At 49.3% G+C, this 57671-nt stretch carries 35 protein-coding genes and 4 pseudogenes (1 of these 39 running past the window's edge); 32 read left to right on the top strand and 7 right to left on the bottom strand.

Features of this window, described 5'->3' with window-relative positions:
- From PSI23_RS09645 to PSI23_RS09620, 6 genes and pseudogenes are all read left to right on the top strand, one after another.
- On the top strand, positions 1-97 hold the 3' portion of the coding sequence (locus tag PSI23_RS09645; RefSeq protein WP_306309559.1) for an integrating conjugative element protein. Its footprint begins 428 nt before the window's first position; the window shows 97 of its 525 coding nt (coding positions 429-525); its start codon lies beyond the left edge, outside the window; it ends in the stop codon at positions 95-97.
- Positions 94-2150 (top strand): annotated as a pseudogene (gene traD / locus PSI23_RS09640) (type IV conjugative transfer system coupling protein TraD). The gene PSI23_RS09645 and the pseudogene traD overlap by 4 nt, the downstream one beginning before the upstream one ends.
- A 15-nt stretch (positions 2151-2165) precedes the next feature.
- Positions 2166-2924, top strand: a complete 759-nt coding sequence (locus tag PSI23_RS09635) for a TIGR03747 family integrating conjugative element membrane protein (RefSeq protein ID WP_273554886.1) — start codon at positions 2166-2168, stop codon at positions 2922-2924.
- A gap of 193 nt (positions 2925-3117) precedes the next feature.
- Positions 3118-4548 (top strand): DNA cytosine methyltransferase, encoded by a 1431-nt coding sequence (locus tag PSI23_RS09630; protein ID WP_273554885.1) that lies wholly within the window; start codon positions 3118-3120, stop codon positions 4546-4548.
- 9 nt (positions 4549-4557) lie between these two features.
- Positions 4558-5031 carry a very short patch repair endonuclease gene (locus PSI23_RS09625; protein WP_273554884.1) on the top strand — a complete coding sequence of 158 codons (474 nt, stop codon included), beginning with the start codon at positions 4558-4560 and terminating at the stop codon, positions 5029-5031.
- A complete protein-coding gene (locus PSI23_RS09620; protein WP_273554883.1) occupies positions 5024-6268 on the top strand; it encodes a type II restriction endonuclease in 1245 nt (414 codons plus the stop codon). The genes PSI23_RS09625 and PSI23_RS09620 overlap by 8 nt, the downstream gene beginning before the upstream one ends.
- A 175-nt stretch (positions 6269-6443) precedes the next feature.
- Here the strand turns inward: PSI23_RS09620 and PSI23_RS09615 are convergent, their stop codons facing one another.
- Positions 6444-6974, bottom strand: coding sequence for a hypothetical protein (locus PSI23_RS09615; RefSeq protein ID WP_273554905.1), 531 nt, complete (start codon positions 6972-6974; stop codon positions 6444-6446).
- A gap of 45 nt (positions 6975-7019) precedes the next feature.
- Positions 7020-7097 (bottom strand): annotated as a pseudogene (locus tag PSI23_RS09610) (DUF5710 domain-containing protein); the annotation flags it as partial.
- Positions 7098-7245: 148 nt separating this feature from the next.
- On the opposite strand from PSI23_RS09610, the gene PSI23_RS09605 reads away from it, so the two are divergent.
- The 10 genes and pseudogenes from PSI23_RS09605 to PSI23_RS09560 all read left to right on the top strand — a co-directional run bounded on the left by PSI23_RS09605 (position 7246) and on the right by PSI23_RS09560 (position 14949).
- Positions 7246-7575, top strand: a complete 330-nt coding sequence (locus tag PSI23_RS09605) for an integrative conjugative element protein, RAQPRD family (RefSeq protein WP_273554882.1) — start codon at positions 7246-7248, stop codon at positions 7573-7575.
- Entirely contained in the window at positions 7572-7808 is a 237-nt protein-coding gene (locus PSI23_RS09600; RefSeq protein ID WP_273554881.1) for a TIGR03758 family integrating conjugative element protein, read from the top strand. Before PSI23_RS09605 ends, PSI23_RS09600 begins: the two co-directional genes overlap by 4 nt.
- A 34-nt stretch (positions 7809-7842) precedes the next feature.
- Complete coding sequence (locus PSI23_RS09595) at positions 7843-8208, top strand: TIGR03745 family integrating conjugative element membrane protein (RefSeq protein ID WP_099133412.1); 366 nt, start codon at positions 7843-7845, stop codon at positions 8206-8208.
- Between the two features lie 10 nt (positions 8209-8218).
- Positions 8219-8575: a TIGR03750 family conjugal transfer protein gene (locus PSI23_RS09590; protein ID WP_273554880.1), complete on the top strand. Its 357-nt coding sequence runs from the start codon at positions 8219-8221 to the stop codon at positions 8573-8575.
- Positions 8572-9228 carry a PFL_4703 family integrating conjugative element protein gene (locus PSI23_RS09585; RefSeq protein WP_273554879.1) on the top strand — a complete coding sequence of 219 codons (657 nt, stop codon included), beginning with the start codon at positions 8572-8574 and terminating at the stop codon, positions 9226-9228. Before PSI23_RS09590 ends, PSI23_RS09585 begins: the two co-directional genes overlap by 4 nt.
- A complete protein-coding gene (locus PSI23_RS09580) occupies positions 9225-10049 on the top strand; it encodes a TIGR03749 family integrating conjugative element protein (RefSeq protein WP_273554878.1) in 825 nt (274 codons plus the stop codon). Before PSI23_RS09585 ends, PSI23_RS09580 begins: the two co-directional genes overlap by 4 nt.
- The gene (locus tag PSI23_RS09575) at positions 10039-11451 is read left to right on the top strand and encodes a TIGR03752 family integrating conjugative element protein (protein ID WP_273554877.1); all 1413 of its coding nucleotides are present in this window, start codon (positions 10039-10041) and stop codon (positions 11449-11451) included. The genes PSI23_RS09580 and PSI23_RS09575 overlap by 11 nt, the downstream gene beginning before the upstream one ends.
- Positions 11451-11807 (top strand): hypothetical protein, encoded by a 357-nt coding sequence (locus PSI23_RS09570; RefSeq protein WP_099137465.1) that lies wholly within the window; start codon positions 11451-11453, stop codon positions 11805-11807. Before PSI23_RS09575 ends, PSI23_RS09570 begins: the two co-directional genes overlap by 1 nt.
- Positions 11795-12196, top strand: a pseudogene (locus PSI23_RS09565) (TIGR03751 family conjugal transfer lipoprotein). The gene PSI23_RS09570 and the pseudogene PSI23_RS09565 overlap by 13 nt, the downstream one beginning before the upstream one ends.
- Positions 12196-14949: a conjugative transfer ATPase gene (locus PSI23_RS09560; RefSeq protein WP_273554876.1), complete on the top strand. Its 2754-nt coding sequence runs from the start codon at positions 12196-12198 to the stop codon at positions 14947-14949. Before PSI23_RS09565 ends, PSI23_RS09560 begins: the two are co-directional and overlap by 1 nt.
- Positions 14950-15442: 493 nt before the next feature.
- On the opposite strand, the gene PSI23_RS09555 is transcribed toward PSI23_RS09560, so the two are convergent.
- Positions 15443-20416, bottom strand: a complete 4974-nt coding sequence (locus PSI23_RS09555) for an RHS repeat domain-containing protein (RefSeq protein WP_273554875.1) — start codon at positions 20414-20416, stop codon at positions 15443-15445.
- A 478-nt stretch (positions 20417-20894) separates the two neighbouring features.
- On the opposite strand from PSI23_RS09555, the gene PSI23_RS09550 reads away from it, so the two are divergent.
- The 14 genes and pseudogenes from PSI23_RS09550 to PSI23_RS09485 all read left to right on the top strand — a co-directional run bounded on the left by PSI23_RS09550 (position 20895) and on the right by PSI23_RS09485 (position 48802).
- On the top strand, positions 20895-21980 hold the full coding sequence (locus PSI23_RS09550) for a hypothetical protein (RefSeq protein WP_273554874.1): 1086 nt from the start codon (positions 20895-20897) through the stop codon (positions 21978-21980).
- 258 nt (positions 21981-22238) lie between these two features.
- Positions 22239-22397, top strand: a complete 159-nt coding sequence (locus PSI23_RS09545) for a hypothetical protein (RefSeq protein ID WP_273554873.1) — start codon at positions 22239-22241, stop codon at positions 22395-22397.
- Positions 22398-22451: 54 nt separating this feature from the next.
- Complete coding sequence (locus tag PSI23_RS09540; protein WP_273554872.1) at positions 22452-25697, top strand: Ig-like domain-containing protein; 3246 nt, start codon at positions 22452-22454, stop codon at positions 25695-25697.
- A gap of 129 nt (positions 25698-25826) precedes the next feature.
- The gene (locus PSI23_RS09535; RefSeq protein ID WP_273554871.1) at positions 25827-26225 is read left to right on the top strand and encodes a TIGR03757 family integrating conjugative element protein; all 399 of its coding nucleotides are present in this window, start codon (positions 25827-25829) and stop codon (positions 26223-26225) included.
- Positions 26222-27190 (top strand): annotated as a pseudogene (locus PSI23_RS09530) (TIGR03756 family integrating conjugative element protein). The gene PSI23_RS09535 and the pseudogene PSI23_RS09530 overlap by 4 nt, the downstream one beginning before the upstream one ends.
- Before the next feature lie 12 nt (positions 27191-27202).
- Complete coding sequence (locus PSI23_RS09525) at positions 27203-28642, top strand: integrating conjugative element protein (RefSeq protein ID WP_373567314.1); 1440 nt, start codon at positions 27203-27205, stop codon at positions 28640-28642.
- A gap of 8 nt (positions 28643-28650) precedes the next feature.
- Positions 28651-28977: a hypothetical protein gene (locus PSI23_RS09520; protein ID WP_273554870.1), complete on the top strand. Its 327-nt coding sequence runs from the start codon at positions 28651-28653 to the stop codon at positions 28975-28977.
- Entirely contained in the window at positions 28974-30491 is a 1518-nt protein-coding gene (locus PSI23_RS09515; protein ID WP_273554869.1) for a conjugal transfer protein TraG N-terminal domain-containing protein, read from the top strand. The genes PSI23_RS09520 and PSI23_RS09515 overlap by 4 nt, the downstream gene beginning before the upstream one ends.
- Before the next feature lie 319 nt (positions 30492-30810).
- On the top strand, positions 30811-32547 hold the full coding sequence (locus PSI23_RS09510; protein ID WP_273554868.1) for a ShlB/FhaC/HecB family hemolysin secretion/activation protein: 1737 nt from the start codon (positions 30811-30813) through the stop codon (positions 32545-32547).
- 67 nt (positions 32548-32614) lie between these two features.
- Entirely contained in the window at positions 32615-46168 is a 13554-nt protein-coding gene (locus PSI23_RS09505; RefSeq protein WP_273554867.1) for a hemagglutinin repeat-containing protein, read from the top strand.
- Positions 46155-46373, top strand: a complete 219-nt coding sequence (locus PSI23_RS09500; protein ID WP_273554866.1) for a hypothetical protein — start codon at positions 46155-46157, stop codon at positions 46371-46373. Before PSI23_RS09505 ends, PSI23_RS09500 begins: the two co-directional genes overlap by 14 nt.
- Before the next feature lie 59 nt (positions 46374-46432).
- Positions 46433-47296, top strand: coding sequence for a hypothetical protein (locus PSI23_RS09495; protein ID WP_273554865.1), 864 nt, complete (start codon positions 46433-46435; stop codon positions 47294-47296).
- A gap of 311 nt (positions 47297-47607) precedes the next feature.
- The gene (locus PSI23_RS09490; protein ID WP_273554864.1) at positions 47608-48591 is read left to right on the top strand and encodes a VENN motif pre-toxin domain-containing protein; all 984 of its coding nucleotides are present in this window, start codon (positions 47608-47610) and stop codon (positions 48589-48591) included.
- Complete coding sequence (locus tag PSI23_RS09485; protein WP_273554863.1) at positions 48578-48802, top strand: hypothetical protein; 225 nt, start codon at positions 48578-48580, stop codon at positions 48800-48802. The genes PSI23_RS09490 and PSI23_RS09485 overlap by 14 nt, the downstream gene beginning before the upstream one ends.
- Before the next feature lie 377 nt (positions 48803-49179).
- Here PSI23_RS09485 and PSI23_RS09480 read toward each other — a convergent pair whose 3' ends face one another.
- Positions 49180-49371 carry a hypothetical protein gene (locus tag PSI23_RS09480; RefSeq protein WP_273554862.1) on the bottom strand — a complete coding sequence of 64 codons (192 nt, stop codon included), beginning with the start codon at positions 49369-49371 and terminating at the stop codon, positions 49180-49182.
- Between the two features lie 391 nt (positions 49372-49762).
- On the opposite strand from PSI23_RS09480, the gene PSI23_RS09475 reads away from it, so the two are divergent.
- The gene (locus tag PSI23_RS09475) at positions 49763-50680 is read left to right on the top strand and encodes an integrase domain-containing protein (RefSeq protein WP_273554861.1); all 918 of its coding nucleotides are present in this window, start codon (positions 49763-49765) and stop codon (positions 50678-50680) included.
- Between the two features lie 330 nt (positions 50681-51010).
- Here the strand turns inward: PSI23_RS09475 and PSI23_RS09470 are convergent, their stop codons facing one another.
- The 3 genes from PSI23_RS09470 to PSI23_RS09460 are packed head-to-tail and all read right to left on the bottom strand — an operon-like array spanning position 51011 to position 55757.
- The gene (locus tag PSI23_RS09470; protein ID WP_273554860.1) at positions 51011-53182 is read right to left on the bottom strand and encodes a DEAD/DEAH box helicase; all 2172 of its coding nucleotides are present in this window, start codon (positions 53180-53182) and stop codon (positions 51011-51013) included.
- Positions 53179-54627 carry a Hachiman antiphage defense system protein HamA gene (locus tag PSI23_RS09465; RefSeq protein WP_273554859.1) on the bottom strand — a complete coding sequence of 483 codons (1449 nt, stop codon included), beginning with the start codon at positions 54625-54627 and terminating at the stop codon, positions 53179-53181. The genes PSI23_RS09470 and PSI23_RS09465 overlap by 4 nt, the downstream gene beginning before the upstream one ends.
- Complete coding sequence (locus PSI23_RS09460; protein ID WP_092520569.1) at positions 54624-55757, bottom strand: ComEC/Rec2 family competence protein; 1134 nt, start codon at positions 55755-55757, stop codon at positions 54624-54626. The genes PSI23_RS09465 and PSI23_RS09460 overlap by 4 nt, the downstream gene beginning before the upstream one ends.
- 548 nt (positions 55758-56305) lie before the next feature.
- Here PSI23_RS09460 and PSI23_RS09455 point away from each other — a divergent pair.
- On the top strand, positions 56306-57211 hold the full coding sequence (locus tag PSI23_RS09455) for an SAM hydrolase/SAM-dependent halogenase family protein (protein ID WP_373567315.1): 906 nt from the start codon (positions 56306-56308) through the stop codon (positions 57209-57211).
- Positions 57212-57671 lie beyond the last annotated feature (460 nt).

Raw genomic sequence — 57671 nt, 5'->3', positions numbered from 1 at the left:
ACCGGCTTCCGGCACGGAACTCGCTCGTCGTTTGCAATTACAACATTATCCGGTGCTGATCACTGAAAATGCACTCACACAGCAGCTATCACCATGAGTCGCCGTTATGTGGTTGAAGCCCTGTTACGCCCGGCTGTCGAGCTGAATACGGCAGTGGTTTCAGCGGTTGCCGCGTTTATTTGCATTCGGGCACCGTGGGCGATTGCACTGGCACCCTCAGTCAGCTATGTGATGGGCGGCGGTTTTGCCGTACTGGTGATAATACGCACGTGGCAGGGTATTCAGGTTATCCGTTATCGCCGAAATCTGAGCCGCTTACCGCGTTACCAGATGAGAACAAAACATATCCCGGTCAGTCATCAGTGTTTGTTTCTGGGCAGGGGCTTTCGCTGGCAGCAGAAGCATACCCAGCGTTTGCAGGATACGCGGAGACCCGAAGTCGAGCGATTTGTGCAGCCGTCCCGGTTCTATCAGCTTGCCCGGGCACTGGAACACCGAACCGAATACCGCTGGCCTGAGTTATCCGCGCTGTTACGCAAAGATTCCCCATTAAATCCGGTGCGGCCGTTACCGCCTGTTGGCGGTAATCCCATGATCCACGGTATTGAACCACAGGAAGCGGAAGTGTTTATGGATCTGCGCGAGCGAGTCGGGCATACCCTGGTGATGGGCACGACTCGCGTGGAAAAACCCGGCTAGCTGAATTGCTGATAACACAGGATATCCGGCGGGGCGAGGTGGTGATTGTCTTTGATCCCAAAGGGGATGCCGACCTGTTAAGGCGCATCTGGGCAGAAGCGCACCGGGCAGGACGTGGTAATGAACTTTCTCTCTTTCATCTGGGCTGGCCGGAAATTTCAGCACGTTATAATGCCGTCGGGCGGTTTGGACGGGTATCGGAAGCCGCTTCCCGTCTGGCGGGGCAATTGAGTGGTGAAGGGAACAGTGCTGCGTTTCGGGAATTTGCCTGGCGGTTTGTCAATATTGTCGCCCGTGCGTTAGTGGCACTGGGTCACCGGCCGGATTACACGCTTATCACGCGTTACGTCAATAATATCAGCGAACTGTATCAGCTCTATGCCACCAAAGTGATGGAAGACAGGCAGCCAGCACTGTTGGAACAAATCAACCATTACCTCGGCAAACTGAAAGAAAAAGATATCCCGCGCAATATGCAGGGGCAGTCGGATGCGCTCAGACTCTGGGCGATGGAAGTCACGCTGAGTTCAGAAGCGGGTAAGCAATTCTATGACCCGATTTTGGACGGATTACGTTCTGCCGTGCGTTATGACCGCACCTATTTTGATAAAATTGTCGCTTCTTTGCTGCCCCTGCTGGAAAAGCTGACCACGGGTAAAATTGCTGAGCTGTTATCACCGGATTATCTCAATATGGCAGATTTGCGCCCCATCTTCGACTGGGAACAGGTGATCCGCAAGAACGGGATTGTCTATATCGGGTTGGATGCGCTGTCTGACAGCGATGTGGCCTCGGCGGTGGGAAACAGCATGTTTGCCGATTTGGTCAGTGTAGCCGTGCAGATTTATAAATATGGCATGAATGCGGGCTTGCCGGTTCGCCATGACGGGAAGCTCGCGATTAACCTGCATTGTGACGAATTCAATGAACTGATGGGCGATGAATTTATCCCGCTGATTAATAAAGGCGGAGGTGCCGGCATGCAGGTCACGGCCTATACCCAGACCTCATCGGATATTGAAGCCCGCATCGGTAGCCCGGCTAAAACCGCGCAGGTGATCGGTAACTTCAATACCCTGGTTATGCTGCGGGTGCGGGATAACCGGACGGCAGAGCTGCTCACCAGCCAGTTGCCCGAAGTGGAAATTTACAGTAAGACCCTGGTCTCAGGACATGCCGATATCGCAGATGTTGAACAGGGGCAGGATTTCACCTCGTCCACGCAGGACAGGGTAGGCACAGTCAAAACGCCGCTGGTGACGCCTGCTGAGATGATTAACTTACCGAAAGGGCAGGCGTTTGCACTACTGGAGGGCGGGCAGCTGTGGAAAATTCGTATGCCTTTGCCAACCGGCGATAACGATGATGCCCTGATGCCGGCGAGTTTGCAGAAAATCGCCGAGCATATGCGACGGCACTACCGCACCCGTGAAAACTGGTGGGAAGAGTAGGGGTAATTTCACGTCATGGCACAGTCAGAAAATCAATCCCGCCCCGCTTCCCAACCACCTCGTAAGCATGGGCTGTTGTATCGCCTGTTATGGGAATGGCCGTGGCAACTCACTGGCTTTATTGTGATGTCGTGGCTATTCAGTTTGTTACTGGAATATCTTGGTATGACTTTTTTCTGGCCGGACGAGGGCTTTGCTCACAGCCAGACGATGATGAACACTGAACTGCAATTTTTATCGACGGAGTTTACCCAAAGCCTGTTGTTGTTAAACCCCTCACAAACAGTTTCTGACTGGCTGGCACAGGCGTATCAATGGATTTTTGTCGACAGTGGTTTTATGCACTGGATACAGGGGCAGCAGCTATATCAACTCAATAGCCGCAATGATTTTATGCGTGAATTCAATGCCATATTATATGGGGTATCGGGTTATTTGCGGGAATATGGACTGACCACAGTATTTATCACCATGGTGACGCTGATCCGAATAGCGATTTTGGTGTTATCCGTTCCGCTGTTTGTGATGGTGGTTTTAGTTGCACTGGTTGACGGGTTGGGACGACGGGATTTACGCCGTTACGGAGCGGGGTATGAATCGAGTTTTGTTTATCACCATGCCAAGCGGGGTATTAAACCGGCCTGCACTATTCCCTGTGTGCTGTATTTATCGTGGCCGGATGTGGTGTATCCCACGGTGATATTGCTGCCTGCGGCACTCTTGCTGGGTATGACGGTGGTGATAACAACGTCGATGTTTAAAAAATATTTATAGTGAATGACGCTGTACGATGGAATGCAAAACGTTTTTTTGTTTTGTATTCTATCGTCAGCAGACAAGCCGCATGGCGGCGCGTCAGTGATTATTATACGTACCTGAGACTTCTTTTTGTCAGTTTAACTTTATCCTGTGTTAGTTGAGTGATATTCTTACACTAATATATCCCGTTGATTAAATGGTTTTTACTATGAAAGAGTTAGAGTTAATTGCACAAAAACTAATTGCACAAAACGAAGAAGAACAATACCGGAAAAAGGAAGAAGACAAAGCTTTAATCAGTAAACTCGTTGAAATCTATGATCAAAAATATGTTGCTGAGGCACTTCGGGCTATTAGTCATAGCGATTGGACTCGTGAAACACTTAATCGCTGGTTAAATGGTAAAATGGTACAAAAGCAATTAACTGAGCTGGAAGTACAGATGCTCAATAGTTTGTTGCCATCACCGCCTGAACACCATCCGAATTACACTTTTCGTTTTATTGATCTGTTTGCCGGCATTGGTGGGATCAGAAAAGGATTTGAAGAGATTGGTGGGCAATGTGTGTTTACCAGCGAATGGAACAAAGATGCGGTTCGTACTTACAAAGCAAACTGGTATTGCGATCCTGAAGAGCATGTATTTAATTCTGATATCAGGGATATAACTCTGAGCCATGATATTTCTGCCAGTGATAAAGAAGCATACCAGAATATAGATCGTGAAATCCCCAATCATGATGTATTACTGGCCGGTTTCCCTTGTCAGCCTTTTTCTCTTGCAGGAGTATCAAAGAAAAACTCATTAGGCCGTGCTCATGGTTTTGAATGTGAAACGCAGGGAACATTGTTTTTTGATGTAGCCCGGATCATTGCTGCTAAAAAACCGGCCATTTTCTTGCTGGAAAATGTGAAAAACCTGAAAAGCCATGATAAAGGGAAAACTTTTCGGGTTATTGTGCAGGCTTTGGACGAACTGGGATATTCAGTTGCAGATGTTGAACATAACGGGAAAGATGATCCAAAGATTATTGATGGTCAAAATTTCCTGCCACAACACCGTGAACGTATTGTTTTGGTTGGATTTCGGCGTGATCTTAATATCCACCAGGGATTTACCCTCAGAAACATGAATCAACTTTTTCCTGCACAAAGACCGATACTTAAAGAATTACTGGACGGTAATGTTGATAAAAAATATATCCTTACTCCTGCGTTATGGAAATATTTATACAACTACGCGAAAAAACATCAGGCAAAAGGAAATGGTTTTGGTTTTGGTCTGGTTTTCCCTGATAACCCGAATAGCGTTGCCCGCACTTTGTCCGCCCGTTACCATAAAGATGGCTCTGAAATACTTATCGACCGGGGCTGGAACAGGGAGCTTGGAGAGAGAGATTTTGACAATGAAGAAAACCAGAAAAACAGACCAAGAAGGCTGACACCTCGCGAGTGTGCGCGTTTGATGGGATTTGAATCACCGGGTGGCACAACTTTTCGCATTCCCGTATCGGATACTCAGGCTTATCGGCAATTTGGCAACTCTGTGATTGTTCCTGCTTTTGCTGCTGTAGCTCAGTTATTGGCACCTTATATTGCCAAAGCAATTGCGTTAAAAAACAGCAAAAAAGTGGCATAAGGTTTGATTATGGCTGATGTTCACCCTTCTGCAATTCGTAGCAAAAATATGAAAGCGATACGAAATTGTAATACAGCCATTGAAATAAAGCTGGCAGCGATCCTTGAAGATGCTGGCTTTCAGTTTCGGACACAGGTAAAAGAATTACCGGGTAAGCCTGATTTTGTGATCGATGAGTATCGAAAAATCATTTTCACTCATGGGTGTTTCTGGCATTACCATGAGTGCTATCTGTTTAAAGTCCCGATGACCAGAACCGAATTTTGGATGAACAAACTTGGGAAGAATGTATTACGGGATAAAGCTATTAATGAGAAGCTTAGGAGTGATGGCTGGCACGTTATGGTTATCTGGGAATGTGCTGTAAAAGGCAGATTCAGATTACCCGTTCAGGAATTATCTGAAAGAATAGAAGAGTGGATTTGTGCAGGCAGTGATTCTGTAGAAATTGATACTAAAGGGATACATAATAAAAATGTTTGAGCCGTTATCTGATCATTTCGAAGTCGCAGTTGCAAAATATCTTTCGGCTGTTGATGTTGATCCTAAAAAATCAAATCAACATGAGATTGGTGGATTGGTCAAAGCAGGATTTTCAGGATATCTTCCCGTTCCCGAACGAGGGGAAAAAATATTTTTTAAGGCAACGCTGACTTATATTGCCGGAGAAGATAGCGAGCCGGTCATCTGTGAAGATCAATTAACGTGGTACGATACTCGTTATAACCAGCCAAACAGATCGGCTGAATATCGTATGTATTATAAAACGAATCCTGTTTCATCTTTGATGAATGAAGGTGATTTTTTTCTGATTATTAAACGTAATAATGGCGATTTGCTGCTTATTATAACTCCCCCGGGATCTTCAGTTGAATTACAGCTGAATACTTTATTTGGTCTGGGTAATATTGGTCATCATTTTTCCCAATCTTCGATTGAGGAAAAATCACTTATCCTTCCGGTCAGGATGTTATTTGAAGACCTGGGAATAGAACTTGAAGAACCTGAAAGTAAAAATGAAAATTTACTGGAAACATTATTAAGGCATTTTCCGGCTGGTTTTCCTAAGTCAAAAGAATTTTCTTTACTGGCAAGGGAAATGGCCTCAGGTGAACCAATAAATGAACCCGATAATACACTGATGCTATGGATGGAACAGGAAGAAAAATTATTTAAAACATATGAACGTTATGAGGTAGCGAAAAAATTATCGCAGGGATTTGGAGAAAACGGGAATGATGTTGATGAATTTATTCATTTCTCATTGAGTGTTCAGAACAGGCGAAAATCCCGTGCCGGTTTTGCCTTTGAAAATCACCAGGATCATCTTTTCTCATTGCATAATCTGCGATTTCAACAGGGTTCTGCCAAAAATATAACAGAGAATAAGTCTAAACCCGATTTTCTTTTTCCATGTTTTTCTGCTTATCACGATAAATCTTTTCCTCAGGAAAAGTTGCGATTGCTTGGCGCAAAAACGACATGTAAAGATCGCTGGAGACAAGTATTGGCTGAAGGAGACCGGGTGGCACGTAAGCATCTGATAACGATGCAGCCAGGGATAAGTGAACAACAGCTGGCAGAAATGAAGAGTAAATCGCTACAGTTAGTGGTACCTGAATCTGTTAAGTCATTCTATCCAACATCCTATGCCAATGATTTACAGAATATTATGGAGTTCATTACTGAGATCAAGGAAATCCAAAGATTAACTCAATGACTTTGCAAACAGAAACTGTACTGCATTTATGTAATACCTTTTCTCTGAGGTGACCATTCAGGTGGTCACCATGCTCCGCACCTGTCATTCCACAAGGTGCTATAGTCATATTTTTCTTTTGCCACTCATTCTGCAGCTTATTGAAGATACTTTGATGGCACATTCACCACCTGTGTCATCCATTCAAACCAGTCACACGCTTTACAGATACGGTTATCCTGCTTCGGATCAAAATGGTAGTGATGATGTGAAATGTCTTCACAATAGCCGACAAAAGGTTGATCAATACGGTGAAGCTGAATAGCCGCCGCTTGCTCTTTAGAGGTTGGGAAAATGCCCCACCGACTTCCGCAAACAGGTCGGTATCATCCTGCTGTGCGTCACAGTGTTCGCAATGGTTTATCCAGTGCTGCCTGCGCAGCCGTTGGCTGACCGCTTTGCGCAGCGTGTGATGAAAACCGGGCAACACGCTACGCACAATAGTGGGAATATCGGCGATATAAAACAGAAACGCCGGGCTGTCTTGCTCTGAGTAGTCTACTTCCGTGCCGGGTTCATCGCCGTTATCCGCTTCCAGTAGCTGGTGTCCGGCAGGCAGCATAAACGCCGTGACCGTCGTGTGTTGATGGCAGTGCGGGCATTGCGTCCGGGTTTGGGCCAGATACCAGCATTCAGCATGGACATTGTAGAACGGTAACCAGTTCATAAACGGGGTCGGGTCAAAACTGTTGTCGATATACCAGATTTGGGCGGCCGCATCCCAGTACGCGCCCAGCTTCCGTACCTGCTCATATTCATCGTCGGGGACGTTTAAATCAATCCGCAGCATAGTCTTCCTTTATTATTAAACCGTTAATCAAATAAATTAGTCAGACTATTTAGCTAATTTTCACCAAAGCATAAAGAGTTTATTGCTGATCGCCGCTAAAAAACGCCGCATCCTTGGCATTTTGGAACCCATCATAAGGTGAGTGTTTATGCGCGGTGGCTTTTCAATATCCTGTTCTGTCTGCCTGCTGGGGCTGGCTGTGTGGTGTATGCCACGGGTACAAGCTGCCGAAAAAGACGAACTGGCGAGTGCAATGCGTCTGATTGAGCAGGTGCAAATGGCACTGGAACGCGCCAGCATCGCAGAAAATCAGTCTGATACTTTAAAACACCCTCGTTATGACTTTGCTTATCAGCGCATCCAGGCTGATCTCAGCATCATCAAAGCCGGTATCGATCACTATCTCACGCCTTCCCGCGACCAGCCCCGTGATCCCGTGCCCATCTCCGGCCATTACCGTCAGGAAAACCCGCAATGACTGACGCACAACGCAATGCCTTTGAAGTGGCCTCCGGGCACTTTGATATCACTTTTCTGTATCTGGTGTGCGTCGGGTTTTTCTTAGCCACCTTATTTTTCTGGGCGACCTGGGCGGCGGTGGATGTCTGGAACGGCTGGGCAAATGAAAAAGTGCGTAATCAGACCCTCAGCCAGTTTGCCCTTCGAACTGCGGTATTGCTGGTCGTGGCTGTCTGGATGTTTGCAAGCTGAGGCAATGAACACAATGAAAAGGAACAGAGTCACTATGAAACACATTTTTACCGTCTGCCGGCGTATCGGTACCAGAATAAATGCCTTTCTTTTATTGTGCTGCCTGTCCTGTGAATCCGCCCGGGCCGATTTACCGGCTATCGAACCGCCCAAAAGTGGGGGTGGGGGCGGATTGCTGGGACAGGCGAAAGGGTACGCGCAGGATGGCATTGTGATTGGCGGACTGATTTTATCAGCGGTGGCGTTCTTTAAGGTTGCTTCGGCTGCCGTCGAAACCTTTTCCGAAGTGCGGGATGGCAAATCGACCTGGACCCAGTTTGGCGCCATCGTCGTGGTCGGTGTGGTGCTGTTGGTTGCCGTGATTTGGCTGCTGTCGAAATCGGCCAGCATTATCTTTTAAGGCCGTCACCATGCAGACGATCGCTTTCTTACCTGACCGTTTAAACGCCGAACCGGTGGTGTTTCGCGGGTTCACCACCCCTGAGATGGGACTGGCCGCACTGGCCGGGATCGCGCTCGGGCTGGCCGTCAGTCTTCCCCTGCTCCCATTAGTCGGTTGGGTCATGATACCGACCGGCATGTTGGTGATGCCCTTGTTACTGATTAGCTTTGGCGGGCGTTGGCTTGCGCATGTTAAACGTGGCAAGCCGGAGAATTATCTCTGGCTAAAACTGGAAGAGAAAAAACGCCGGCTGGGTCTCGGTGATCCGGCATGGATTATTGCCGCCCGGGGCTGGTCATTGCGCCGCAGCAGGAGAGCGCGATGAGCTGGTTTCGTCATGCGGTGAAGAACCGGGATCAGCATATTCTGACCCTGCGAGTGGTGTGCGGCATTCTGGTGTTGGTATTGCTGCTGAGCCTGACGGGCTGGATGGCGTCACCGCGCCATCTTACCATCCATAATCCACCAGATTTACGCACCGGCAGCACACGTCCGTGGTGGGAAATCCCCGCCCCCAGTGTCTACAGCTTTGCTTTTTATATTTTCCAGCAACTGAATGCCTGGCCGAAAAACGGGGCACAGGACTATCCGGCCAAAATTGATGCACTTTCTCCTTATCTGACGCCGGCCTGTCAGGATTTTCTGCGGGAAGATGCCAAAACCCGGGCCGACAGTGGTGAACTGCTCGACCGGGTGCGCGTGGTGTATGAGATTCCCGGCCGCGGCTATGGGACGCGCCGTGTGACGGTGCGTGACCGGGATAACTGGGTAGTCCGGCTGGATTTGGTGGCCGATGAATATTATCACGCGGAACCGGTTAAACGGGCACTGGTGCGTTATCCGCTGAAAGTGGTGCGCTGGGCAGGCGATGCCGAACGTAATCCCTTCGGGCTGGCACTGGATTGTTACGACGGAATGCCCCAGCGGCTGGAAGCGATGCCACAACCACAGGAAGAGAAAAAGGGCGTATTTCAATGAACAGAGTGTCATTTTGCCGCTGGCTGGGACGGGTCAGTTTGTTATTGTTCAGCGTCGGCACACAGGCTGATGAACTGCTGAAATGGGAACGTATTCCGTTATCGGTGACGCTTAAAGTCGGTCAGGAGCGGATTATTTTTGCTGACCGGAATATGCGTATCGGTTTGCCGCCGTCACTCAGTGATAAATTGCGGGTACAAAGTGCCGGCGGAGCGGTATACCTGAAAGCCCACAATGCCTTCCCGCCAACCCGTTTGCAATTGCAGGACAGCGAAAACGGCGAAATCATTTTACTGGATATCACCGCGAGTAAAACGGGCACAACGGAACCCGTGCGTATTGTTTACCCGGATGAAAAACAATCCCTTCCGACTGGAAAATCACAATCGCAAAGCAACGCCAAATTATTGGCACCCGTTCCGGTCGCCTTAACCCGTTATGCCGCGCAGCAACTGTATGCCCCGTTACGTACCGTCGAGCCAGTGGCCGGCATCCAGCCAGTGAATCTGCATCTGACCCCATCCATCACCACCCTCTACCCGTCAGAGCCGATAGCCATCTCTCCGCTGGCAGGCTGGCGATTACACCCTCACACGGTCATCGCGCTGAAACTGCGCAATACGGCTAAACGCACTCTCACCCTCGACCCGCGAGCCTTACAGGGGAAATTTGTCGCGGCTACGTTCCAGCATCGTTGGCTGGGTGAAACGGGGTCGCCGGAGGATACGACGGTATTGTACCTCGTCACAAAAGGGCGGCCGGAGAACGCCTTTATCCCTGAGCCGGTATCGGTGAAACCGGGAGGCCGCGATGCAGATTAAATCCAACAGTCTTGTGAAAATACTGGTGCCGACAGTGCTGGTTATTGGTGGATTTATCGGTATCAAAAGTTGCAGCTCACCGGAAGGTGCCGTGCCCAACACGACGTCGAATCATGTGCTGGCCACGCTGTCACCGGAGGAGTTACAGGCGCTGGGTGTCGGGGGCGATACGCCGGAAGATACCCTGCGTACCCTGATAGGGGCTCTGAATAAAGTGCGGGCAGAGCAGAAACGTTTAAGTCAGCAGAATACCGATATCCTGAAAGAAAATGACCAGTTAAAGCACCAGCGCCTTGATGTTGCCGGCCAGATAGATGCAGCGGTTGCCGCCATCCGTCAGGACGATGAACAGCGTCAGCGTACGTTGCAGGATGAGCAACAAAGTTTGCTGGCACAGATTGATTTACTGACAGAACGATTAAATTCAGCACCGTTGCCTTCTCAGGATAGTTCAATACCCCTTGGGTTGGGACTGGCAGGGAATCAGTATGCGTCCAATCCAGTCAGGGGGCAGGATGAACTCATTTGGGTGACGCCTGCCGATGAAAAACCGGTTGAGAACCAAAACGTGGCTTACGGCCAACCGGCCGCGAAATTTCCGACTTCTTTTTTAAGTGAACAACCGGCAACGGAGCAAAATACCTCACCGAATGCCTCGCTGAAGGAAGAAAACGAAAAACCGGTCTATACCTTGCCGGAAAATGCCACTTTGGTGGGCAGTCAGGCGATGACCGCGTTATTAGGCCGGGTGCCTGTCAATGGCACAGTCACTGACCCTTACCCGTTCAAGATTCTGATTGGCAAAGACAACCTGACCGCCAACGGCATCGAACTGCCGGAAGTGGAAGGCGCCGTGGTTTCCGGCTCGGCCAGTGGTGACTGGACCCTCTCCTGTGTACGCGGGCAGGTCAATTCCATCACCTTTGTGTTTCAGGATGGCACCGTGCGTACCCTGCCGGGCAAAGGGCAAAATCAGCAGGGTATCGGCTGGCTGTCCGATGAAAACGGCATTCCCTGTATCAGCGGCGAACGTAAATCCAATGCCAGCACCTATCTGCCGACGCTGTTTGCCCTTTCAGCCATGAATTCAGCCGGGGACGCTTTGAACGAAAGTCAGCGAACCGCCCAAACCAACGGCGCGGGCGGCATCACTTCTGCTTTAACGGGTAACGCCGGACAGGCGGCATTAGGAAAAGCCCTGGCCGGTGGCATGAATGACATCACCGAATGGCTCAAACAACGTTACAGCCAGACGTTTGATGCAGTCTACGTCCCGCCCGGTGCCGGTGTTGTGGTACATATCACCCAAAGTCTGGCGATGGATTACGAAACGAAAGGCCGTAAAGTGCGCTACGACTTTAGTGAACCTACTCAACATGATATTCAGGAAGATTTAGATTAATGGAACACACGCCTTCTCACTGGCTGTTTTGCACCAGCCAGCCTTACTGTCTGCAAATCAATATGACGCCCTGTGTTGAACAGGCACCGATTCAGCTTGACTGGCGACCCTCTCATGAAAAAGACAGCCGATTATATCTCACCATTGGCAATAGATGCCGGCTACTGAGTGACGGTGATTTTACCGTCTTTCGTCTGACAGAAATCCAGTGGCAAGCGGTTATTGCAGGCAAAATCAGGGCTAAGTCTGAACAGTGGGAACGTCTGCCGTTTACGGTATCGGAACTGGCCGTCCATCCTGAGTTTGCCACCTTTACTGCCATTGACACTACGGAGGTTCAGCTATGCGAAAAATAAACGCGGTTGTCGTGTTGTGTCTGTCAGGGCTGATGGCCGGTTGTTCAACCTCGAAAGACACGTTGCTGCCTGCCGGAAAGCAGACGGTGCTGGCGATGTGACAGGGCAATAAAGCCGGTCACACTGCCGTGCAGGCAAGAACCGCATTGCGCAGAACGTTGACTGGGACCGAACGGAAACGAGCGCTGGAAGCGCCTGACCCTTACCGCCGTTCGGCTGAGCATGAGATCAGTCAGCAATTTCCCCGTCTCCTCAACCCCGATATGGTGATGTATGTCTTCCCGCATCTGGCCGCCGGCAATACGCCGATACCGGGCTACAGCACCGTGTTCCCGTTTTATCAGCAGGTGCAGTACGCCCTGCCGGGTGAACGTACGGAGGCGCTGTGATGGAAATCCCCAAACCGCTGCACCGCCCCGGCCAGCTGCGTGAAGCCGATGAAGCCGCGATTTACCGGGCCAACCCTTCCATTATCGATTATCTTCCCTGGGTGGAATATCTGGAAGACGGGCAATGCCTGTTGCTGGATGATGGTGTCTCTGTCGGGGCGGTCTACCGCATCGAGCCTGTTGCCACCGAAGGGCGTCCAATGGAGAGACTGATTGAAATTCGGGATCAGCTGGAAGATGCGATCCAGGACAGTCTGGAAGAGGACGATATCTCACCGTGGGTGGTGCAATTTTTTTGTCAGGACGAAGATGATCCTGCGGCCTATCTCAATACATTACGGGATTACGTCAAACCCTGGGCGCAAGGTACGGCTTTTACGGAGGCCTTTCTGGCCGAGTCCGAACGCCATCTGAACAGCATTGCCCGGCCTGAGGGGATATTTCAGGATAGCCTGATCACAGGGCAACCGTGGCGCGGACAACAACGACAGACGCGTATGGTAGTCTATCGCTGGCTGCCTGCTCACAAATCACAGGCAAACCACTCAACGTTATCTTCAGTGGCCGCACTCAATCAGGTCTGCGAGCGTCTGGTGTCGTCACTGGCGGCGGCGGGAATTGTGGCTGTCCGGCAGCATGGCGCGCAGATCCATCGTTGGTTGTTACGTCATTTTAATCCATCCCCGGACTGGGGTATGGCAAAAGCCGATTTTTATCGCACGGTGAGTGATGAAACGCCCCTGCAGCTCGATCTCCCGATCCATAATGACTTTGCCGAAAGCCTGTGGTTTACCCCGCCGGTGTCTGATCCTGACAATGGCATCTGGTGGTTTGATGGTCTGCCACATAAAGCGGTGCCGGTTGAACGTCTGCGCCGTCCGCCAGAACCGGGCACGCTGACGGGGGAAGTGAAACGGGGGGATAATATCAATGCCCTGATGGATATGATGCCGGAAGGCACCGTGGTTTCTTTGACCATCGTGGCGCAGGCACAGGATACGTTGGAAGCGGATTTTACCCGGCTGGCAAAAAATGCCGTGGGGGAAAATACCGAATCGGTGCGTGTCCGGCAGGATGTGCAGGAAGTCAAAGCCTTACTGGGACGACGCCATAAACTGTACCGCAGCGCGCTGATCTTTCTGGTGCGGGGCAACGATATCACTGACCTGAACCAGAGGGCGCATCAGTTATCATCAACCCTGCTGAGTGCCGGATTACAGCCGGTGCGACCGGAATTCAGTGTGTCCCCGTTGAATGCCTATCTGCGCGCCCTGCCAATGTGTTTTAACCCACAGAAGGACAGGAAACACTGGTACAGCCGTCTGACCTGGGTACAGCATCTGGCTGGGTTATTGCCGGTTACCGGGCGTTCAACCGGCACCGGGCATCCGGGATTCAGCTTTTTTAATCGCGGTGGTGCGCCGCTGACCTTCGATCCGATGAACAAACAGGATCGCACCCAGAATGCGCACTTATTGCTGTTTGGTCCGACCGGGGCAGGCAAATCCGCCACCCTGTGTGCTTCTCTGGTTCAACTGATGGCTATCCACCGACCGCGCCTGTTTATTGTCGAAGCGGGGAACAGTTTTGGTTTACTCGCCGATTACTACGCCAGTCTGGGGCTGACGGTCAATAAAATCGGTATCAAACCGGGCTGTGGCGTCAGTCTGGCGCTGTTTGCCGATGCCCATCAACTGCTGCAACTCAGCCCCAATCAATGGCAGGACATTCCTGATGAATCACAGGAAGACGACAATAATGATGAACAGCGCGATATTCTGGGCGAGATGGAAATTGCTGCCCGGCTGATGATCACCGGCGGCGAGAAAAAAGAGGAAGAGCGCCTGACCCGCTCAGATCGCGGTTTGATCCGCGAAGCCATTATGATGGCGGCTCACACCAGTCATGAAGAACAACGCCAGATGATCGCCTCAGATTTACAGAATGCGCTGTATGCCATCGCCCGCAATCATCAACAGGATGAACACGGCCAGCCGTTAATCACGGCACATCGTCGGGCACGCGCGGATGAAATGGCCGGTGCCATGTCGATGTTTACCCAGGGTTTTGAAGGGGAACTGTTTAACCGTCCCGGCACGCCCTGGCCGGAAGTGGATGTCACCCTGATTGATTTGGGTACGCTGGCGCGTGAAAACTATTCGGCACAAATGGCGCTGGCGATGGTTTCACTCATCAATACCGTGAATAACCTGGCTGAACGCGATCAGTATCAGGACAGAGAACTGCAACTGGTGATTGATGAAGGGCATATCACCACCACCAACCCATTGCTCTCCCCCTATATGACCAAGGTCGTCAAGATGTGGCGTAAACTGGGCGCCTGGCTGTGGCTCGCCACACAAAACCTCGCTGACTACCCGGATACGGCTGAAAAAATGCTGAATATGGCGGAATGGTGGCTGTGCCTGACTATGCCACCGGATGAAGTCGAGCAAATCGCCCGTTTCAAAAAACTGAATGAAGAGCAGAAAGCCGTGTTGCTCTCTGCCAGTAAACTTCCCCGTTGTTATACCGAAGGCGTAGTGTTGGCGAAAAAAATCGACGCGTTGTTTCGGGTTGTGCCGCCGAGCCTGTATCTGGCGCTGGGGATGACGGAAAAAGAAGAAAAGGCCGAACGGCGGGCGTTAATGTGCGAGCATCAGTGCAGTGAACTGGAAGCGGCGGTGTTGGTGGCTGAAAAAATGGATATTGTACGTGGATTACAAATTAAATCCGCCATGAATGTGTTCTGATTTTTGTGAATGACTACTCTAACAATCCAAATATGGTGGCTGGTTCACTTTTCTCCCACCAGTGTGGACTGACTTATCAGTATCGTCAGTACAAAAAGATTGTGGAAAAATAAATGGAAATATGTCATAGCATTACTCCCCAATCAGTGTAGATATACTCACCAACAAGATGACTAAAAAGAGAGACGATTACAGCAAGTAACTATTTATCGTGTTTTGGAAATTTTTAAGTGAAATGAATGCGCTATTGTCAGAATGAAGTTGGCTTGCTCTGGAATAGATATCACCAAGAAGCTAAGTTACAAAGAAGGCTATAATGCAGGCACAGTGCTAACAGCTTCATAAAAGCGCGTACATAAATTGGATGTTTTTTGATTCACTATTAGCATTGTTAATTCCAAAGTTGAACTATTTTCATATCATTTACTACAAATACGGTTACCAGCGTTAAAAGGCCTCATCATGTAACCGCATGTTCTTTATTTAATAATGATTATCGAAATAGTTTTAGTATCCCATGTTTGAATGACTCAGCCAAAACAGTTTCAGTTTTTAGGCTAAATTCTCTTCTTATATATCCTGAGACTGGAGTTAAGCTATGAAAAGGTGGCCTAAAGTGGCCTGAGTGATTCACTAAAGAAATTTTATTGCCTGACTTAAACAGATATCCGGCACTAATGACACTCAATCCGTCAGCCTCCTTGGCTAATACGGGATGAGAAAGCATTTTAGGGTCAACTTTCTTACTGATACTTCCTATGGCTAATGTACCTTTTTCATTAAAAATAAACTTATGCGATCTTGATGTATCAGATAGGACATCAAGATCTTCAGCATTTCTGACAATAGTGACTACCGCGTTTTTATTGCGTATTGCCTCTTCGGCTAAATTCTTCTCAACATCATAGAATTTAAGTTTGGTATTCTCTAAGATACCTTTACCTACACCAGTATTATTAACAGATTCAGCCAGCTCATTCCCATTTTGTGCCATCCTTTTAGCAGCATTAACAGCGCTTTTGCCACCCAGTCCTTCTCGTTGTATCGTGGCGACTCGCTCTGATAGTGCATCAAGCTTCCCAACCGCTTTTACGCCTGCTTTGGCCACTGACACACCAAGACCTATCACACCCGTTCCCAGTGAAACCCAACCCAAGATAGATGAAGCCTGTGGAGAAGCTTCTTCCAACGCCCCACTCACAATGGCTGTCACATCTGATGCTACCCCGAGCGCGCCCACTGCCAGTGAGGTAACCGATGCTGCACTGATCGCCGCCATAACGCCTCCCGCTGCTGCTATCGCTATGCCACCAGTGATGATTGCTACTCCCAGCCCCAAAATACCCAGACCAATACCTAGCCATGCCTGCCAACTCAAGTGCCCTGATGGGTCGGCCAGATTAATGGGGTCTCCCAGACAGTAAGCATAGGCATTTATTCCTCCTGCACCAAATGGACTCAGACTATCAGGTGAGGTGAATCTTCTGAGCGAAGGACTGTAGGCTCGATAGCCATTACCCAGTTGGTAGGCATTGAGCACAGTATCTTTACGTTCGCCATTAAAACCCAGCACACTAACACCACGCGCAGTAGACAGAGATTCTCCATAAGCTGCATAAGCGTAGTTCTCTTTATCACCATTATTTTCGACAGTAATAACTGAGTTCATGCTGTCTGTACCGGTGAGCCAGACACCGGCTTTTTTACCCGTTTTGTACTGCGCACAACAGCCTGTATCAGTATTGAGCAGACGGGTACTGTTATCGCTTTCAATAATGTTGATCAGCTGATTACCCCGATAATATAAAGATGTTGTGCCTTGTCCTTTGAGCCGGTTAAGTGGGTCATAAGTATAATTGGTTTTTGTTCCATTACTGTCTTTCACACTGAACAGACGCCCAAGTTGGTCATAACTCAAGTTTCTATTTTGCTCATCTTGCGTCAACTGGCCTGAGGTATCATATTTCAGCAATCCTGAGGGATAACGCGGGTGCGTATGTTTGACGCTGGTTAACTGACATGGATCTTTTATATTCCCATACACGTAGGTTGTTACATTTGTTGAATTATCAGCGAAATTTGATGTACATGTTTGGATATTACCGTAGACATCATAAGAAAAAGTTTGATTACGAATAACATTGCCATAATTATCAGTCGGCGCTTGTGTTCCTGTACAGCTATAGGTTGTCAATCGGTTACGGTTATCGTAGGCGTAAGTTTCGTTGCGGACAGAGACGCTATTGAGGAGAGTCTCTTTATTATTAATTTGATGATTTTTATTCCAATATTGATTTATAGACCAATCTTCTTCTCCTTTTATATTCCGACTTATTTCTCTGCCGAAATCATCAAATTTAACCGTAGTGCTTAAGGTCTTCTTGCTCTTTAGATCTATACCTTGCCAATAATATAAACGTCCCAAGTCATCATATTTTACAGTGACCTGCATATCTTTATCTGCGATTGCAGTTATTCTTCCAAACGTATCCGGGGTTATGGTCTGTACGGCACCATCAACGTGTGTATAAGTTTTCAATCTGTTAGCTGTTGTATAAGCGTAATTTGTAGGTTTACCATCCAGGTTTTCATTGCTCAGCCGACCTGATGGATAATATTGATATGACAGGACGTTATTTCCAGTATTAGCGTTCTTTTCTGAAGTAGAATTAACAGAACCGTTGCTGTTGTATTGGAAATTCTGACTAATTTCGCTTGTAGAAACCGATGCAAGCGCGTTCTCCAATGCAGCAATATAGAGACGTTGACGTTTTTGCCCCAACGGAGTTATTTCCGTTGTTGGATAGATATCTGTGCTTAGGTCATAGCTATATTGCCAAGTGCGGCCACCGGATGAAGTTGTTAACAAACGGCCCAATCCGTCAAAACTTTGTGTCCCCAAAACAACGTTATTGACTGCGATTTCAACTGGCAGGTTTTCGGGGGAATAATCACAATATTTTTTGGTGATAACCGCATTATCAGGCAAAGTAGTTTTGGTTACCCGTCCCCAGTTGTCATATTCGTAAGTCGTCACACGGCCTAATTCATCAGTTTGTTTGCGTAACTGATGCCACCCATCCCATTCCATAGCGCTTTGGCTGTATAAAACGTTATTTTTGTCATACAGTGCAATCGTAATCGGTTGATGATCTGAATTATAAGTAGTCACAGTTTTACCTGTCCGATTGTCATTTTTACCACTGTTGAACGTGGTGACTGTCAAGGCAACCGGGTCTGTAAAATTGTACTGTTGTGTGCCGTCAGTGGACGATACAATATTGTTCTGCCCCCAATCATCATAAGAATTTGTCTGTGACACTTGTGTTACCGCACGTTCTATGTTGGATTGCGTAAGCTCATTATAGTCAAGCCACATTGCCGTAAGCTCACGCCCCAATTCATCATAATTTTGCTTGTGGAGTGTTTGCCAAACACTCTTTTGTGCGTTTAATTTTGTGTCTAGTTTAATTTTCCTTCCCGCTCCATCTAACCCATAGCGAAGCTGGTTTTGATTGCTGTCGGTGATGGTGACAAGAAAAGGAGTCGCACCGTTTTGATATTGTTCATATTGATAAGTTCGGGTATTTTCATAGTTCGTGCCTTGGCTGATAGTTGAACGAATGACCCGGCCTAACTTGTCATAGGCAGCAGTTGAAGTCACATTTTGTGCGTTAGTTGATGACCATAACCGCCCGGTAAAACGTGAACGGGCTTCGCGTCGCGTTAACTGTAATTTATCGGAACTGGTAATAGTATGGGTTTGTATTAACTGATTTCCTTCAACTCTAAAATTAAAATCATGTTGTTCTGTATAAGCAGAGTACATTGCTCCATTTGGATAATGCGTATTGCTTACTGTTTTCAATCGCCCAAATTCATTCCTATCTTTATTATCGACATATTCATAACTATTTTGACCAATTAACTGGTTACCCAGGTAATGAGATTCACTTGTTTTTAAGACAGAGGCAATTATCGTACTACTGGGCGGATTATTATATTGTCTGTAACGATATATCGTTTTTTGTAGCGGACTTGTATAATTTGAAGGGGCTGGAGTTGTTATCATTGTTTTCATAAAACGGGTAAAACCGTTAGGATCCGGAGGGCAATCATTACCGCTGCCGGTCGCTGGATAGTATTCCCATTCTATTTTTTCTCTAATTTGCGCCTGTGTTTTACCACTCAAAGTAATATTACTGACAGGATTCCCTGAATCATCAAATACAGTATGGGTTATTTCACTACGTGAGCCGGTTTTATCTTCCCAGATTGTTGTACTGGTTTTCGGTAATTGAAACTGGGGGGGTTGGCGATCAAAGTTCTGACCAACGACTGCATAATATTCTATCGTAGTTTTATGAGTGCAACTATTTTGGGATGTCTTTTCTTCTACTTGCAAGTGGTAATTATTATAAGTGCGTTTACAGATTTTTGTTTGACCATTGCAAGTACTGCTTTCTTCAGACCAATACGAATAATCAGTTAAAATTGCATATAAATTATCCTGTTGACTATCCCAGTCCACACCAGAATAACCACCAATAAAGTTATTGTCTGAGTAGGTATAGGTTGTTTTTATCTCTGGCTGTCCTCCCCCCGGAGTTTGAGTAAACAAAGTTACGAACGGCAGTGGTGGTAAATGGGCTGAATCCGGGAAATGATGCCCTTGCCCATCATTACGGTAACGAACAGTCTGACTCATGCCACCAGGAGCCGTCATTCTGGTCAGCCATAAACCCCATTCACCATTATATCCCATAGTGTCATAATTAAACTGCCACACTAAAGGGGAGCCCTCCAAACTGAAGTTATGAATACTGCCCAGTAAGCCATTCTGAAACCAGAGTTCAGTGTCGTACCCTTCTTTCTGGCCAGGTAACAGCTGTACTGTGGTTTTGGTATCGCCATCGTACTTTACAGAGAGCAAGGTGTCATACGCATCCTGAATAGAGCTCAGACGTGGCTGTTGTCCCCGACTATAATCCCAACCCAATATCAGCGCATATCCGGCAGGTGCCAGTAATTTCACTGGTACCTTGAGGCTGTATGCGTTATTGGGGCCAGTCAGAATTTCTACCTCACCGGATTTATGGATAATCCGGTAGCAATCATTTTTTATATCTTTTTCAAAACGGATATTTTTAAGTTTTTGTTGTTGCAAAAAAACACCGTTGTTATTCTCCAGCACTTTATATTGCTCTCCGGTAGATAAAACCAGCAAATGGCTGTCAGAATCATAGATTGATAAACCCAGAGAGAAACCTTTACCGAAGCCAATATCAACAGTGGTAAGTGGAGAATAGCTCAGAGTCAATGGCAGGGAAGGACCATGATTATAGTTACCTATCAGGTAACCTAAGGTAACATGAGCATTAAATAAGCCAGTACGGGGATCAACACCACTAGAAACAGCACTCGTGAAATTGGTGGCCTGAGTAAAGAAATTTGCAGTATTACTCATTGAGTATACTCCTATTATAAAAATATAAAGAAATAGATATTAGAATCTAAAGTTGAATTTAGAAAAAAACATTAATGAAAAATGGGATACGTATTTAAAGTAAATGTTATTAACTTTATTGTGTTGTGACAATTACTGTTGGCAATGTTATAAATTTGGTTATAAAAACTTAAGTAAACAACCAAGTTCAATATATAAATTATATGAAAATAAATTTAAAAAAACATACGGACATCACAGTATTATATGGAAACTCACATGTTTAAAAAATATAAAATGATAATTATATAACGAAAATTAAAAAATAAATATTGTTTGTGTTCAGTAATGAAATGTGCAAGATTATTATAATGCATATTCATGGTTAGATTGTCAGTGAAAAAGAAAACATCATTTGTATCACTCAGTATCCATATGTATTTGTGATGAAAACAACTTCATCATAAGAAATAATTATCTTATAGGTAAGGAAATAGTTATGAATAAAGATAATTCCGGCCTTTTATTCCCTAAATTTAACATAGCAACGGATACCTCAGATCCTATATTGTTCAACAATGGTAATAACCAAATCAGGGTGTATGTTACTTATAAGTTAATAGCTAACGGCACCCTTATTCCTCCTGATATTGCAAAAAAAGCGTCAATTACATTATTGAATTACATTTCAGAAAATCCCATTACTAATGAAGGGTGGAATGTAGCTGATAGCCCTAACGACTTTGTTACTCAAGGAACGCCTCCGGGAGGATTAGAAAGTGGTGATGTGCAGAAAGTATTCTATATATCCACCCAAAACATAAGCTCGATGAGAATTGGTTTTAAAATAGATTTTAATGTTCCTGGTTATCCTTCTGGAACAATGACTTCATCACTTAACTCTGACGCACACAAATCTATCGAACCCAGATTACAGGCATCTTTTATTTACACCATTAAAGATATTAACTGGGATAAATATAAAGCCACTACATATAGTGGAGATGCATCGGTTGTTTACAACTATTATTTGTCTTGCAATAAGGATAGCTATCGATTTATAAAATTTGATGTAAATGGTTATCTTTCTCAAAGTGGGTATTATGGATTATGTGGCTGGTGTCTCGCAGATGGGTATAAAAACTTTTATGGGGCTTACATCTGGCCCGATACCCCCCACCAGAGACAACAGAAAACTATAATCAATTTCCCTGGTGATTACAGTTCTGTCGTGACTATTTATGATCAATATTCTGAACAGGGAAATCGTGAGCATCTTTGTTGCACATGGGCCTATAACCATCATGGTGGCTCAGGAAAATGGAATTTGGGAGGGCCAATAAGTTATTGGTGGCAGTATCTTGAAACAACGATAAAAGTATATGATCAGTATGGAAATAGTGGATATTTTTGGTTAGATACTAAAAATATCAACCCTAGCTACTCAGAATCCAATAATTATGTTCTTGATTCAAGACTACATAATCTATACAACGTTGACGCTAATGATAATATCTCAATAACCCAAAATGCTAGCACCCCAAATCCAAAACTGAATATATATGATCACAAGCCTCCCTTTTAATAAGGTTAGTGTTGTAACCATAAAGCACAGAGAATTGTTTTCTTTCTGAAAAGAAAGATTTCTAAAAAACAACATGATTTTAAAATCTACGAATATGAAAACTAAGTGCCTGAGGTATTCTCAGAATGCTTTGTAAAAACTCAGTTTATGAAAATACCTAGGCATGATTAATTTAGAAAATTTATTATAAAGTTATAACTTCACAAATAAACATATTAAAAATGTTGTGTCATTCCAAAAAAACAACAGATACTACATATGGTAGGTACATTTACCCGTGAAAAACTACTCAGTAAATTGGAAGTAGCCATTTTGGTGGATAAAAAATGGATATTACATGGAAAATTCCAGTTGAATCCAATGTGTGATTATCAATTAATTTTCATTTTCGAAAAAAGAATTAAGCGCGGTACTTAAGCTGTTTTTTCGGCATGTTACCCCTTTCAGCATTAATGAAAAGGGTAACAACTCGTGGTGCAAAAAATCCAATCCCGTCGCTTCAGCAGGGCGAAATCTTCGATTGTCGGCCTGTTAAGCCTGTCACTCAGTTTTCCCGGTCAGGCTATGCCAGAAGAACAAACCCAAGACCCGCAGGTACAAAAACTGGCCGAAATCACCACCCAATGGGGGCAACTTACCCAATCGCAATCGCCCGGTGAGGCAGCAAAAACACTGGCTGCCCAGCAATTATCGTCTGCGGTCACATCAGCACTGACACCGTGGTTGAATCAATACGGCAATGCCCGCCTTACACTCCCTTTCGACAGCCATTTTGCGTTAAAAGACATTGCATTGGATGGGTTGCTGCCTTTTTATCACTCGGTTTCGGGTACCGCATTCAGCCAGTCAGGGGTAAAAACCCATCACGGTCAGACAACAACCACACTTGGATTCGGCTATCGCTATTTAGCCGATGACTGGCTCTGGGGTGCCAATGTCTTCTGGGATGCGTTGTGGCCGGAGCAGCATCACCGTTACAGCATCGGGCTGGAAGCCTGGCATGATAACGTCAAACTGTCCGCCAATCTTTACCGGCGCTTATCTCACTGGAAACCCGCCCGGCTCACGGATTTTGACGCAAGACCGGCCAATGGCTGGGATATTCAGGCCGAAGCGTATTTGCCGGCTTTTCCTCACTGGGGCGGGCAGTTGACGTATGAACACTATGACGGGCAGCAGGTTGCCTTATTGGGTAAATCAGAACGCCAGAAAAATCCGTACAGCGTCACCGCCGGGCTGACTTACACGCCAGTCCCCTTAGTCTCATTGGGTGCCGATTTTCGGCAGGGTAAACAAGGGACCAGTGAGAACCGTTTTACCCTGAACCTCAATTATCGGTTGGGTGTCCCGTTCAGCCATCAGCTTGACCCGAACGCAGTCGCACCCCTGCACAGCCTGAGATCCAGTCAGTGGGATTTTGTGAACCGGCGCAGTGATATGGTACTGGATTATCAGAAGCAAACGCTGCTGACGCTGACCTTTCCGACTTCGGTTAAAGGCTATGAAGGCAAGGAAGTGACCTTTGTGCCGGTTATCCAATCCCAATATCCCCTGGCACGTTTAGAGCTGGATACCAGTGAATTACAGCAGGCAGGCGGAAAAATACTTGATCAGCAACTAGGTAAAGTGACATTACGGTTGCCGAAAACTACGGAAAAACCCGTCCGGCTTTCGGGGGTTGCCGTTGATAATCGGGGTAATCGCTCCAGCCGGGCAGAAATCATGATGGTGAGTCTGCCGACCGAAAAGCGATGGCAGGTGACAGCGAATAAAAAGCAGGCCAAAGCCGATGGTCATGACAGTGTGCTCTATACCGTCCTTGTCACCGATCAGGAAGGCACTCCTGTCCCTCATCAGGCTGTTATCTGGTCAAGTGATAAAGGCGAATTATCCCAAACCCGGCAGAACACAGATGTGCAGGGGCAGGCATTGGTCGTGCTGCACAGTCGTCAGCAGGGGCTGCACACAGTACGTGTTTCCGTGGATGAAGAGGTTGCTGTTGCACCTTCAGTCCAGTTTGATGCGGTGCTGATACCCGAAATCACCATTGATAAGCACAGCGTTAAGGCGGATGGGCAATCGAGGGCGACCTTGACGGTCACGGTTAAAAACGCCGATGGTCAACCTGTGCCCAATCAGACTGTTGGCTGGCAGACCCCGCTCGGCCAGTTCTCCTCATTTTCATTGATGACTGATGCGAAAGGGCAGGCCACCGCCTATTTAACCAGCAAAGTATCAGGAAGTGCAGAAGTAGCAGTGGCGGTTGGCAGTGAAACGGTGATGGCTTCTCCGATCCGCTTTATTGCCTCGCTAACGCATACGCTTCAGGTGGTCAAACAAACCGCGATTGCCGATGGTCAGGACAGCATTCTTTATACGGTGAACGTGCGCGATGCAGCGGATCACCCCGTTGCTCACAGCAAAGTGCAATGGTCTGCGAATAACGGGCAACTGCTGGACAGGCAGGAACAGACAAACAGTCAGGGAGAAGCGACAGCCCGGTTAATCAGCTGCATCGCAGGGAGGGCAACGGTGAAAGCCGAGGTGGCGGGAAAAATCCTTGATGCTGCTCCGGTGATGTTTGAACGCCGGCAGAAACCCGCTATCACGGTGGACAAAGTCAGGGCTAAAGGTGATGGGCAGGATACGATTGTGTTAACGGCTATAGTGCAAGATTCATTGGGATCACCTGTGGCAAATCAGCCGGTGAGTTGGCAAGCAGATCACGGTGTGTTGTCTTCAGGACGCACACAAACTGACCATCAGGGACAAACGCAAGTTCGATTGAACAGCACGTTTGCTGGGCTGCATCAGGTGCAAATCCAGGTTGAAGATCATAAAGTGGCCGCCCCCATGATGGCGTTTGATGAAGTGCTGTTATCCACCATCAGGGTCAATAAAACCCGCGCCGCGGCGGATGGCGAAGATCGGGTGACTTTTACTGTCACCGTCACCGATATTTATGGGCAGGGGCTTGCGGATAAAGCGGTTGATTGGTCTGGCAACCTTGGCGATATGATTTTTGCAGAAGACAGGACAGACCGTCAGGGAAATGCAACGGCAACCCTTGTCAGTCGTCATACTGGGCTGGCCTCTGTCACCGCTAACATTGATGATCAGCAAGTCGTATCCTCTGTGGAATTTATCCTGCCGTTACGCCTGGTTGATACCGTTGCCATTGACAGCCAGGGCGGCAATGCCAATCACAAATCGTTTGGTCTCCGGGGGCCTTCCGTACTCTGGCGTGGCGCAAAATTTCGCCTTATCACGGCCGGCAATACAGGCTGGGTAAGCTGGCAGAGTGATTCACCCTCGGTGACGGTATCGGGGGATGGGGTGACGGTGCAACAAAATCCTGACGGAGTCAGGCTCACCGGCACTGATGAGACTGGGCAACAGGTCGCACTGACCTTGACGGTTCACACCTGGTTTGAGCGCTCCGGCCTGACAAAAGACTTTTATTCTCATGCGAAACAGCTTTGCCAATCACTCGGCAGCCGGATTGCCTCCAAATATGTCCTGGAACGGCTCTATGAGGAATGGGGGAACTTTTATCTCTACGATGGCTGGGCGCGGGAATTTTATGTGACTGCCACGGATTACCTGGCGGCCAGCTCAGGTTCAGCAGAGCATCAGGCGAAATGGGCGTTTTGGGCAGAAACAGATCGGTGGATGCGAAATGGCTGGCCGATGACAGGATTTGCATGCAGTCGTTAATGAATAACAGGGCGGTTTTGCTTTGCTCTTCAGTCCCTTTTTTCATTTTTCGGAAAACTAATTAATGGCTGATTTTTACAATATATTTCTTCAGGCTATCCCGGTGTTTGATAAAACGGGAAGTGGACTATGTGGAAGTCGGCTTTATTGTTTTTGGGGGGGGTGCTGGCCTCATTATCGGCTAATGCGAAAGTGGTTATCTATACCGACAGTCAGCATCCTCCCGTCAATCTTTCCCCGGAGACACAAATTGTCTGGCTGGATGTGGCTGAACAACAGCGGCAGAAAATCTTCGCTCACCTTTCTGCCGATCCGCAGCAAGCCGCTATTCAAGCACAAGCTATTCTGCAATTACCCCAATGGCATCAGCAGGAACAGCAACTGATTCAGTCTTATCGTGCTGTTGTTAAAGCCTGGCAATCAGGCGTGCGTAAATATCCAGCGGTGGTATTTGATGACCGTGATGTGGTGTATGGCACGGTGGATGTGGCAAAAGCGAGCGCCCTCAGGGAGCAGCGTACCCCATGAAGACACCACGCCTTGCTTTTCCTGTTGTCATCACGCTGATAGCGGCGTTTGCTCCCTTTGCGCAGGCCTCCCTCAACACCGCCCAGATTGTGGTCAGCAGTCTCTCGCCATCCTGTATCCAGTGGCGGGTCAGCGGTATTTGTTACTGGCTGTTTTGTTCCTGGCATGGCTGTACGGTAAAAACGTCGGTTAAAGTCACTCACTACCTCCCCGAAGTGGTGGTGTCCACCTATCACGCCCCCGGCGGCAATCCGTGGGCAGAAATGGCACAGGTCAGCCGGTTATCCGGCGGACTGGAAAATGCTGTCACCGGTGCGTTATCCCACCTGACTGCGGGCGGTGGCCACCATAATAGCCAGATGGCAGGCCAGCGCCGGACCAGTCTGCGTTTTAAATATGCCGATGCCATCGGGCATCCCGCCACCCGCCTGATAGGCGGGCAAATCCCCGGGTATTCCTGCCGCAGTGCTGCCACCCCGTTGGTGCCTTATTTTCTCAGCACGCTGGATACGATGGCATGGCGTACCGGTTTACCGGAATCGTTCTACCCGGAAGCGCTTATTCCCGGCCAGCGGGAGCTGGGCAGCCAAATGGCCGCCAATCTGTGGGGTCATATTTACCCGCGCTCAGGCTTTGTCAATCAGACCGATGATGACAAGGCGTCTGCCGTGGTGGCGCAGCGGGTGGCGGATATTATCACCCGCGTTGGGCAACCCCATGTTTATCAGGCCCTGAAGGGACAGCGTACGGATGGCTACTGACCGCCCGGGCCGGTGACAGAAAATACCGGCACCCAGAACCATCAATGGCAGCGATTATCACCCCGGTTAAGTCCGTCCTGTGCGGTGTTTCCTGACGGGGAACATTCGGCTGCAAACAGCGGCAATCAGGCCTATGCCCTGTGGCAACCCTACAGTTGTTGCCAGCGTCGCGGGCAGCGTTTTCTTGGCAGTACCGATATCTGAAATAAGGGATGAATGATGACGAAAATAAACGGGTTATTGCTGGTATTGAGTGGGCTGGCAACCGCTTCTGTGCAGGGTAATACACCGGTTGTATCCCTCTCATTACCGCAGGTAAATAACAGTGTGCTGGGTTATGGTGCCGATGTCTCCGGTGCGGTCTCCGATACGCTGTTTTATACCTTAGGGGGCGGCTCAGTGATTTCACAGCCGGCCACCCGCCGTTCCCTGACCCTGCTGGGCGGACTGGAGCTGGGCTGGAGTTCCGATTTGATGTGCGGCAATTTTGACTTAAAAACTACCGTCGGTAATCAGTTAAACGGCATTACGGCGGGGTTTAAGAACCTGATGAGTGAAGTTATCCAGGGGGCCACCGGCGCTGTCGCCAGCTTACCCGCCATGGTCATTCAGCGTGCCAACCCGGGGCTGTATGACATGCTGACCAATGGGGTCTTGCAGGCCAATGTGGCGTACGACAAGGCCCAGTTTAATTGCCAGAACATGGCCCGACGGATGATGGATTTTGCACAAAACAGTAAATGGACGCAATCGGCTGCCCTACAGGAATATAAGACACAGGTGAACAGCGGGGATGCAGATGCGGTAAGAGTCAATAATGCCGGCAGCAAAGCCACAGGCACCAGCGGGCATCCGTGGATTGGCGGGAAGAAGCAGGGGGGCAAGGGACAAAATGCCATCCGGCCCACCCGTGATTTAGCCAGCGCGGGATTTAATATGATGAATCACCTGCCGGTACTGAGCCAGGCTTCCGTCAGCCATCAACAGTGTGATGGCGGTGCCTGTATCCAATTCCAGAATGCCCCCGAAGCGGCGGAGGCGGTGGTAAAAGTGCTGGGCGACAGAGCTATCCGTACCTGTGCCAATGCCGCAGAATGCACCAGCGGTGGGGAAATGCAGCAGCCGGGCGTGACGGTGGCCGGCACCGGCTTTTCGCCGATGCTGGAAGAGGGCACCAAAGCCAATACTGAACAGCTGGTGAAACTGGTCAATGGCACGGAAAAACCCACCGCTGCCAATCTGACCAGACTGAAAACCGGTAGCCTGGCCGTCACCAAAGGTGTGATCCAGGCATTGCAGCGAGACCCGGACAGTGCCGCGTTGACCGCGCGTCTGGCGGGCGAGCTGGCGATGGCTGAGACCACAGAGACCGCATTGCTGATGCGGCGTATGCTGATTACCGGCATGTCGGAACCCAATGCGGCCGCCCAGCCGGAAGCACTGGCCGAAGGGGAACGGCGGATTGAGGCACTGGATCGGGAAATCAATGCGCTGAAAAATGAAATGATGCTGAAACGGGAACTGTCCCGTAACGCCATCCTGACCATTATTGAGCGGGACACGCACCGTATTCAGGCTCATCCGCAAAAGCAGGTGCCGGACAATAGCGATGCGCGGTTTTATCAGCTGGAAATGCCCAGCAGTGAACGGCGGTAAGGTGGCACATGACAAAGTTAGTGAGAAAAAGCATCCGGGTAAGCCTCATTATCACCTTGGTCATCATTATCACATCAGTGACAGGCTGGTTGGGCTTGACTCATCCCGAAAAAGCCGCTGCCCTGCATCACTGGATGGAAAAAACCGGCGAAGCCTGGTTAATCTGGCGGTGGTGCCTGTATGCCGTACTGGCCTGGGGTAGCTGGAAAATCTGGCAACGGACAACATATCAGAAGACACACCGCGCCGCGTTAATACGGATGATGGTGGTCAGCCTGTTGTTTATTCTGCTGGGGGAATATGCCCTGTCAGGCGCGATTGAGGTAATGCAATGACCACCAACAGCTATCTGGAATATTTTCTGACCCTGCTTGGCTGGGTGGTCAATAACGGGTTATGGCACATTCTGATAGCGACCGGGCTGTTTACACTGCCTTTAGTGATCAAGGTGATCGCTATCTGGCTGCAAGTCAGGGAAAACAGTGAAGAGGACGGCCATCGCGGCCTGCAATCACTGGCCCGGATTGAAAACACCCTGTACTGCGCTTTTTTCGTGATGGTGGTCTGTTGTGTGCCGCTGGTCAATGTCAGCCTCAGTACCCTCCAGTACGACGTGTCCCGCGCTAAAAGTTGTGGCACCTGGACACCGAAAGCCCCGGATAACCGAGGTTATGCGCCGGTGCTCTCCAGCCTGAACAATCAGACGGCGGCGGTGCCCCTTTGGTGGGCGGTAGTGCATCGGCTGTCAAAGGGGCTGACGCAGGCCGCGGTGGCCGCCATTCCCTGCCGGCCGGATCTGCGGCAAGTGCGCTTTGAGGTGCAGCATACCCGCATCAGCAATCCGGCACTGGCGGCGGAGTTACAGGATTTCACCCACGATTGCTATGCGTTGGCACTGTATCAGTGGAAACAACGGGATCAGGGGCAAACCCCCGATCCGGCTACCCTGAATGATATCGACTGGCTGGGCAGCCGCACGTTTTTAGCCGGGGATTACCAAACCCTGCAATCGCGCACGCCCAGAGCTGACTTTCTGTGGCAGGCGAGCCGGGACAATGGGCGGCCTTATACCGGGCAGGGCGGATATCCGACCTGCAAAGCCTGGTGGTCAGCCGCCAAAACGGGCTTGAAAGACCGGGTACTGGCTCAGGCCGATCCGGGATTATGGCTGCGTTTGTCGGCGGCACTGAAAATGCTCGGTAAAAACACGCAGGAATACCAGGAAGCGGTGATCCGCCGTCTGATCAGTCCGGTCAATCTGGCGGTTTCTCAGGAAGGCTATGTGTATGCGGGCTATGGGGGCAATGCTGATCCCACCCTGTTGGATGCCGGCAACCGGATAGGTGCCTCGGCCGGCACGTTATTGGGCGGGTTACTCGGGATGCCGGTGTTCGATGCGGTACGTCAGGCACTGCCGATGATACAGGCGGTGATCCTGATGGCCCTATATATCCTGATACCGCTGATCCTGTTATTTGCGGCCTATGAATTTAAGACCGTATTGACGCTGACGTTTGCGGTGTTTGCCCTGAATTTCCTGACCTTCTGGTGGGAAACCGCCCGCTGGCTGGACAGCCATTTGCTGGAAGCCCTGTACGGCTCAGAGACCCACAGCCTGTTCAATCTCGCCGGCATTCAGAATACCTCGGATGATTTAATCATGGGGCTGGTGATGGGTACGCTGTTTATTGTGCTGCCGATGGTCTGGCTGGGTGCACTGGCCTGGGCCGGTGTACGGATGGGGGATATGGCCGGCATGATGAGTCAGGGCGTGGGGCAGGTCAGGCAATCTGCGGGCATGTTCGGGCAGATGGTGATGCAGAAAATCCTATCCGGCGGTAAGCGCTAAAGCGTTCAACGGGGTGATTACCTTAGGAATACTCTGAATATAACCTATTCATCATCTTTTCTCGTCATATTCGTTTAATTTCTGTTTTGGCTAAATTTAAGACCCGAATTAATCTGCTTAATGTTGCACATAATGTGTTGTTATTCTGTTGACTCATTGCCATTTTGTTGCATTTTTAGAGTGAAACAGTCTGAATTCACGCCTTTGTGATGAATATGTCACCTGTTGGCTTGATAATTAAGCTCCGCCGACCATAATACTTTATCTTAAAATCCCCTTATTACTGTTTAATAATAATTACGTATCCGATGGATTTACTATGGCAACGGTAACTTCCCGCAACATGATAGCCGGGCTGGCCGGATGGACTGTACTCGCATTTTCCCCTGTTCAGGCCGATGACCCGCCTTTTATTCAGCAAAAACAGCAATCACAGGTAGCAGAACAACGTGCAGTCACGCTGGATGCTCAGGAGCAACTCCGGCAGCAGGAAAGGCAGCACGCGCTACAGCAGCAACAGACACCGGATAGCGATATCCGGCTTACGCGCCCCGGCGTGCGCCTGTCTGATTATCCGGCGGATGAACATCCTTGTTTTACGATCAATACCTTACGTTTGGAAGGCGATTCCGCTCGCCGTTTTCAGTGGGCACTGGACGCGGCAGGGGATGCCAAAGGGCGTTGCCTGGGCGGGCAGGGGATTTTGCTGGTTAATAACAAGGTGCAAAATGCCATTCTGACCAAAGGTTATGTCACCACCCGTGTCATGGTGCAGGAGCAGGATCTGACCGGGGGTGTGCTGACGCTGACGCTCCAGCCCGGCCGTATTGCTAATATCCGCTTTGATGAGCCGGTGTCCTGGCGTGGGCGGTTGTGGAATGCCATGCCCGCTACCGCCGGGGATATCCTGAATTTGCGCGATATCGAGCAGGCGCTGGAAAATTTCAAACGGGTGCCCAGTGTTGAGGCCGATATTAAAATCGAACCCGGTCAGCAGGAGGCAACCAGTGACCTGCGGATCAGCTGGAAAGAGGGGCGCCTGTTCCGGCTCAGTCTGGGACTCGATGACAGCGGAGCCCAAAGCACTGGCCGCTATCTGGGGTCGGTGACGCTGGCGATTGATGCGCCTTTTGCCCAGAACGATCTGTTCTATGCCAACATCGGTAAGGATTTGTTTGAGCCCGGCCCCTTTGGTAACCGCGCCCGTACCGTTAACTACGTCTTCCCGCTCGGTTACTGGGCGTTTTCTGCCAACTACAACGACTACACCTATCACCAGAATATCGCCAACGCGAACGAAATCCTGACCTACAGTGGCAAAAGCGAGAATGCCCAATTCACTGTGTCCCGACTGTTATTTCGCAATCAGTCGCATAAGACCACGCTCAATCTGCGGGTTTTTCGCCGCCATTCCACCAATGCTGTGGGGAATATCGAAATAGCACAACAACACCGCCGTACTGCGGGTTGGGAGTTAGGCTTAAGCCAGCGCAGTTACTTCGGCGACATCACGCTGGATGCAGGCATCAACTGGCGGCGGGGAACCGGCGCCTTCGGTGCGCTGCCGGCACCGGAAGAAGCCTATCACGGAGGCAGTGCCCGCACGGGAATGGCTCTGGGGGATATCGGCCTGAATGTGCCTTTTAAATGGGGCACACAGCCCTGGCGTTATCACACCAAAGTGCGCTGGCAATGGAGTGCAAACCCGCTGACACCGCAGGACAGGCTGGCGATTGCCGGGCGTTATACCGTGCGCGGGTTTGACGGCGAGCAGATGCTGTCCGGTGAAAGAGGGCTGCTCTGGCGTAATGAGCTGGCCTGGAATGTGCTGTCGCGCGGTCACGAGCTTTACTGGGCGGTGGATTATGGCCGTGTGGATGGACCGGGCACCCGTCATCTCGTCGGGCATCAATTGGCGGGCGGTGCCCTGGGTGTGCGCGGCACGCTGTGGCACCGGCTCAGTTATGATCTGTTTGCCGGGGTGCCATTTTACCAGCCCGCCGGTTTTCACACCCCGGGTGTGAGCGGCGGTTTCAGCCTCAATCTGGAAATCTGATAACCACACTCACCCTTAATCACAAACAAATATTGCGTTTATTTATTTGATCTGGACGGACTGATTTATGAACAAACAGTGTTATTGCCTTATCTATAGCCGCACGCACGGTGAATTGCAGGTGGTATCGGAACTGGCCCGCAGTTGCAGCACCGCACCCGGGCAGCGTCGTGGTATCGGTGCATCGCGCTTGTGGGTGACGGTACGCCGTGCGGTATGGCTGCTGGGGGCAGCACTGTTTGCCGGACAGGCGTTGGCGGACGGTATTATCGCTGACAGGCAGGTAGCCCCTGTTCAGCGTCCGGAAGTGATAACAACCCAGAATGGCCTGCCGCAGGTCAATATCAATGCGCCCAATCAGGCCGGCGTATCACATAACCCCTATCAGCAGTTCGATGTCGACCAGCGAGGCGCTATCCTTAATAACTCGTCGTTGATGACTTCTACCCAACTGGCCGGAATAATACAGGGTAATCCCCGCCTCGATCCGAACGCGGTGCCGGCCCGGTTTATTATTAATGAGGTCAACAGCGATAAGCCCAGCCAGCTGCGGGGATTTCTGGAAGTGGCCGGCGGCCGGGCGCAGGTGATTGTGGCCAACCCGTCGGGGATTGTGTGCAACGGTTGTGGCACCATCAATGCCGGACGGATGACCCTGACCACCGGGAAGCCGCAGTTGAACGCCGACGGCAGTCTGGCGGGGTATCAAGTCGAGCGGGGTGTGGTGAGCATTGAGGGCGGCGGGCTCAATGGTGACCCGCGCCACGATGCCGGGTATGTTGATATTCTGGCGCGGGCCGTGAAGCTGAATGCCGGCGTCTGGGCCAAAGAAGAGATCGCCGTGGTGGCAGGGCGTAATCGCATCAGTGTGGACAGCAAAACAGTGACGCCGCTGGCTGCGGAGGGCAAAAAGCCCGAATTGGCGATAGATATGGGGCAGATGGGCGGCATGTACAGCGGTTATATCCGCATGATAGGCACGGAAGCCGGTGTCGGGGTGCGTAATCAGGGCGGACATTTGCAGGCGGGGAAAACGCTGACTGTCAGCAGCGAAGGCCGGCTGAGCTGGCAATCGGGGGAGCAGGAAGCTATCACTCAGGCGGGAGGGGATATCACCCTGACCGCCGGGAATGGGCTTGAACATCACGGTAAACTGCACAGCGGCGGGCAGCTTGCGGTACAGAGCCGCGACGGTGATATTCAGCAGTCCGGCACCCTGGCGGCCGTGGGTGATATCCGGCTGACGTCGGCTCGGGGCATTCAGAGCCGCGGATATTTGCTGGCCGGCAGCGATATTAACAGTACGCTGAAACATAAAGCGAATCTGACACTGAACAGTCAGGAGAATACTCAGGCCAACGGCCATTTGCTCAGTCTGGGTAATATCAAAGTGACTGGCCAGCGGGTGGATATCAGCCAAAGCCAACTGGCGGCCAGCAGTGCTGAGATTGCCGCACAAGCCGGTGGCGTTGCCCTGCAACAGGCAAAAATTGACAGTCAGCAGTTGACCGTAAAAACGCCGGGCGATATTGACGCGCAACAGGCACGGGTAGCTGTTGGTCGCTGGGAGATTGATGCCAATAATCTGTTCAACCAGAAGGCGGTCTGGTCTCAGACAGGAGTCGGGGAAAGCCGTTTTGCGCTGGCCGGGGCGCTGGATAACACCGGCGGCCGCATTGAAGCGCCACAACTCAGCCTGAATGCCGGTTCCCTGAACAACCAGCAGGGGCATTTGGTGGCGTTTGAAAAGACGGTGCAACACTGGCGGGTGACCGGATTGCTGAACAACACCGACGGTCTGTTGGGTAACAACGGCAACCTGCGGCTTGATATCGGCAGCCTGAATAACCAGCGCGGCACGTTAAAGAGTCAATCGGCATTGGACATTACGTCGGGCGCTGATATCAATAACACCAAAGGTCAGTTGTTGTCTGAACAACCGCTGACGGTGAAGGCTTCCGGCAGCATCAATAATCTGTCCGGAGAGATACGGGGTGAACACCTGTTGTTGACGGCACAGAACCTGACAAATACGGAAGGTAAGGTCGTCAGCAAGGGACGCCTGAAGCTTGACATCCTGCAGACAATTGATAATCAGCGCGGGCTGCTCGATGCGGCTGATGCGCTGGATATTCGTACCCAGAGCCACTGGGATAACCGCGGCGGCACCGCCCAAGGCAGCAAGCAGGTTGATGTCTCCGCTCACCATATCAATAACAGTGACGGCACCCTGTTGACCGGACAAACGCTGACCGTGAACACGACGGGTAATATCGATAACCAGCGCGGCACACTGCAGAGTCAGTCAGTAATCAACATCACATCAGGGGCCGATATCCAAAACGGCCAAGGCAAACTGCTGGCCGATCAAGCACTGACCCTGAAAGCGGCCGGCAGCATCGATAACCGGTCCGGCAACATTCGGGGTAAAGAACTGGTGCTGACGGCACAGAACCTGACGAATACGGAAGGTAAGGTCGTCAGCAAGGGACAGCTGAAGCTTGATACCCAGCAGGCAATTAATAATCAGCACGGACTTTTCGATGCGGCTGACGACCTGGATATTCGCACCCGGGGTCACTGGGATAACCGCAGCGGGATCGCCCAAAGTGGTAAACAGGTGGATGTCACTGCGCACAGCATCGATAACAGCGACGGCACACTGTTGGCCGAACAAGCTCTGACCGTGAACACGACGGGCACTGTTGATAACCAGCGCGGCACATTGCAGGGGCTGTCCGCATTGAACGTGACGTCAGGGGGCGATATTCAAAACGGCCAGGGCAAATTGTTGTCCGATCAGGCGCTGACGTTGAAAGCGGCCGGCAGCGTCGATAACCAGTCTGGCAATATCCAGGGCAAAGCGCTGGAACTGACAGCACAGATGCTGACGAATACGAAAGGCAAGATCGTCAGTCAGGGGCATCTGCAGCTTGAGATCAATCAGGATATTGATAATCAATACGGACTTATTCAGGCCGATGATGCACTGAAAATCCACACCGATGGTCACTGGGATAACCGCGGCGGCACCGCTCAGGGCAACGAACAGGTTGACGTCTCCGCCCGTAGCATTGATAACAGTGGCGGCACACTGTCGGCCGAACAAAAGCTGACCCTGAATGCTGCCGATAACATCAATAACCAGTCCGGCGACATCCGGGGCGAAGTGCTGCAATTGACGGCGCAGCACCTGAATAATGCACAGGGTAAGATCGTCAGTAAAGGCCATTTTCTGCTTGATAGTCATCAGTCGATTGATAACCAGCACGGATTACTCGATGCGGCTGATGCTTTGGATATTCGCACCCAGGGCGTCTGGGATAACCGCAGCGGAACCGCACAAAGCGGCAGGCAGGTGGATGTTTCCGCGCAGCGCATCAATAACAGCGACGGCAAACTGTTGGCGGATCAAGCGCTGACCATAACCACGGGCAACAGCATTGATAACCAGCGCGGCACGTTGCAGGGGCTGTCCGCATTGAACGTGACATCGGGGGGCGATATCCAAAACGACCAGGGCAATCTGTTGTCCGGCCAGGCGCTGACCGTGAAGGCGACCGGCAGTGTCGATAACCAGTCCGGCAATATCCAGGGCGAAGCGCTGGAGCTGACAGCACAGAAGCTGACGAATACGAAAGGCAAAATTGTCAGTAAGGGGTATCTGCAGCTTGAGATCAATCAGGACATTGATAATCAGCACGGACTTATTAAGACTGATGAGGCTCTGAAGATCCACACTGACGGCCACTGGAATAACCACGGCGGTACCCTACAAGGTGGCAAACAGGTTGACGTCTCCGCCCGTAGCATTGATAACAGTGGCGGCAAACTGTCGGCCAAACAAAAGCTGACTCTGAACGTCGCCGACAACATCAATAACCAGTCCGGCGACATCCGGGGCGAAGTGCTGCAATTGATGGCGCAGCACCTGAACAATGCACAGGGTAAGATCGTCAGTAAAGGCCATTTTCTGCTTGATAGTCATCAGTCGATTGATAACCAGCACGGACTGCTCGATGCGGCTGATGCCCTGGATATTCGCACCCAGGGCCTCTGGGATAACCGCAGCGGAACCGTACAAGGTGGCAAACAGGTAGATGTCTCCGCGCAGCGCATCGATAACAGCGACGGCAAACTGTTGGCTGAACAAACGCTGACCGTGAACACGACGGGCAATATCGATAACCAGCGTGGCACGTTGCAGGGGCTGTCCGCATTGAGCGTGACGTCGGGAGGTGATATCCAAAACGGCGAGGGCAAACTGTTGTCCGATCAGGCGCTAACGTTGAAAGCGGCCGGCAGCGTCGATAACCAGTCCGGCAATATCCAGGGCGAAGCGCTGGAACTGACAGCACAGACGCTGACGAACACGAAAGGCAAGATTGTCAGTCAGGGGCATCTGCAGCTTGAGATCAATCAGGACATTGATAATCAGCACGGACTTATTCAGGCCGATGATACTCTGGATATCCATGCTGACGGTCACTGGAATAACCACGGCGGCAGCCTGCAAGGCGGCAAACAGGTTGATGTCTCCGCCCGTAGCATTGATAACAGCGGCGGCACACTGTCGGCCGCTCAGGCACTGACCCTGAACGCTGACGAGAATATCGATAACCAGTCTGGGGACATTCAGGGTGAACACCTGCAACTGACGGCATCACGCCTGGATAATACGAAGGGCAAGGTCATCAGCAAGGGACGCCTGAAGCTTGACATCCGGCAAGCGATTGATAACCGGCACGGGCTTTTCGAAGCGACTGACGCCTTGGATATTCGCACTCAGGGCAATTGGGATAACCGCAACGGGATAGCCCAGGGCGGCAGACAGGTGGATATCTCTGCCCTCCATATCAATAACAGTGACGGCAAACTGTTAGCGGATCAAGCGCTGACCGTGAACACGACGGGCACTATCGATAACCAGCGCGGCATGTTGCAGGGGCTGTCCGCATTGCATGTGACGTCGGGGGGGGATCTCCAAAACGGCGAGGGCAAGCTATTTTCTGAGCAACAGCTGACCGTGAAAGCGGCCGGTAGCATCGACAACCAGTCCGGGTACATGCAGGGCAACTATTTGCAACTGACGGCACAGCACCTGAAGAATACATTGGGTAATCTGGTCAGCCTGGGAAACCTGCAGTTTGATATCCAACAGTCTATAAATAACCAACAGGGATTTATCGAGGCCGGTGACACGCTGGATATCCACACGGATGGCCACTGGGACAACCGCGGTGGCACCGCCCAGGGCGGCAAACAGGTGACCGTCTCCACCCACAGCATGGACAACACCGGCGGTAAACTGCAATCGGTCGGTGATCTGACGCTCAATAGTACCGGCGATATTATTAATCAGGCGGGTAAACTGTCGGCACAACAACATCTGCACTGGCAGGGCGGCACGGACAGTTTACTGAACAATGACGCGGGGACGTTATTTAGCGAAGGCAGGATGTCACTGTGGGGCGGACAGCTGACCAACCGCGAGAAAGGCGAGATCCGAGGCAAACAGGGAGTGAAGTTGGATCTGACGGGCCGCTGGGATAACCAGGGGGGAAAACTGACCAGCAGCGGGTACAGCACGGTGAATGCGCTGAGCCTCCTTAATGCACAGGGAAAAATTGAGGTGCTGGACGCGCTGGATATGCGGTTCACCCAGACACTGGATAACAGCAAGGGCCATATATTCAGCAAGCTGGCACAATCCCTGCGTGCGGAAAATATCCTGAATACCCAGGGATGGACAGGCACCCAGAGGGGCTGGTCCGCCACGGCTGAGCGGTTTGACAACCAGGAGGGCAGCGTGTCGAGCCTGCAGGATGCCACACTGGCGGTCAGCACACTGGACAATCAGAAAGGCACACTGGTATCAGCGGGGGCGCTGATGCTGCGCTCGGCACAGGTGATTAATAATCAGGGCGGTAAAATCAGTGCCCTGAAGCGGCTGGATGTGCAGGGGGCAACCGAGGGATCGGCGGCTGGTCGTGTGCTGAATGCGGGCGGGAAACTGCTTTCGGACGGCACCCTCTCGGTGACGGCGCTGAGTCTGGACAACATCAACGGCCTGATTGACAGCCAGCAGCCGGTGCGGTTGCACTTAAGCGGCAGACTGGATAACCGTGGCGGGAAACTGCAAAGCAATGGGGCGATGCAGCTGGATGCCCGGTCGTTGCTGAATGCCGCCGGGTCGATAAACAGCAAACAGCAGCTTGGGCTACGCATTCTGGAACTCCTGGATAATACTGGCGGAACGCTGAAAAGCAACGGCAACCAGCAGATCTCGGCCGAGCAGGTCGACAACCGGCAGGGGGTGTTCAACAGCCTGGGCGCGTTTGAAGTGACCGCCGGTCAGCTGGATAACCCGGACGGGACGCTGATCAGCGGGGGGAACGGCATTTACCGCATTAATGTGATCAATAACCAGCAGGGAAAAATCCACGGCGGCGGCACCCTGACCTTTAAGGGTGAAACGATAAACAATCAGGCCGGGCAGTTGATCGCCACCGGGGCAATGCGGATCGACAGTCAGACACTCAATAACCACGGGCAGGGAAAAATCACCAGCCAGGACACGCTGGCCGTGCACAGTGACCGGGTGAACAATTATGACGGTGGCCTGTTGCTGGGGACAACGCACACCGAGGTGACAGCCCGTGAGCTGAACAACACAGCAGGCCGCCTGCAAAGTACCCGCACGCTGACCTTGTCAAACCTCGATAAGCTGAACAACCGGCAGGGGATGATCCGCGCCAACGGCACACTTAATCTCAATGCGGGTATCCCGTCTGTGCTGGCGCTGTTCAATCAGGGCGGCCTTGTCCAGAGCGGAGAGCAGCTGACGGTCAATACCCGCGCCCTGGATAATACCGGCGGAACCTTGCTCAGTCAGCAAGGCCTGACGTTGGCCGTGCAGCAGGATTACACCCACCGGGCTGGCGATACGATCAGCAGTAACGGTGCGCTGACCTTCTCGGTGGGCGGGCTGCTGACCAACCTGGCCGACTGGTGGTTGCCCGGCAGCCTGACCATTAACAGTGCCCACTTCACCAACCAGGGGACGCTGGCCGGGAAAATACTGCGGCTGACGACCGGCACCCTGCGCAACGAAAAGCGTCTGGAAGCCGACAGCATGACCCTCACCAGCGACACGCTGGATAACACGGACACGGTGATGGGGGATACGGTCACGGTGCGCAGCCGGGTTATCGACAACCACGGGCAGAACGCGGTGATAGCCGCAACGGAACGCCTGGATTTGCAGACCCGTGAGCGCATGAACAACCGGGACGGCAGCCTGATTTACAGTGCCGGCACCCTGCATCTGACCAGTGATGACCTGATTGAGAACAAAGCGAGCGGCATAGAGGCCGACGGGGATGTGTCGATTGAAGCCAACCGATTGAATAACCTGCGCGAAGGGCTGGAGATCGTGCGCGGGGCGGAAAAGGGGGAGACCCAATGGCACCGTTACAATTATTACTGGCGTTCTTACGCGTCGGGGGTCAATCGCGACAAAAATACCATGGCACCCACCACCCAGCGCCTGATGTTCCGCGATGACACCGCGGTGGAAAACAACCGTTATGGCACCCTGCTGGCCATTGATGCGGCCGGTAAACGGGCTCAGGTGCGGGTCAAGGATCACCTCGGGCAACCCTATGAGCTGTGGATCCATTATCTGGCACTGAAGCCGGGTCGCGACGGCAGTTATGATATGACGTTCTATGAGACGCGCGGTCATCGTCAGAATACAGTACCAACGCCTTATCACAATACAGTCTGGCGTGAGCACAACCGGGGACGGCTTGAGCAGTGGGATCCGGAGAAACATCTCGACATTGCCAATGTGCCCTTTGTGGATGATTACAACAACTTCCGTGAACGCTCGGCCACCGGCACGGTGACGCGGGATAAACTGGTGTCTGAAGGCATCGGTGCCCATATTCTGGCAGGGGGAAATATGACGCTGCGGATCACGGGGAAATTGCTCAATGACGCCAGTACCGTCAGTGCCAACGGTGACCTGGTGACGACAGGCGACGGCGAGATCACCAACCGGGCTTATTCCGTGAATGAACGGCGCGAGGAATTCCTGGTCGACCATTACGATCGGGATACCCGGCACTGGTATCCGGAACACCACAGTGATGAAACCGTCGCGCTGGCGACCATTGACGCGATTATGACCGGGCACGGTGATGTCGCCATCCACGGCGCGAAACTGGAAAATACCACGGTCAACCCGGCACAAATCAGCGTGGTGGAGGCGGCTCAAAAGGCGGCGGAAGCCGAGCGGGCGGAATGGGCACGCAATCCGCTGGCGGTGACGGTAGAAGGGGTCGAGTGGCAGGCGCAGGACAGTCAACTGGTGTTGGCCAACCGACTGCTGACGCCGCTCAAGCGGAGACTCACGTCGGTCGATCTCCCCCACTTATCGGATGACCAGCTGCTCACGCTGCTGAAGCGGGAACTGACGCCGATCGATCAGCCCCGACTATCGGACGACCAGTTGCTTACGCTGCTTAAGCGGGAACTGACGCCGGCCGATCAACCCCTTATCTCGGATGAGCAATTGCTCACGCTGCTCAAGCGGGAACTGACACCGGCTGACCCACCCCTCAGGCCGATCGAGCACCCCCTGACGCCGGCTGAACTGGCCCTGACCAGCCAGCAAAAACTGGACCGGGTCGCCACCTTTGTACCCAATAACGGTCTGTTTCGTCAGCATCCGGCAGAAGGCAGCCCTTATCTGGTGGTAACAGACGAACGCTTTACCAGCCGGACCCGGTTTATCAGCAGCGATTACCTGTTGCAGCGGGTGGGGTATGATCCGGCGCAGGTACATAAACGGCTGGGGGACGGTTTCTATGAGCAACGTCTGGTGCGTGAGCAGATACTCAAACTGACCGGCCGCCCTTCTGTGCGCGGTGAAGATGCGATGGCGCAGTACCAGACCCTGATGAACAACGGGACGAAGGTGGCCAATGACTTCCGGCTGGTGCCGGGCGTGGCGCTGACACCGGCCCAGATTGCGGCGTTGCAGCAGGATATCGTCTGGCTGGTGAGCGAGACGGTTGAGACCGCCGGTGGCCCGCAGACGGTATGGGTTCCCAAGGTCTATCTGGCCAACACCACACTGCGGCTGACCGGCCAGGGTGCCCTGATTGGCGGGGGCAACCTGCAACTGTCCGCCAACAGCCTCACTAACGCCGGTAACTTGTTTGCCGAGCGGGCACTGAACATTGACACAGCCCAGTTCCTGCATCAGGGCGGGGATATCCGCGCAGAGCGCATTGATGTGCAGGCGGAGAGCCTGACCTTAAGCACCAATTTGCAGGATGCCCTGCGCCAGGCCTCGATGAGCGCCCAGGAGCTCAGCCTGCGCGGCGGGGATATCCAGCTGCGCGGGGCGAAACTGGAAGCCACCCGTCACCTCAACCTGAGTGCGCGCGATAATCTGGATATTACTGCCGCCAGAAGCACGACGACGGGGAACATTGCGGTCATTGCCGGGGCGATGGGCAACCGTACCAGCGACGGCATGGAAGAGGCCGGGCAGCGGATGGCGACCGTCAGCGGCGAGTGGCAACAGGCGCAGGGCAGTACGCTGAATGCCGGGGGCAACCTCAGCCTGCGCGCCGGCCAGAACATCACGTTGCAGGGGAGCCAGGCCAAAGCCGGGGGAACGGTTCAGGTGCAGGCCGGCGGCAATGTGAACCTGTTAGCGGAAACCACCACCCATAGCACGCAGCTGGAAGCCAACAGCCGGACCTCGTCGGTGAGTAACCGGCGTGAGGAAGACCGGCTGCATCTCAGTACCCTGAGCGGTGACCGGGGGGTGACCCTTCAGGCGGGGGAAAACCTGACGGCCGAAGGGGCGCAGGTTGACAGCCGGTCAGGCCATATTGGCCTGGATGCCCAAACGGTGATTATCAAGGAGGTGCGTCAGCGTGTGGCAGACCAGGACAGTGAGCGCAAGCGCGAGGGCAGTACGAACAGCCGGCGGGAGATGGAGAGCGTCAGCGAGCACAGTGTGGGCAGTACTTTCAGCGGGCGTGACGGCGTGTCGGTGATGGCCCGGGAAGGGGATATTACGGTCACCGGCAGCACGCTGCACAGTGAGCAGGGGGCGCTTGAATTGCAGGCGAAACAGGATATTACGCTGAACAGCGCCAGCGAAAGTGACTATCAATTCTCAGCATCCAGTGCGAATAAAAAAGGCGTGCTGTCAAAAAGCAGCAGCCATACAGTACAGGAAGACCGCGTGACTCGTGAGCAAGGCACCCTGCTCAGCGGCGATAGTATCAGTATCACAGCGGGTAACGACCTGAGCGTGAGCGGTTCGGCGGTCGCCGGGGATAAGGACGTGACCCTGCAGGCAGGCAATAACGTGGCGATTACCGCGGCCACAGAAACCGAGTCCCATTATTTACTGGAAGAGAAGAAGAAGAGCGGGCTGCTCAGCAGCGGGGGCATGGGTTTCACCGTGGGCAGTCAGTCCACCCGCCATCAGGTTAATGAAGACGGCATCACCCAGAGCCAGAGTGTCAGCACGGTGGGCAGCAGTCAGGGCAATGTGAATATCACGGCAGGTAACCGGGTGCAGGTCGGCGGTGCCGATTTGGTGGCCGGGCAGGATATCAGTATTACCGGCGACAGCGTGCAGATTGACCCGGGGCAGGACAAACGCCGCCGGGAAGAGACATTTGAGTCGAAACAGTCCGGCCTGACACTGGCGCTGTCCGGCACGGTGGGCAGTGCGCTCAATACCGCAGTCAGTACGGCCCAGCAGGCCAGAACCGAAGGAGACGGGCGGCTGAAAGCGCTGAAAGGCACCCAGTCGGTGCTGTCCGGGGCGCAGGGTTATCAGGCCTGGCAGCTCAGTCAGGCGGGATCCGCCAAAGCAGATGCGATTAATCAGGCGGGCGGCAACGCGGAAAAACCGACAGACACTACCGGTATCCAGCTTTCCTATGGCAGCCAGTCGGCGAAATCCGAAACCCGCACAGAGCAGACACAGTCACAGGACAGTCAGCTTAATGCCGGGCGGGATATCCGTATTACCGCAAAAGGCGACAACGCTCAGGCAGACAGCGGCAATATTCAGATTGCAGGCAGCAGTCTGAAAGCAGGGCGGGATGTGACCCTGGACGCGAAACGGGATATCGTCCTGCAATCCGCAGAAAATACCCAGACCACGCGGGGTGAAAACAGCAGCCAGGGCGGCAGTGTCGGCGTGGGGCTGACGGCCGGTCAGGGCGGTTACGGCATCAAATTCTCTGCCAGTGTCAATAAGGGCAAGGGGCATGAAACCGACGACGGCGTCACCCATAGCGAAACACTGATTGATGCGGGCAATCAGGTCAGCCTGAAATCCGGTCAGGACACCACGCTCAAAGGGGCGCAGGTCAGTGGCGAGAAAGTCACAGCCGATATTGGCCGTAATCTGCATTTGCAGAGCGAGCAGGATAAAGACAATTATGATGCCAAACAGGAAAACGCCAGCGCCGGCGCCAGCTTTACTTACGGCTCAATGAGCGGTTCGGCCAGTGTCAATGCCAGCCGTGACAAAATCCACAGCCAGTTCGAGTCCGTCAATGAGCAGACAGGGGTTTTTGCCGGCAAGGGCGGCTTTGATATCAAGGTCGGCGAACATACCCAGCTTGATGGCGCGGTGATTGCAAGCCACGCTGATAAGGACAAAAACCGGCTGGAAACGGGGACACTGGGCTTCAGTGATATTGAGAACAAGGCGGAATACAAGAGCGAACACCAAAGTGTCGGTATCAGTACCGGCGGCGCGGTGGGCAGCCAGCTGGTGTCCAATATGGCCTCGAATATGCTGGCCGGCACCAACAAGAGTGACAGCAAATCGTCAACGACACATGCGGCGGTGAGTGACGGCACGATTATTGTGCGTGATGCGGATAAGCAAAAACAGGCTGTCTCAGACCTGAGCCGCGATACCGATAATGCCGCCAACAGCCTGACGCCGATTTTTGATAAGGAGAAAGAGCAGCGGCGGCTGGCACAGGCGCAGGCCATTGCCCAAATCGGCACGCAGGTACTGGATATTTACAGTACGCACGAAGCGATTAAAGCGACAAAAACCGCCACGGAAAAACTGAAAGACCCGCAAACGCAGCAGGCCCTGAAACAGCAAGCCGAAGCGCAGCTGAGGCAGGAGAACGGGGAAATCACAGCGGAATCCATTGCCGACCGGGCGCATAAAATCGCTTACGACGCGGCACTCAAAGCACAGGGTGCGGAAGTTGGCGGCGGTCAGCGTCAGGCCGTGACGGCTGTCGTGACTGTCCTGCAAGGACTGGCCGGCGGGGATATTAAAGCCGCCATCGCTGGCGGCGCGGCGCCTTATCTGGCCAATGCGGTCAAGGAGTTGACCTACGGCGGTAAGCCGTATGAGCAACTGACGGCAGAAGAAAAAGCGACCAATCTGGTGGCCCATGCGATTTTGGGCGGCGTGATTGCTGAGATGAAAGGTGGTTCAGCGTCCGCCGGCGCAGTGGGTGCGGCCAACGGGGAACTGGCGGCCTCCGCAATTGCCGGTGTACTCTATGCCGGCAAAACAATGGATGAACTTTCACCGGATGAGCAGGAAAAAGTCAGCAACCTGTCTACAATTGCAGGAGGACTGGCGGCAGGGCTGGCGACGGATTCCACAGCAGGCGGGATCAGTGGAGCGCAGACAGCAAAAAATGCGATTGAGAATAACTTTTTGCACGAAGACGAAAGCCGCCGTTTTGATAAAGAGTTGGCCGAGTGTAAGGCCAAAGGAGGGGACTGCGGTGCTGTCATTCAGAAGTATTTGGACATCAGCAATAAGAATAGTGCCGAATTAGAGGAAAAATGCAAAGGAGGCGGTATTACCTGCGTGACTTATGAAGAAATTATTCAAGCAAATACGAATGTGGCGCTTGATGAGGGATCGTTACAAATTCGATTGTCAGAGAAACTAAAAGATCCCGATGCCATCAAGATAGTGCAGTATTTGAATGGTAAGGATTTACAGTTTTTGAAGGATAATATTACTACTTCTAACAGAGTTGCCGCTGTCGCTTTAGATCCAACTTCATGGCCTGTCATGGTCTTTGGTGCAAAGGCGATGATTCAGGGGGCAAAAGGTAAAGAACAGCTACTTGCAGCAGGCGTCACCAGCAGTGTAAATGCAGCTATTCAATATGGCACAACAGGAGAAGTGAAGTTATCTGATGTAATTGGCGCAGGTGTTGTCGGCGCTATCACAGCAGGGAAAAGTTATAACCCAACCGTTACTTGGAATGCAGTAGGTGGCTATTACACAGCAGAAATCAAAGGAGATGATCCTTTCTTGAATGCAATAATAAGTAAAGGCGGAGCCAGTGCAGGATATGCCGTAGGTAATGTTATTAAAGTACCCATGGAGAAAGTACTTAATCCAATATCGAAACAACTTGAATGGGAACCAATCGGGATTTGGACGATTACAAGACCTGTGAAACAAAGTTCAGTTCCATCTATAGCTGGTAACGTCGGCGATTCAGTAACATCAAGTATATTTAACGACAGTATGGGACAAGCTATAAAAGACAAGGAGCAGAAAAATGAAAAAAAATAAATCGATAATAATTTTGCTGTATTTATCTTGCTCTTTTTTTCTATTCATATTTCTTATGTGTATGATAGCAGCAGCACTTGGCTATTGGGTTGGAGGCGGAAAAGAAATTTTTCACTTTATTGGCGATAATATTGGAACATATCTAAAAGTTAGTACGTCAGGATTCTTTGTAGGCTTTGTTCTTTGGTTATTTGATATTCGTTAGTTACCCGATAAGAACGATCCCAGCTGTTAAGCTGGGATTTTGTTGTTGAGAATAACTATTTGTACGAAGACGAAAGCCGCCGTTTTGATAAAGAGTTGGCCGAGTGTAAGGCCAAAGGAGGGGACTGCGGTGCTGTCATTCAGAAGTATTTGGACATCAGCAATAAGAATAGTGCCGAATTAGAGGAAAAATGCAAAGGAGGCGGTATTACCTGCGTGACTTATGAAGAAATTATTCAAGCAAATACGAATGTGGCGCTTGATGAGGGATCGTTACAAATTCGATTGTCAGAGAAACTAAAAGATCCCGATGCCATCAAGATAGTGCAGTATTTGAATGGTAAGGATTTACAGTTTTTGAAGGATAATATTACCACTTCTAACAGAGTTGCCGCTGTTGCCTTAGATCCAACTTCATGGCCTGTGATGATCTTTGGTGGCAAGGCCATTATTAATGGAACTGGAGCAAAAGAGCAACTATTGGCTGCGGGAGTTTCTAGCGGAATGAACGCAGCAATTCAGTATGGTACTTCAGGAAATGTAACATTATCAGACGTGGTTGGAGCCGGAGCTGTTGGTTTAATTACCGGAGGAAAAGGATATACCCCAACCGTTAATTGGAACGCAGTAGGTGGTTATTATACGGCAGAAATTAAAGGTGATGATCCTTTCCTTGGAGCACTTATGGCAAAAGCTGGAGCAAGCATAGGTTATACAGGAACAGCGGTAATAAAAGTACCTATGGATAAGGTGTTAAACCCTATATCTAAACAGTATGAATGGGTGCCGACAGGTGTTTGGACAATTACGAAACCAGTAAAACAAAACCCAATACCAAATATAATAGGGAATACTGTAGGTAGTGCAACTACTGAATCAACGGTAAATAGTCTTTCTAAAAAAGAGGTTACAGGTGAAAAATAGGAAAAAAACGTGTATTCATCTAGTTATTTTATGTTGTTACTCATGTGTTTCTATTTTTCTTGCTCTTTTTATTGTTTTTTCTTTTATGAGTTGGTTGAGTCCAGCTTCCTCTAATAATTGGGATGATATAAAAAGTTATTTGAATAGAAATCTGTTTTTGTCAATTAAATTAGGATTAATGGGAGTACCCTTAGGAATAATATTGTGGATATCATATTATTATAAGAAATAAGCCACATTATCGCTATTGTGTATGAAGAAGTGATCCCGACCATATGGTCGGGATCACTTCTTGGTAAACCGTCAGCAACTTGTCCACACTGGCAGGCGGGATTGCCGCAGGACTGGCCACCAACTCTACCACAGGCGGAGTTGCCGGGGCACAGACAGCGAAGAATGCGATTGAGAATAACTATTTGCACGAAGACGAAAGCCGCCGTTTTGATAAAGAGTTGGTCGAGTGTAAGGCCAAAGGAGGGGACTGCGGTGCTGTCATTCAGAAGTATTTGGACATCAGCAATAAGAATAGTGCCGAATTAGAGGAAAAATGCAAAGGAGGCGGTATTACCTGCGTGACTTATGAAGAAATTATTCAAGCAAATACGAATGTGGCGCTTGATGAGGGATCGTTACAAATTCGATTGTCAGAGAAACTAAAAGATCCTGACGCCATCAAGATAGTGCAGTATTTGAATGGTAAGGATTTACAGTTTTTGAAGGATAATATTACCACTTCTAACAGAGTTGCCGCTGTTGCCTTAGATCCAACTTCATGGCCTGTGATGGTCTTTGGTGCAAAGGCGATGATTCAGGGGGCGAAAGGGAAAGAACAGCTACTTGCAGCAGGCGTCACCAGTGGTGTAAATGCAGCTATTCAATATGGCACAACAGGAGAAGTGAAGTTATCTGATGTAATTGGCGCAGGTGTTGTCGGCGCTATCACAGCTGGGAAAGGTTATAACCCAACCGTTACTTGGAATGCAGTAGGCGGCTATTACACAGCAGAAATCAAAGGAGATGATCCTTTCTTGAATGCAATAATAAGTAAAGGCGGAGCCAGTGTAGGATATGCGATCGGTAATACTATCAAGGTTCCATTCAATAAAATTTTTAACCCTGTGTCAAAAGAATATGAATGGCAACCTATAGGTATTTGGACGATTACAAGGCCTGCATCAAAAAGTTCCATTCCTTCTACCATGGGTAATTTAGGAGATTCAGCTGCATCAGGTTTATTTAATAGTGGTGTCGGAAGCGCTATAGAAAATAAGGAGAAACAAGGTGAAAAGAAATAAAACTAAATCGATCATGGTCATGTTGTATTTATCTTGTTCTTTTTTTCTGGCAGTGTTTCTAATGTGTATAATGTTTCACGTACTTGGTTATTGGGTTGGTGGTGGAAAAGAAATTTTTCATTTCATTAGCGATAATATTGGAATGTATCTAAAAATCAGTACGTCAGGATTTCTGGCAGGTTTTGTGTTTTGGTTGTTTGGTATTCGTTAGTTAGAGGGGATCAAATCTTATTACCACGTGATTATCACTTCGCTATGACGGTGCTATCAGTGTAGTGGTATAAGGACTCGGGCATCTCACAAGCCTGTCTAAGTTATAAACAGAGGAAAATACCATTGTTTATCATGAAAATAATGATATTTTCCCCACAATTCATCATCAAACAAAAATTTGACCCCGCTCAACCTAATCGATAAGGTATTAACTGTTACTAATGATCCATTGCCTGTAAGGATCAGCGTTAAGCGGCGAAGTAAAAACTCCCGTAGCCTGAAAGGGAGTGCATGCAATGCGGTACATCTGCGCACTTTTGGAAGCAGATATCATCAGACCAATAACCCACGGTTGGTGATGAAAGTTTACCGGTGTTATTCGCCACCGGCTACCCACACAACAGGGCAGAACATTCTCTGTCTCAGGCTGAACGTTACCATTTTAACCGGTACAACATTCACCCACATTTTGCATTTATCACGATAAACGTCCCGAATATTGCGCGGCGTCACTTGTGTTAAAGCGCAGCGTTTACCAAGTGACGCCGCAAAGCGGCAAACGTCCATAGCCCATCCGGTCTGGCTTTATGACCGATTTGAATCCCACATTACTCAGTGAAACCACGTAAAACAGACTATTAACCACCCTGTTGTCTGATGGATAAACGATTGTCCTATCGGATTTTCAACCCACTGCCTGATTGCAGGCTGATGCAGTAAAAATTAAGGAGAAATGAATCACGTCAAGATAATGAGGCGTTTATCCTGAACTGATCAGGCCCTGAACGGGGAGCATGTCATCGCTGTGCTGAGCACGTCGCGAGCTCCTGCAATAACTCAACACAATCCCGCCCTGCTACACATTGTCTGACGCACCACGGAACGGTGAATCTGAACCGACACGCAGGGAATTGTTTTAAAAACGACTAAAAATGAAAAAGTAGCAAGAGAGGCGGGAATGGCGCAGGGATCGACACGTTCAAAGGTTGAGCAGTTCAGAAAAGCCTTTATCACGCATGCCCGACAGGCGGGCGGAAGTTTTGTTACGGTGGCGGATCGTGAGCGTATGGCCCGGCAGTTCCTTGATTATTTGAAAAACAATGGCATCAAACTCCGGCAAATGGACAGTCTGAAGGTGAAATATATTGAGCGCTATATGGCTGAGCGCAAAGTCAACAATATCAGTCACCGGACACTGCAAAATGAAATGTCGGTGCTGCGAGCCATTTTAACGCAGGCCGGAAAGCACAAGCTGGCTGATCCCGAGAATGACCGTCTGAGTAACCGGGCATTGGGTATCGCTGAGACGAGCCGCAAGGGAACAAAAATTGCGCTGACACCGGCTGCATTCCGGGACATTTTTCAGCAGGTGGAGCAAAAAGACCGGAGCGTGGCAGCGGTGATGCAACTGGCTTATGTGCTGGGGCTGCGCACCAAAGAAGCGGTCGAAGCCTACAAATCGTTAGCGACCTGGAAGAAAGCGCTGGAAAACGGGCATCCCTCCGTGTGGGTGGTGTTTGGCACCAAAGGCGGGCGACCGAGGCAGACGGTCATACTGGATCGGGAAGCCCTGCAACATGCCATTGCCTACGCCGAGCGGGAGCAGGCAGGGCATAGCGGCAAACTGATTGATAAACCGACTATTACTCAGGCTATCGACCGTTACCGCTATATTGTCAGAAGTGCGGGACTGCACGGCAATAAAGCGCCACACAGTATGCGTTATCATTTTGCTCAGCAATCCGGGGAGCATTATATAGCGCAAGGATTCAGCGAGCGGGAAGCGCTGGCGCTGGTGTCGATGGATTTAGGGCATGGTGACGGGCGCGGACGTTATATTAAGCAGGTGTATTACCAGAATATTGAGGGCGAATAAGTTGTATTGGAGCACACACGGTCTGCTGCTCTGGTCATTGGAATATGAGCAAAGCAACCTTGAATCTTAGGCGATTATTCATATGTTACCGCTAACTCACTTCTGGACATAAATGAGTTACAGAGCTTACCCTTGTTTGGTTAGTTCTAATGAGAAAAAGTAAGTCAAAGCTCAGATGGTAAAAGGCAAGACATGATGCTATTGTCCTGAAAATCAACAATAGCATCATGAAACTCTCAATAACTTGGATATATAGATAGCCTCAGTAGTAAAATTGTAACAAGTAGGTCTGGCAACTTGCCAGCCCACCTAAATCGAATAGATTACGAACTACATATAGGATAGTGCTTTCTTAACAAACCCTAACTCATACTCCGATAAGTATGGATATGATTTTTCATCTGACGCAATCAAAAAGTCAATTACTGAGTCTATGCTATCTATATCGGCAATTTTGTTTTTATTATTCTCGACAAACTTCTTAGCCACTTGATTTGGTATCCCAAACTCTTCCAACGAGTTTATTGCTGCTGGATAATAGAAGTTCTCAAGTGAGGCCGCAAAAGGTTTATAGTCACCAAAAGGATATTCAAACCTCTTAAATATCACCTCCTGAACATCACTTATAGCATATATTATTTTAGGAAGATTATAGTTGACTAGATTTTTCTTGAAATTAAATACTGCTTGAACAGAATCATCGACACTATAAGATTTATCCCGTCCATTCCAATAACTATAATTCTGCAGAATTAAATCTTTATCATCAACTTTGTTTATTATATCTAATAATTTCCTATGCAATTGACTCGCAGAGCGAACCGTACCGCCACCCATAGAGGATATATTGAAATGCTTGAACAAAATATTAGACAAATGCCGTAGCTCCACGGATGTTGGATAAATACTATCCCAACACATCAAGCTATTCCAAGCATTACATTTTTCTATTAGCTCTTCCGCTAACTTTATCAATTGGTTAGGGTCAATACCTTGGTGCTTAAGCAGTAATGGCATTGGAAGAACTTTTTGATCATAGAACTTCTTAACTCTGCCTTTATTCTCTTCATTAACATCTGCGCCTAGGTGAAGTAACAAAGACTCTGATGCATTTTCACTTTGAGTTACAACGGGCATATCAATAAACGGAAGCTCCACTTGCGGTTTATCGCCAAATATATATACATTTCCAACAAAGTGCTCAAACATTCTACCCGAACGTCCAGATATGTTGTTAAAAGTAAACATATCTAGCTTTGTTTTCTTTGTGATGCAGTCATCATATATAACAATATTCTTAGCGTTAGTATTCACACCCTCTATCAGCGTGGAAGTGCAAACAAGAATATTGATTTTTGATTCATTAAATAGATCGACTATTAAAGCACCTACTGCTCTTGGAAGCTGAGCATGATGATATGCGATACCATGTTTCACTCCATCAACCAAAGACCAATCACTGTGGAAGTTCTCAGCCAACCAAGTAGCAAGGTTGTCATTTGTATCATCTGCCGTCAGCAGGCCTGCGCTCAAAAGACGATACATCAATGAACTAACTCGTTTGGGTGACTTACAGTAAATTACCGTTTGTTCTTTTCTACCTATTGAAGTCAATATGGAATTCAATATCCCATCTCTCTCTTCATCGACTAGAACATCTTTCCCCGTCGTTTTGAGAGGATAGTAAAATTCATTGGTTGCAACCGTAGCGTACGAATCGAATTTAAGGAACGTACATCTTAGTTCATCTTCAATACCAGAAACCAAGCCGTTAATCTTAGGACCCAGCATGTAGAATCGCTTGCATTTCGCATATAACGCTCTAAATGCTAGGTTTAAACGGTCACACCTTTCATCATCTTTACTTACTGGAGCAAGTTTGTAGAACTCATCAATGATAAAGAAATCGACCGAATCCAAATCACCATATTCCAAAACCCGTTCTTGAGTAAGAATGAATACATTCCTTTCGCTAGGTTTCTGCGATACCTGAGTAACTATTTTGTATTGTTCCCTATACTTAAATAGTTTTTTCTTCAACTCATCAATTAGAGCAATCGTTGGCACAACTATTACGATATTGTTGAATTCATTGCTAGCAACAAGCGCTTCAATTATGAGGCTTTTACCAAAGCTAGTCGGAGCACTAAGAATAACATTCTCACCACTCATTATTCTATGGAATACTTCAGCTTGGCGGATATGAAAAGTTTTCTCTTCATCTTGAGGAGTAGTGAAGATGCTACGTCTAAACTTATCTTTTGATGTGTTACTTTCTTTATCAACGTATGGATATAGACCTAACTCACCCAAAATATGATCCAAAATAAAGCCACAAGGCATTTCATCTTTTCTTTCCAACGCCCTAATAACAATATCTTGAACCAATGATTCATTGGAATGTTCATTGTATTTATTTATCAATGATATCAAAAAGTTATCCCATTCAGTGAATGATGGATCATTTAGTTTATTCTTTGAATCTTGATACCAAGCACTCATGAGTTTAGCTCCTCAAGTAATGCACCATTTACTTCATTGACATCTGACACTGGAAAATAAAATACTCTTAAGTCGAGCAAATCAATTACGCCTTCATCAAACCCTGCTTGCAACAGCCCTCTACAATTTGCAACTTTCTCGTTGAACAAGTTCAAGAAATTACTTTTATCATAATTTTTAATCAGTTCACTATCATGCATAATGAATATAGGAATGATAATTTTGTCAAACCTTTCATCTAATTCCAGACTTGAGTTTGCTAGCCTTTGTAGCTTCTCTTTACGAGGCCATGATTCATCTATTTCAGAGGTGAGAGTGAACAGTCTGTTTTTAAGTGATTTTATATCCATAATATATTCAACACGTTCAATAGCTGACTGAACGGCTTCTTCAATGTTAGTTGTGACGGCGGAGGCTCCAATCCATAGCTCAATACTGTCAAAATTAAGTACGGCGTGAGTACATGAAAAAGTCTTATTATTTACATCAAAAACCTTGTTCATCACAGGAATTGTCGAGTAAGACTCACGGATCGCGATATGCAAACAGAGATCACCTAGTGCATTTAAGTCATCTGTTGGATAGTGAGACCTCGCGTACTTGAATAGGCTTCTGCTTCCTCCAGTAAAATTGGCTTTTTGCTTATGTGATAAACAGTAATCGATAATCCAATCGTAAACAGTCTCCGTAAAGTCACTGATATTCCACCACTCCATCGTAAAGCCGATATCAATACCTTTAATGTTGGGAAGGCCTACATTACAGTTAATACAGTACTTAAATGGAGATGCAGGAAAGTCAGGAGCTTTATAACCGATGCCCTCTTGAACCGTTATCTCTACACCATGATTATAAACGATTTTCTTTAGTGACGCGTCTCCTAGAAAGTCTTTCGCAGATACCGCATACAGAGTATTACCGCCCTGCTGAACCAACAAAATGCCTAAACAACGGCCATCATGTATCACTGGAGAGCCAGACATACCGCTGTACTTACTAACCGTGTCAGATTGTGAAACCTCAAAGCTGTATTCACGGCTCGTCATGTGCTCAAACGTGTTCGTCACTTTGACTTTGATTGGAGCGGGATAATGTTCTTTTTCTACTGGGTAACCGCAAGATTTCACATCACTATCCAAGTTCACGCTCGTCGCATACAAGCCCAAAGAACTTGTTGTAGTTCCATCTGGTAATTTCAGGACTGCAACGTCGAGATCTACATTGCTGTAGATGCATTCAGCTTCAATATGCTGTCCCTCTGCAAAAGAGTCACTCGTTAAAAATACTTTTACTGAAGTTGCATCCTTTACGACATGATTCGCCGTTAGTAGCAAATCCTGTTCGATAGAAAAACACGTCCCGCGCTTTGTTCCACCACCAGTAAATGAAGTCTGGAGGATATATATAGAATCGAGCTTAAACTCTTCCAATGCCCCTACTGTCATAGTTCAACCTCGCAAGAGTTCATTAGTAACTTTATTGATGGATAACTTGCATTCAGCTCGGTCACAAACCAATCAGGTATCGTTTCTAGCTCGTAGTTGAGGAAAATTTCAGTCTCGAAGTCGGCATTCACGAGAGCAATTCTGGCTAGTGTTTCTAAGTTTGGATGACCGTGGGATTTACCATTTGTACTAATCAAGTACTTGTTACATTCAATGAGTCTTAACAACTCTAAGCTGGTGTTGTTTTGACTCCCGTGGTGCGAGATTTTTACAACATCAACTTTGATTTTCTCTAGTTCTTGCTGGTCTAGCCAAGATGTAACTACTTCAGAGTGACAATCACCCAAGTAGAGAATCCGTTTACCATCCGATTCAATTAAGAATGAAAAACTGCTTCTGTTTGTTGGTGAATCATCATCGTCAAAAGGTGTGTTAGCTAACGTCTGAATACTGCTTTGTTCTGTGGATGAAATTTCGTGATTGTTAGGGACTGGCTCTCTAACATTGCTCGCGTACTGCTCAAATGCATCATAGTAAGACTTGCTTATAATCCGAGGTCTGATGTTCCGCTCTTCCAGCTTGTCTTCCCAGATTCTCTTTAGTTCACTTAGAGAGCTGTGCACGGGACCAATGAGAGTGAATTTTAAAGAGCCAATGTCAAAGCCCTCACATTTCTCTCTGTATAGAGCTTCACCATCAACTACGTCATTGCACTTGATCCCATTGCTAGAAATCACATACGACAACGACGTGCCCTCAGAGTACCCAATTGGTTCCTTATCGCCTACATCAGAGCATTCTTCCGATAAGGCCTGTAGCTTAACGTCTGCACGCTGATCAACTTGACCATCTTCTGCAAGTTGACCAAATAGTTGCTCTGCACCATTAAAGTAAACCTGTTCGATACTTGGACACTCAGGATGAATCAACAACTTGATAATTCCATTTACATGGTCGTTATCGATGTGAGTGACAATTAGCGAGTCAATCTTATCAACCTGTCCAACAATCTGTTTTTTCCAGTTATCAAAGGATTGTGCAGTGCCACCGTCAATTAAGATGAATTCAGACTCCGTTTCAATAGAAACACAGTCACCGTTATCAGCTTTGTGCATTCGTATTTTGAGCATTATCTCGTTCTATCACCTAGATAAACTAATAACATATTACCAGTTTTATGCTGTAAGTGAATGATGTTTAATAATTATTCAACAAACAACTTCTATCTGTGTGACTTCGGTAATATTGGTGTATCAAAGCTATGAACACTCAGTATCTGTAGGCAATAGACCTCCCGCTAGAGTCAAGTTTTGTATCTTGAGCATCCATTAGTTCAGGTATAACGAAATCACTCCCAAGTAACTTGCTCTTATATAGGACTAACAAATTTTGGTGCAAAAGCGAGTTAGTTGTACCAATGTGATTACCAAATAAGACTCGATCTGACACTATTGATGATCTGAGCTAGACCTAATCTGATGAGATGGACGCCCCGTATGGCATCAAATGTACCAAAATGAAATAAATATATTGTGAGATCTCTGACTTCGACTGACAGATCATTTTTAGCTATTTAAATTGAACGCTTAAAGGTGTTTACTGTTCCATTGTTCCCAAAATCCCTATGAACTGTATATTTTGTCTCCCGTTATTAAATGAAAAGGATTCAGTTATGGATATTCGAACTACTCTCCGGGCTGCGAGTCTTTCTCTCGCTCTTGTAAGTACGGTTACTGTTGCCAATGAAGCCCTGGTGTTTCAGACAGATTTCGGCCTAAAAGATGGGGCAGTATCGGTTATGAAAGGGATATCTTTCAAGGTGAATCCTAGCCAGCCTATTTATGATCTAACACATGAAATTCCACCTTATAATATTTGGGAAGCTTCATATCGCCTTTACCAGACTTTACCATACTGGCCCAAAGGGACTGTCTTTGTAAGCGTGGTGGATCCGGGAGTGGGCACTGACAGGCGCTCAGTGGTTCTCAAGACACAGAGTGGTCATTACATAGTCTCACCGGATAATGGAACATTGACCTTGGTAGCTGAACACTTTGGTATTGAATCTGTACGTCAGATTGACGAGAAGTTCAACCGTGTACCTGGCTCTGAAAAATCATATACTTTTCATGGACGTGATGTATACGCATATACTGGGGCACGACTTGCTTCAGGTATTATTAGCTATGAACAGGTGGGGCCGCTGTTACCAAATAAAGTAGTAAAGATCCCTTATCAGACTGGTGTAGCTGAAAGGGATGGAACTCTTAAGGGTACTATTCCAGTTCTAGATGTACGGTTTGGTAACGTCTGGAGTAATATCAATGACAGCCAGGTCAGTAAGGTAGGTATTCACAAAGGGGATAAGGTCTGCATTAAAATAAGTGAAGGGGATAAGATCCGGTATGAAGGCAAAGCCCCATATGTCAGCAGCTTTGGTGAAGTTCCTGAAGGTCAACCTTTGGTGTATCTCAACAGCCTGCTACAGGTATCGGTAGCACTCAATATGGATAACTTCGCTGCCAGATACCAAGTGCAGTCTGGTGATAACTGGCGCATCAGCCTAAAAAAGTGCTCAGATTAAAGGGAACTGGCAACTACACAAAATGCTAATTAAGGTCTGGGTTTTCCACTATATTTACATGCACCTTTGATTACTTAACCCATTACTGGTCTGGCGCAGCAGGTATTCCCGTGGCGAACGGTCAGTACACTGTGCAGATGCTGCCCGCTCAAAGAATCTCGGGCAGTTTTGAGCGAATAGCCGACTTAACTTAACACATTACTATGGTGCAAACTTACGTTGTGTTTCGGTTATGCACCATAAAGCCAATTAGTTGAGTCTTTCTTATTAACTCTTTTAATTAGTCATTAGATTTTCTAGGTGACCCCATCCAGTTTAACTTTTTTAACAGGAGTAGTGTGCAACACATTTTGGGGCATAAATGATTTAGACAAACGACCAGAACGGGTCACCTCGTATTGACAGCCTCTCCCTGACTCCCCCAAAATCCCGTCGTGCTCCTGACATTATTTTTTGTCCT

This window comes from Xenorhabdus yunnanensis, assembly GCF_028598805.1.
In the GTDB taxonomy this organism is placed as follows: Bacteria; Pseudomonadota; Gammaproteobacteria; order Enterobacterales; family Enterobacteriaceae; genus Xenorhabdus; species Xenorhabdus yunnanensis.
Note: the sequence above shows the minus strand (reverse complement) of the source record. Positions and strands in the feature narration are given on the sequence as shown.

Bases quoted from the DNA above. Each gene is read 5' to 3' on its own strand.
- PSI23_RS09605 (WP_273554882.1), top strand. From the start codon at position 7,246: ATGCGCGGTGGCTTTTCAATATCCTGTTCTGTCTGCCTGCTGGGGCTG.
- PSI23_RS09545 (WP_273554873.1), top strand. From the start codon at position 22,239: ATGGTAGGTACATTTACCCGTGAAAAACTACTCAGTAAATTGGAAGTA.
- PSI23_RS09625 (WP_273554884.1), top strand. From the start codon at position 4,558: ATGGCTGATGTTCACCCTTCTGCAATTCGTAGCAAAAATATGAAAGCG.
- PSI23_RS09505 (WP_273554867.1), top strand. From the start codon at position 32,615: ATGAACAAACAGTGTTATTGCCTTATCTATAGCCGCACGCACGGTGAA.
- PSI23_RS09590 (WP_273554880.1), top strand. From the start codon at position 8,219: ATGCAGACGATCGCTTTCTTACCTGACCGTTTAAACGCCGAACCGGTG.
- PSI23_RS09460 (WP_092520569.1), bottom strand. From the start codon at position 55,757: ATGCTCAAAATACGAATGCACAAAGCTGATAACGGTGACTGTGTTTCT.
- PSI23_RS09465 (WP_273554859.1), bottom strand. From the start codon at position 54,627: ATGACAGTAGGGGCATTGGAAGAGTTTAAGCTCGATTCTATATATATC.
- PSI23_RS09475 (WP_273554861.1), top strand. From the start codon at position 49,763: ATGGCGCAGGGATCGACACGTTCAAAGGTTGAGCAGTTCAGAAAAGCC.
- PSI23_RS09580 (WP_273554878.1), top strand. From the start codon at position 9,225: ATGAACAGAGTGTCATTTTGCCGCTGGCTGGGACGGGTCAGTTTGTTA.
- PSI23_RS09560 (WP_273554876.1), top strand. From the start codon at position 12,196: ATGGAAATCCCCAAACCGCTGCACCGCCCCGGCCAGCTGCGTGAAGCC.
- PSI23_RS09525 (WP_373567314.1), top strand. From the start codon at position 27,203: ATGATGACGAAAATAAACGGGTTATTGCTGGTATTGAGTGGGCTGGCA.
- PSI23_RS09480 (WP_273554862.1), bottom strand. From the start codon at position 49,371: ATGGACGTTTGCCGCTTTGCGGCGTCACTTGGTAAACGCTGCGCTTTA.
- PSI23_RS09555 (WP_273554875.1), bottom strand. From the start codon at position 20,416: ATGAGTAATACTGCAAATTTCTTTACTCAGGCCACCAATTTCACGAGT.
- PSI23_RS09600 (WP_273554881.1), top strand. From the start codon at position 7,572: ATGACTGACGCACAACGCAATGCCTTTGAAGTGGCCTCCGGGCACTTT.
- PSI23_RS09585 (WP_273554879.1), top strand. From the start codon at position 8,572: ATGAGCTGGTTTCGTCATGCGGTGAAGAACCGGGATCAGCATATTCTG.
- PSI23_RS09595 (WP_099133412.1), top strand. From the start codon at position 7,843: ATGAAACACATTTTTACCGTCTGCCGGCGTATCGGTACCAGAATAAAT.
- PSI23_RS09630 (WP_273554885.1), top strand. From the start codon at position 3,118: ATGAAAGAGTTAGAGTTAATTGCACAAAAACTAATTGCACAAAACGAA.
- PSI23_RS09620 (WP_273554883.1), top strand. From the start codon at position 5,024: ATGTTTGAGCCGTTATCTGATCATTTCGAAGTCGCAGTTGCAAAATAT.
- PSI23_RS09515 (WP_273554869.1), top strand. From the start codon at position 28,974: ATGACCACCAACAGCTATCTGGAATATTTTCTGACCCTGCTTGGCTGG.
- PSI23_RS09510 (WP_273554868.1), top strand. From the start codon at position 30,811: ATGGCAACGGTAACTTCCCGCAACATGATAGCCGGGCTGGCCGGATGG.
- PSI23_RS09570 (WP_099137465.1), top strand. From the start codon at position 11,451: ATGGAACACACGCCTTCTCACTGGCTGTTTTGCACCAGCCAGCCTTAC.
- PSI23_RS09470 (WP_273554860.1), bottom strand. From the start codon at position 53,182: ATGAGTGCTTGGTATCAAGATTCAAAGAATAAACTAAATGATCCATCA.
- PSI23_RS09635 (WP_273554886.1), top strand. From the start codon at position 2,166: ATGGCACAGTCAGAAAATCAATCCCGCCCCGCTTCCCAACCACCTCGT.
- PSI23_RS09500 (WP_273554866.1), top strand. From the start codon at position 46,155: ATGAAAAAAAATAAATCGATAATAATTTTGCTGTATTTATCTTGCTCT.
- PSI23_RS09550 (WP_273554874.1), top strand. From the start codon at position 20,895: ATGAATAAAGATAATTCCGGCCTTTTATTCCCTAAATTTAACATAGCA.
- PSI23_RS09535 (WP_273554871.1), top strand. From the start codon at position 25,827: ATGTGGAAGTCGGCTTTATTGTTTTTGGGGGGGGTGCTGGCCTCATTA.
- PSI23_RS09520 (WP_273554870.1), top strand. From the start codon at position 28,651: ATGACAAAGTTAGTGAGAAAAAGCATCCGGGTAAGCCTCATTATCACC.
- PSI23_RS09615 (WP_273554905.1), bottom strand. From the start codon at position 6,974: ATGAACTGGTTACCGTTCTACAATGTCCATGCTGAATGCTGGTATCTG.
- PSI23_RS09575 (WP_273554877.1), top strand. From the start codon at position 10,039: ATGCAGATTAAATCCAACAGTCTTGTGAAAATACTGGTGCCGACAGTG.